Source organism: Chelativorans sp. YIM 93263 (assembly GCF_028767125.1).
GTDB lineage: Bacteria > Pseudomonadota > Alphaproteobacteria > Rhizobiales > Rhizobiaceae > Chelativorans.
Genome location: NZ_JAKCWP010000003.1, coordinates 342014 through 395951, shown reverse-complemented (window position 1 = coordinate 395951; position 53938 = coordinate 342014). Strand labels below are relative to the sequence as shown.

66 protein-coding genes and 2 pseudogenes (2 of these 68 cut by a window edge) are annotated in these 53938 nt (G+C 62.6%); 56 read left to right on the top strand and 12 right to left on the bottom strand.

Annotation, left to right across the window (positions count from 1 at the left end; genetic code table 11):
* From LY631_RS09015 to LY631_RS08980, 8 genes are all read left to right on the top strand, one after another.
* A protein-coding gene (locus LY631_RS09015; RefSeq protein WP_274424920.1) for a putative monovalent cation/H+ antiporter subunit A crosses the window boundary here: on the top strand, nt 1–1658 show its 3' portion. The gene continues 697 nt to the left of window position 1, outside the view; 1658 of the gene's 2355 nt are visible here — the last part of the coding sequence; its start codon lies beyond the left edge, outside the window; the stop codon is at nt 1656–1658.
* 1 nt (nt 1659) lies between these two features.
* Nucleotides 1660–2082 carry a Na+/H+ antiporter subunit B gene (locus LY631_RS09010; RefSeq protein WP_274424919.1) on the top strand — a complete coding sequence of 141 codons (423 nt, stop codon included), beginning with the start codon at nt 1660–1662 and terminating at the stop codon, nt 2080–2082.
* A complete protein-coding gene (locus LY631_RS09005) occupies nt 2082–2459 on the top strand; it encodes a Na+/H+ antiporter subunit C (RefSeq protein ID WP_274424917.1) in 378 nt (125 codons plus the stop codon). The genes LY631_RS09010 and LY631_RS09005 overlap by 1 nt, the downstream gene beginning before the upstream one ends.
* Before the next feature lie 7 nt (nt 2460–2466).
* Nucleotides 2467–4032: a Na+/H+ antiporter subunit D gene (locus tag LY631_RS09000; RefSeq protein WP_274424916.1), complete on the top strand. Its 1566-nt coding sequence runs from the start codon at nt 2467–2469 to the stop codon at nt 4030–4032.
* Nucleotides 4029–4502 (top strand): Na+/H+ antiporter subunit E, encoded by a 474-nt coding sequence (locus tag LY631_RS08995; protein WP_274424915.1) that lies wholly within the window; start codon nt 4029–4031, stop codon nt 4500–4502. The genes LY631_RS09000 and LY631_RS08995 overlap by 4 nt, the downstream gene beginning before the upstream one ends.
* Complete coding sequence (locus LY631_RS08990; protein ID WP_274424914.1) at nt 4499–4837, top strand: cation:proton antiporter; 339 nt, start codon at nt 4499–4501, stop codon at nt 4835–4837. The genes LY631_RS08995 and LY631_RS08990 overlap by 4 nt, the downstream gene beginning before the upstream one ends.
* Nucleotides 4830–5192 (top strand): monovalent cation/H(+) antiporter subunit G, encoded by a 363-nt coding sequence (gene mnhG, locus LY631_RS08985; protein WP_274424912.1) that lies wholly within the window; start codon nt 4830–4832, stop codon nt 5190–5192. The genes LY631_RS08990 and mnhG overlap by 8 nt, the downstream gene beginning before the upstream one ends.
* 330 nt (nt 5193–5522) lie before the next feature.
* The gene (locus LY631_RS08980; protein ID WP_445082859.1) at nt 5523–5942 is read left to right on the top strand and encodes a MucR family transcriptional regulator; all 420 of its coding nucleotides are present in this window, start codon (nt 5523–5525) and stop codon (nt 5940–5942) included.
* An 89-nt stretch (nt 5943–6031) separates the two neighbouring features.
* Here LY631_RS08980 and LY631_RS08975 read toward each other — a convergent pair whose 3' ends face one another.
* Nucleotides 6032–6319 carry a cytoplasmic protein gene (locus LY631_RS08975; protein ID WP_274424910.1) on the bottom strand — a complete coding sequence of 96 codons (288 nt, stop codon included), beginning with the start codon at nt 6317–6319 and terminating at the stop codon, nt 6032–6034.
* A gap of 215 nt (nt 6320–6534) precedes the next feature.
* Between LY631_RS08975 and LY631_RS08970 the strand changes: the two genes are divergently transcribed.
* Both LY631_RS08970 and LY631_RS08965 read left to right on the top strand, forming a co-directional pair.
* The gene (locus tag LY631_RS08970) at nt 6535–6963 is read left to right on the top strand and encodes a helix-turn-helix domain-containing protein (protein ID WP_274424908.1); all 429 of its coding nucleotides are present in this window, start codon (nt 6535–6537) and stop codon (nt 6961–6963) included.
* Nucleotides 6960–7781, top strand: a complete 822-nt coding sequence (locus tag LY631_RS08965; RefSeq protein ID WP_274424906.1) for a DUF6456 domain-containing protein — start codon at nt 6960–6962, stop codon at nt 7779–7781. The genes LY631_RS08970 and LY631_RS08965 overlap by 4 nt, the downstream gene beginning before the upstream one ends.
* 13 nt (nt 7782–7794) lie before the next feature.
* On the opposite strand, the gene LY631_RS08960 is transcribed toward LY631_RS08965, so the two are convergent.
* Nucleotides 7795–8568, bottom strand: coding sequence for a DeoR/GlpR family DNA-binding transcription regulator (locus LY631_RS08960; RefSeq protein ID WP_274424905.1), 774 nt, complete (start codon nt 8566–8568; stop codon nt 7795–7797).
* A gap of 434 nt (nt 8569–9002) precedes the next feature.
* Between LY631_RS08960 and phnD the strand changes: the two genes are divergently transcribed.
* The 4 genes from phnD (at nt 9003) to phnE (LY631_RS08940) (ending at nt 12495) form a co-directional block, all read left to right on the top strand.
* A complete protein-coding gene (gene phnD / locus LY631_RS08955; protein WP_274424904.1) occupies nt 9003–10013 on the top strand; it encodes a phosphate/phosphite/phosphonate ABC transporter substrate-binding protein in 1011 nt (336 codons plus the stop codon).
* Between the two features lie 72 nt (nt 10014–10085).
* Nucleotides 10086–10883 (top strand): phosphonate ABC transporter ATP-binding protein, encoded by a 798-nt coding sequence (phnC, locus tag LY631_RS08950; RefSeq protein ID WP_274424903.1) that lies wholly within the window; start codon nt 10086–10088, stop codon nt 10881–10883.
* Nucleotides 10880–11698 (top strand): phosphonate ABC transporter, permease protein PhnE, encoded by an 819-nt coding sequence (gene phnE / locus LY631_RS08945; RefSeq protein WP_274424902.1) that lies wholly within the window; start codon nt 10880–10882, stop codon nt 11696–11698. The genes phnC and phnE (LY631_RS08945) overlap by 4 nt, the downstream gene beginning before the upstream one ends.
* A complete protein-coding gene (gene phnE / locus LY631_RS08940; protein ID WP_274424900.1) occupies nt 11692–12495 on the top strand; it encodes a phosphonate ABC transporter, permease protein PhnE in 804 nt (267 codons plus the stop codon). Before phnE (LY631_RS08945) ends, phnE (LY631_RS08940) begins: the two co-directional genes overlap by 7 nt.
* Before the next feature lie 27 nt (nt 12496–12522).
* Here phnE (LY631_RS08940) and LY631_RS08935 read toward each other — a convergent pair whose 3' ends face one another.
* Complete coding sequence (locus tag LY631_RS08935) at nt 12523–12948, bottom strand: SufE family protein (RefSeq protein WP_274424899.1); 426 nt, start codon at nt 12946–12948, stop codon at nt 12523–12525.
* A 48-nt stretch (nt 12949–12996) separates the two neighbouring features.
* Entirely contained in the window at nt 12997–13341 is a 345-nt protein-coding gene (locus tag LY631_RS08930) for a DUF5330 domain-containing protein (protein WP_274424898.1), read from the bottom strand.
* A 469-nt stretch (nt 13342–13810) separates the two neighbouring features.
* Between LY631_RS08930 and LY631_RS08925 the strand changes: the two genes are divergently transcribed.
* Nucleotides 13811–15571: a sensor histidine kinase gene (locus tag LY631_RS08925; protein WP_274424896.1), complete on the top strand. Its 1761-nt coding sequence runs from the start codon at nt 13811–13813 to the stop codon at nt 15569–15571.
* A complete protein-coding gene (locus LY631_RS08920) occupies nt 15531–16514 on the top strand; it encodes a peptidoglycan-binding protein (RefSeq protein ID WP_274424894.1) in 984 nt (327 codons plus the stop codon). The genes LY631_RS08925 and LY631_RS08920 overlap by 41 nt, the downstream gene beginning before the upstream one ends.
* A 51-nt stretch (nt 16515–16565) precedes the next feature.
* On the opposite strand, the gene LY631_RS08915 is transcribed toward LY631_RS08920, so the two are convergent.
* Nucleotides 16566–17117 carry a hypothetical protein gene (locus LY631_RS08915; protein ID WP_274424893.1) on the bottom strand — a complete coding sequence of 184 codons (552 nt, stop codon included), beginning with the start codon at nt 17115–17117 and terminating at the stop codon, nt 16566–16568.
* Between the two features lie 121 nt (nt 17118–17238).
* Between LY631_RS08915 and LY631_RS08910 the strand changes: the two genes are divergently transcribed.
* On the top strand, nt 17239–17583 hold the full coding sequence (locus LY631_RS08910) for a DUF1491 family protein (RefSeq protein WP_274424892.1): 345 nt from the start codon (nt 17239–17241) through the stop codon (nt 17581–17583).
* Here LY631_RS08910 and LY631_RS08905 read toward each other — a convergent pair.
* Nucleotides 17559–18473: a hypothetical protein gene (locus LY631_RS08905; RefSeq protein WP_274424891.1), complete on the bottom strand. Its 915-nt coding sequence runs from the start codon at nt 18471–18473 to the stop codon at nt 17559–17561. The genes LY631_RS08910 and LY631_RS08905 overlap by 25 nt on opposite strands.
* A 239-nt stretch (nt 18474–18712) precedes the next feature.
* On the opposite strand from LY631_RS08905, the gene LY631_RS08900 reads away from it, so the two are divergent.
* Complete coding sequence (locus LY631_RS08900; RefSeq protein ID WP_274424890.1) at nt 18713–18892, top strand: hypothetical protein; 180 nt, start codon at nt 18713–18715, stop codon at nt 18890–18892.
* A 73-nt stretch (nt 18893–18965) separates the two neighbouring features.
* Here the strand turns inward: LY631_RS08900 and LY631_RS08895 are convergent, their stop codons facing one another.
* Genes LY631_RS08895 through LY631_RS08885 form a run of 3 tightly spaced genes read right to left on the bottom strand, consistent with a single transcriptional unit; the run spans nt 18966 to nt 22257 of the window.
* Nucleotides 18966–19508: a DUF1254 domain-containing protein gene (locus LY631_RS08895; protein WP_274424889.1), complete on the bottom strand. Its 543-nt coding sequence runs from the start codon at nt 19506–19508 to the stop codon at nt 18966–18968.
* A complete protein-coding gene (locus tag LY631_RS08890; protein WP_274424887.1) occupies nt 19501–20085 on the bottom strand; it encodes a DUF1214 domain-containing protein in 585 nt (194 codons plus the stop codon). The genes LY631_RS08895 and LY631_RS08890 overlap by 8 nt, the downstream gene beginning before the upstream one ends.
* A gap of 24 nt (nt 20086–20109) precedes the next feature.
* Entirely contained in the window at nt 20110–22257 is a 2148-nt protein-coding gene (locus LY631_RS08885; protein WP_274425095.1) for a transglycosylase domain-containing protein, read from the bottom strand.
* Nucleotides 22258–22475: 218 nt separating this feature from the next.
* On the opposite strand from LY631_RS08885, the gene LY631_RS08880 reads away from it, so the two are divergent.
* Together LY631_RS08880 and LY631_RS08875 are read left to right on the top strand one after the other, a co-directional pair.
* Nucleotides 22476–22868, top strand: coding sequence for an antitoxin Xre-like helix-turn-helix domain-containing protein (locus LY631_RS08880; RefSeq protein WP_274424886.1), 393 nt, complete (start codon nt 22476–22478; stop codon nt 22866–22868).
* Nucleotides 22865–23554 carry an RES family NAD+ phosphorylase gene (locus LY631_RS08875; RefSeq protein ID WP_274424885.1) on the top strand — a complete coding sequence of 230 codons (690 nt, stop codon included), beginning with the start codon at nt 22865–22867 and terminating at the stop codon, nt 23552–23554. Before LY631_RS08880 ends, LY631_RS08875 begins: the two co-directional genes overlap by 4 nt.
* A 66-nt stretch (nt 23555–23620) precedes the next feature.
* Here the strand turns inward: LY631_RS08875 and LY631_RS08870 are convergent.
* Together LY631_RS08870 and LY631_RS08865 are read right to left on the bottom strand one after the other, a co-directional pair.
* Nucleotides 23621–23731, bottom strand: a pseudogene (locus tag LY631_RS08870) (GFA family protein); the annotation flags it as partial.
* A 30-nt stretch (nt 23732–23761) separates the two neighbouring features.
* Nucleotides 23762–24661, bottom strand: coding sequence for a LysR family transcriptional regulator (locus LY631_RS08865; RefSeq protein WP_274424884.1), 900 nt, complete (start codon nt 24659–24661; stop codon nt 23762–23764).
* Nucleotides 24662–24766: 105 nt separating this feature from the next.
* On the opposite strand from LY631_RS08865, the gene LY631_RS08860 reads away from it, so the two are divergent.
* The gene (locus tag LY631_RS08860; protein WP_274424883.1) at nt 24767–25756 is read left to right on the top strand and encodes a zinc-dependent alcohol dehydrogenase family protein; all 990 of its coding nucleotides are present in this window, start codon (nt 24767–24769) and stop codon (nt 25754–25756) included.
* 127 nt (nt 25757–25883) lie between these two features.
* Here LY631_RS08860 and LY631_RS08855 read toward each other — a convergent pair whose 3' ends face one another.
* Nucleotides 25884–26279, bottom strand: coding sequence for a RidA family protein (locus tag LY631_RS08855; RefSeq protein ID WP_274424881.1), 396 nt, complete (start codon nt 26277–26279; stop codon nt 25884–25886).
* Nucleotides 26280–26515: 236 nt separating this feature from the next.
* On the opposite strand from LY631_RS08855, the gene LY631_RS08850 reads away from it, so the two are divergent.
* The 35 genes and pseudogenes from LY631_RS08850 to LY631_RS08680 all read left to right on the top strand — a co-directional run.
* Nucleotides 26516–26761, top strand: a complete 246-nt coding sequence (locus tag LY631_RS08850) for a hypothetical protein (RefSeq protein WP_274424880.1) — start codon at nt 26516–26518, stop codon at nt 26759–26761.
* Entirely contained in the window at nt 26748–27236 is a 489-nt protein-coding gene (locus LY631_RS08845; RefSeq protein ID WP_274424878.1) for a helix-turn-helix transcriptional regulator, read from the top strand. The genes LY631_RS08850 and LY631_RS08845 overlap by 14 nt, the downstream gene beginning before the upstream one ends.
* 6 nt (nt 27237–27242) lie before the next feature.
* A pseudogene (locus LY631_RS08840) lies at nt 27243–27395 on the top strand (4-hydroxybenzoate octaprenyltransferase); the annotation flags it as partial.
* A 194-nt stretch (nt 27396–27589) separates the two neighbouring features.
* Nucleotides 27590–28174, top strand: coding sequence for a hypothetical protein (locus LY631_RS08835; protein WP_274424877.1), 585 nt, complete (start codon nt 27590–27592; stop codon nt 28172–28174).
* A 267-nt stretch (nt 28175–28441) separates the two neighbouring features.
* Nucleotides 28442–28945, top strand: coding sequence for a hypothetical protein (locus LY631_RS08830; RefSeq protein ID WP_274424876.1), 504 nt, complete (start codon nt 28442–28444; stop codon nt 28943–28945).
* Nucleotides 28854–30164, top strand: a complete 1311-nt coding sequence (locus tag LY631_RS08825) for a DNA-packaging protein (RefSeq protein WP_274424875.1) — start codon at nt 28854–28856, stop codon at nt 30162–30164. Before LY631_RS08830 ends, LY631_RS08825 begins: the two co-directional genes overlap by 92 nt.
* Before the next feature lie 336 nt (nt 30165–30500).
* The gene (locus tag LY631_RS08820) at nt 30501–30905 is read left to right on the top strand and encodes a type II toxin-antitoxin system HicB family antitoxin (protein WP_274424874.1); all 405 of its coding nucleotides are present in this window, start codon (nt 30501–30503) and stop codon (nt 30903–30905) included.
* Nucleotides 30906–31036: 131 nt separating this feature from the next.
* Nucleotides 31037–32206, top strand: coding sequence for a phage portal protein (locus tag LY631_RS08815; protein ID WP_274424872.1), 1170 nt, complete (start codon nt 31037–31039; stop codon nt 32204–32206).
* A gap of 258 nt (nt 32207–32464) precedes the next feature.
* The gene (locus LY631_RS08810) at nt 32465–32809 is read left to right on the top strand and encodes a DUF6107 family protein (protein ID WP_338000421.1); all 345 of its coding nucleotides are present in this window, start codon (nt 32465–32467) and stop codon (nt 32807–32809) included.
* Entirely contained in the window at nt 32806–33477 is a 672-nt protein-coding gene (locus tag LY631_RS08805) for an HK97 family phage prohead protease (protein WP_274424871.1), read from the top strand. The genes LY631_RS08810 and LY631_RS08805 overlap by 4 nt, the downstream gene beginning before the upstream one ends.
* A 10-nt stretch (nt 33478–33487) precedes the next feature.
* Nucleotides 33488–34738, top strand: a complete 1251-nt coding sequence (locus tag LY631_RS08800) for a phage major capsid protein (RefSeq protein ID WP_274424870.1) — start codon at nt 33488–33490, stop codon at nt 34736–34738.
* A 125-nt stretch (nt 34739–34863) separates the two neighbouring features.
* Nucleotides 34864–34992, top strand: coding sequence for a hypothetical protein (locus LY631_RS08795; protein WP_274424869.1), 129 nt, complete (start codon nt 34864–34866; stop codon nt 34990–34992).
* Between the two features lie 69 nt (nt 34993–35061).
* Nucleotides 35062–35634 carry a head-tail connector protein gene (locus tag LY631_RS08790; protein WP_274424867.1) on the top strand — a complete coding sequence of 191 codons (573 nt, stop codon included), beginning with the start codon at nt 35062–35064 and terminating at the stop codon, nt 35632–35634.
* Nucleotides 35631–35966 carry a phage head closure protein gene (locus LY631_RS08785; protein WP_274424866.1) on the top strand — a complete coding sequence of 112 codons (336 nt, stop codon included), beginning with the start codon at nt 35631–35633 and terminating at the stop codon, nt 35964–35966. Before LY631_RS08790 ends, LY631_RS08785 begins: the two co-directional genes overlap by 4 nt.
* Nucleotides 35963–36148 (top strand): hypothetical protein, encoded by a 186-nt coding sequence (locus tag LY631_RS08780; RefSeq protein ID WP_274424865.1) that lies wholly within the window; start codon nt 35963–35965, stop codon nt 36146–36148. Before LY631_RS08785 ends, LY631_RS08780 begins: the two co-directional genes overlap by 4 nt.
* Nucleotides 36129–36536: a DUF3168 domain-containing protein gene (locus LY631_RS08775; RefSeq protein ID WP_274424864.1), complete on the top strand. Its 408-nt coding sequence runs from the start codon at nt 36129–36131 to the stop codon at nt 36534–36536. Before LY631_RS08780 ends, LY631_RS08775 begins: the two co-directional genes overlap by 20 nt.
* Nucleotides 36537–36714: 178 nt before the next feature.
* Nucleotides 36715–37131 carry a phage major tail protein, TP901-1 family gene (locus LY631_RS08770; RefSeq protein ID WP_274424863.1) on the top strand — a complete coding sequence of 139 codons (417 nt, stop codon included), beginning with the start codon at nt 36715–36717 and terminating at the stop codon, nt 37129–37131.
* The gene (locus LY631_RS08765; protein WP_274424862.1) at nt 37128–37478 is read left to right on the top strand and encodes a gene transfer agent family protein; all 351 of its coding nucleotides are present in this window, start codon (nt 37128–37130) and stop codon (nt 37476–37478) included. The genes LY631_RS08770 and LY631_RS08765 overlap by 4 nt, the downstream gene beginning before the upstream one ends.
* Complete coding sequence (locus LY631_RS08760; protein ID WP_274424861.1) at nt 37475–37696, top strand: rcc01693 family protein; 222 nt, start codon at nt 37475–37477, stop codon at nt 37694–37696. The genes LY631_RS08765 and LY631_RS08760 overlap by 4 nt, the downstream gene beginning before the upstream one ends.
* Nucleotides 37686–38243 carry a phage tail tape measure protein gene (locus LY631_RS08755; RefSeq protein ID WP_274424860.1) on the top strand — a complete coding sequence of 186 codons (558 nt, stop codon included), beginning with the start codon at nt 37686–37688 and terminating at the stop codon, nt 38241–38243. Before LY631_RS08760 ends, LY631_RS08755 begins: the two co-directional genes overlap by 11 nt.
* Before the next feature lie 294 nt (nt 38244–38537).
* Nucleotides 38538–39176, top strand: a complete 639-nt coding sequence (locus LY631_RS08750) for a DUF2460 domain-containing protein (RefSeq protein WP_274424859.1) — start codon at nt 38538–38540, stop codon at nt 39174–39176.
* On the top strand, nt 39176–40063 hold the full coding sequence (locus tag LY631_RS08745; protein ID WP_274424858.1) for a DUF2163 domain-containing protein: 888 nt from the start codon (nt 39176–39178) through the stop codon (nt 40061–40063). The genes LY631_RS08750 and LY631_RS08745 overlap by 1 nt, the downstream gene beginning before the upstream one ends.
* On the top strand, nt 40060–40494 hold the full coding sequence (locus tag LY631_RS08740; protein WP_274424857.1) for an NlpC/P60 family protein: 435 nt from the start codon (nt 40060–40062) through the stop codon (nt 40492–40494). The genes LY631_RS08745 and LY631_RS08740 overlap by 4 nt, the downstream gene beginning before the upstream one ends.
* 9 nt (nt 40495–40503) lie before the next feature.
* The gene (locus LY631_RS08735) at nt 40504–44391 is read left to right on the top strand and encodes a baseplate multidomain protein megatron (protein WP_274424856.1); all 3888 of its coding nucleotides are present in this window, start codon (nt 40504–40506) and stop codon (nt 44389–44391) included.
* A gap of 29 nt (nt 44392–44420) precedes the next feature.
* Nucleotides 44421–44627, top strand: a complete 207-nt coding sequence (locus LY631_RS08730; protein WP_274424855.1) for a hypothetical protein — start codon at nt 44421–44423, stop codon at nt 44625–44627.
* Nucleotides 44628–44875: 248 nt separating this feature from the next.
* Nucleotides 44876–45118, top strand: coding sequence for a hypothetical protein (locus LY631_RS08725; RefSeq protein WP_445082866.1), 243 nt, complete (start codon nt 44876–44878; stop codon nt 45116–45118).
* Nucleotides 45119–45181: 63 nt separating this feature from the next.
* On the top strand, nt 45182–45847 hold the full coding sequence (locus LY631_RS08720; RefSeq protein WP_274424852.1) for a response regulator transcription factor: 666 nt from the start codon (nt 45182–45184) through the stop codon (nt 45845–45847).
* A complete protein-coding gene (locus tag LY631_RS08715) occupies nt 45840–47270 on the top strand; it encodes an ATP-binding protein (protein WP_274424851.1) in 1431 nt (476 codons plus the stop codon). The genes LY631_RS08720 and LY631_RS08715 overlap by 8 nt, the downstream gene beginning before the upstream one ends.
* A 154-nt stretch (nt 47271–47424) precedes the next feature.
* Nucleotides 47425–47838, top strand: coding sequence for an RT0821/Lpp0805 family surface protein (locus LY631_RS08710; RefSeq protein WP_274424850.1), 414 nt, complete (start codon nt 47425–47427; stop codon nt 47836–47838).
* An 81-nt stretch (nt 47839–47919) separates the two neighbouring features.
* Complete coding sequence (gene ccmI / locus LY631_RS08705; protein ID WP_274424849.1) at nt 47920–49053, top strand: c-type cytochrome biogenesis protein CcmI; 1134 nt, start codon at nt 47920–47922, stop codon at nt 49051–49053.
* A gap of 4 nt (nt 49054–49057) precedes the next feature.
* On the top strand, nt 49058–49510 hold the full coding sequence (gene ccmE / locus LY631_RS08700; protein WP_274424847.1) for a cytochrome c maturation protein CcmE: 453 nt from the start codon (nt 49058–49060) through the stop codon (nt 49508–49510).
* Nucleotide 49511: 1 nt separating this feature from the next.
* On the top strand, nt 49512–51497 hold the full coding sequence (locus LY631_RS08695) for a heme lyase CcmF/NrfE family subunit (RefSeq protein ID WP_274424846.1): 1986 nt from the start codon (nt 49512–49514) through the stop codon (nt 51495–51497).
* Entirely contained in the window at nt 51494–51979 is a 486-nt protein-coding gene (locus tag LY631_RS08690) for a cytochrome c-type biogenesis protein (RefSeq protein WP_274424845.1), read from the top strand. Before LY631_RS08695 ends, LY631_RS08690 begins: the two co-directional genes overlap by 4 nt.
* A gap of 213 nt (nt 51980–52192) precedes the next feature.
* A complete protein-coding gene (locus tag LY631_RS08685; protein ID WP_274424844.1) occupies nt 52193–53692 on the top strand; it encodes a Do family serine endopeptidase in 1500 nt (499 codons plus the stop codon).
* A gap of 104 nt (nt 53693–53796) precedes the next feature.
* Nucleotides 53797–53938: the beginning of a response regulator transcription factor gene (locus tag LY631_RS08680; RefSeq protein WP_274424842.1), read on the top strand. 533 nt of this gene lie beyond the right edge of the window; only the first 142 of its 675 coding nucleotides appear in the window; the start codon lies at nt 53797–53799; its stop codon lies off the right edge, out of view.

Genomic DNA, 53938 nt, shown 5'->3' with positions numbered 1-53938 from the left:
TCTGGCTGCCCAACGCCATGGAAGCGCCCACACCCGTTTCGGCCTATCTGCATTCGGCCACCATGGTGAAGGCGGGCGTCTACCTGCTCATGCGGCTGAACCCGGTGATGGGCGAGACCGTGGCCTGGGAGACGATCCTGCCGATCTTTGGCGGCACGACGCTGCTCGTCGGCACCCTTCTGGCCGTGCGGCAGACCGATCTGAAGCTGATGCTGGCCTACACGACGGTGGCCTCGCTCGGACTGCTCGTCATGCTCACCGGTTTCGGCTCCAAAGTGGCAGTCGAGGCGGCGGTGCTGTACCTCATTGCCCACTCCATGTTCAAAGGCGCGCTCTTCATGGTCGCCGGCGCAATCGACCATGAGACCGGCACGCGCGACATAACCCAGCTCGGCGGAATCGGCCGCGCCATGCCGATCACCTTTGCCGCCGCGGTGCTCGCCGCCCTTTCCATGGGCGGGCTGCCGCCCTTCTTCGGCTTCCTTGCCAAGGAAGAGATCTACGCCGGGCTTGCGACCGGTGCCGGCTGGGGCATTCTGCTGACGGTGGTCGCGCTGATCGGCAACGCGCTGATGTTCGCCATCGGGTTCGCAGTGGGGCTGAAACCGTTCACCGGCGCCAGGGTGGAAACGCCGAAGACGCCGCATGAAGGCCCGATCCTGCTGTGGCTCGGGCCGCTCGTTCTTGCGGTGAGCGGACTTGTTTCGGCGCTCTTGTCAGAGGGCAGCCACCACCTGATATCGAGCCCAATGGCGAGCGCCGTCTATGGTGAGCCCGTCAGCATTCACATATCCGTAATTCCGCACATCGGCATGCCGCTTCTGCTCTCGGTGATTACGGTCGCGCTCGGCATTCTGGCCTATATGTCGCTGGCGCGCGGGCGCGCGGCGATGACCTCCACGCTTGCAGCGATCGGCTGGGGCCCCGACCGGGGCTTCGATCAAGCGATCCGCGGGCTCATCCGGTCCTCCTACTCCGTCACGGGTGTGATTCAGAGCGGACGTCTCGACAATTACGTAACGACTGTTTTCACCGTTCTGATAGCAGCACTCTTCGTGCCGATGCTGGTGTTCGATGAACTGCCTGCCATCCCGACCTTCTCCCCCTTGCATTTCTACGAGTGGGCCGTGCTCGCCGTCGCCTTCATCGGCCTTGGCGCTGTCGTCTGGGCGCGCGACCGGCTGACGGCCATCGTTTCGCTCGGCATCCAGGGTTTTGCCGTGGCGCTCATCTTCATGCTCCTGGGGGCGCCGGACCTTTCCTTTACCCAGTTCATGGTGGAAACGCTGGCCGTGGTCATCCTGGCGCTGGTGATGACGCGGCTGCGCCTCTCGCCGACCGACCACCGGCCGACCCGCGAGAAGGTGCCCGACGTTCTCATCGCTGTCGCTTGCGGTCTCGGGCTATCGCTCTTTCTGCTGCGTGTTATCGAGCTGCCGTTCGACACCACGCTCAGCGTGTTCTTTGCGGAAAACTCCCGTGTGATCGCCCATGGCCGTAACATCGTGAACGTGATCCTCGTGGACTTCCGCGGGCTCGACACGCTGGGCGAGATCGCCGTCGTCATGATAGCGGGCTTGGCCATCCTCGCGCTCGTGCGCATTCGCCCAGGCCGCGCGCAGGTCGACCTGAAGTCGGCAAGGGAAAGGGAGAGCTGATATGCGCACGCTGATATTCCGCACCATCGCGCCGTATCTCGCCAGTCTCATGGTGCTTTTCTCGATCTTCGTGCTGCTGCGCGGACACAACGAGCCGGGCGGCGGCTTCATCGCCGGCCTGATCGCCGCCTCCGCCTTCGCCATCTACGGCATCGCCTGCGGCGTCTCGCCGGTACGCCGCGCGATTTATTTTCATCCGATGACCATTTCGGGGATAGGCCTGTTGTCGGCTGCGAGCGCCGGTTTGATGTCTATCTTTGCCGGCACGCCGTTTCTCACCGGCTTGTGGGCCCCGATCGACGTGCTCGGCGTTCACGTGGACCTGTCGTCCGTGCTGCTCTTCGACGTCGGTGTGTATCTGGTCGTCCTCGGTTCGCTGACCTCGATTGCCCTTGGGCTTGAAGAGCGGGAGGAGCGTATCTGATGGACGTGGCCCTTGTCTTCACCGTAGGCGTCTTCTTTGCCGTCTCCATCTACCTCATGCTTTCCAAGCATATCATCCGCATTCTCCTCGGTGTTTCGATCTTCAGTAACGCGGTCAACCTGACGATCTTCTCGGCCGGTCGCCTGTTGGGCGAGATGCCACCGATCATCCCGATCGATGCAGATACGCCGAGCCAGACGACGGCAAACCCCCTGCCGCAGGCGCTCGTCCTGACGGCGATTGTCATTGCCTTTTCCATTTTCGCTTTCCTTCTGGTCCTGGCGTTCCGGGCCTATCAGGAGATCGGCACGGACGATACGGACGAGATGAGGGTCGCGGAGCCGAAGGGCAACGAGCTCCCGCCGCTGGGGTATTGAGGCAAGAATGGCAGTAGAAACTGAATATACCGCCGATCTTTCAGGTGCCATGGTGCTGGAACCCGTGCCGCTGGCCGATTGGCTTGTGGTCGCGCCCGTTGCCATCCCGCTGGTGGTAGGGGGCATTCTGCTTGTCGCGCGCCGCGAAACGCGCATGCACGGCTGGCTGGCGGCCGGCGGGCTCCTTGCAACGCTCGTGTGCACTGTACTGCTGCTCATGCGGGTGCTGGAGCAGGGCATCGTCGTCATGACCATGGGCCGCTGGCTCCCGCCCTTCGGCATTTCATTCGTGGCGGATCCGCTCGGCGCGTCCTTCGCGGTCGCCGGAACGCTGGTCGCGGTGGTCTGCGCGTTCTACGCCACGAGCGATATCGGCACGGTGGGCCGGCGCTACGGGTATTATGCCCTCTTGATCCTGATGATGGCCGGCGTAAACGGCGCGTTCCTGACCGGCGACATGTTCAATCTCTATGTCTGGTTCGAGGTCTTCCTGATCTCCTCGTTCGGCCTCCTGGTCATGGGGTCGGAACGCCGCCAACTCGACGGCGCGACCAAATACGCGATCCTCAATCTCATCGGCACGACGTTCTTTCTGATCGCGACGGCCTATCTCTACGGCATCTTCGGCACGCTCAACATGGCCGATGTGGCGCGCAAGGCAGGCGATCTGCGGGATACCGCTCCGCTGATGACGCTCACCGTGTTGTATCTCCTGGCCTTCGCCATGAAGGCGGCGGCCTTCCCGGTCAATTTCTGGCTGCCGGCGTCCTATCACACGCCGCGCATCGTCACGTCTGCCCTCTTTGGCGCAGTTTTGACGAAAGTAGGCATTTACGGGTTGTTGCGCACCTTCGGCATGCTGTTTCCGCCGGAGCTGGAGATTCTCTCCGTCCTGATCGCCTGGGTGGCGGCGGCGACCATGATACTTGGGATCATGGGAGCCCTGGCGCAGACCGATATCCGGCGCGCGCTGGGCTTTGTCGTCATTTCCGGTATCGGCATCATGCTGGCGGGCATCGCTATCGGGACGCCGGAAGGCTTCGCCGGAACGGTTTTCTACGCGCTCCATTCCATGATCGTCTTGGGCGCGCTCTATCTGCTCGCCGGTGTGATGAACAGTTTGGGCGGGAGCTATTCGCTGCGCGATCTCGGCGGGCTCTATGCCGCCCGTCCGCTGATTGCCGCCTTTGCGCTGTTCCTCGTCCTTTCCATCGCCGGGCTTCCGCCGGCCTCCGGCCTGTGGCCGAAGGTTATGCTCGTCCAGGCCTCGCTGGAGTCCGGCTGGTCGTGGCTCGGCTTCACCATTCTCCTGACTGGGTTCCTGACGACGGTCGCGCTCGGCCGCGTCTTCATTCTGGCGATCTGGCGCCCGCTCCCGGAGAATGCGGAACCGATCAAGGCAGGAATGTCGCCGGCGCTGGGATACGGCGTCTTGACGGCATTGTCGCTGCCCATGCTTATCATTGGGCTTTATCCCGATCCGGTTATCGGTCTTGCCGAAAGTGCTGCCGGCGGTCTCATTGACGCGACGACCTATATCGGCACCGTCTTTCCCGAGGGAGCGGCGCAATGAACCTGTACCTCGCCAACATCCTGCTGGCCCTCGCCTGGGCCGCTGTCACGGGCAGCTTCACGCTGGTGAACCTCGTGTTCGGCTATGTTCTCGGCGCCGCCGCACTGTACCTGATCCGGGAACAGGTCGGATCGCTTGGCTACTTTCGGCGGACTTTCCAGTTTATACGGCTTGCAGCGCTGTTCATCGTTGAATTGATCAAGTCGGCATGGCGGGTGGCCATATTGGTGCTCTCGCCGCGCATGGATGTAAAGCCGGGCATCTTTGCTTATCCGCTCAGGCTGGAGCGCGATTTCGAGATCACGCTCCTGGCCAATCTGATCACGCTGACGCCGGGCACATTGTCGGTGGATGTGTCCGAGGATCGAAAATACCTGTACGTCCACGCACTTGACTGCTCCGACCCGGATACGCTGCGCGAAGATATCGCGAGCGGCTTCGAACGCAGGATCATGGAGGCGTTCCAATGACCAATGGCCAGGATTTTCTTGCATTCGCCGAGTTGGTCGCCCTCGGCGTGCTGAGCCTCTCGTTCCTGCTCGCGGTTTTGCGGGTTGTCATGGGGCCCGGGCTGCCGGACCGGATTCTTGGCCTCGATATGCTGGTGATGATCGCCATTGGCTTTATCGTCGTGATCGGAATCCGCACGGGCTACACACTCTACCTGGACATCGCCATTGCACTCGGCCTGGTCGGCTTCCTCGCAACGGTGGCCTTCGCACGCTTTGTGATGAGCCAGCGATACCAGGAGGAATTCATCAGCGAGGATCCGCTCCACCTGTTCGTGGAGAATGAGGATGATTGAGCTTCTGCAGAACATCGCCGTAGGCGTCCTGCTCCTCATCGGCTCCGGTTTTACTTTTATCGCTACAGTCGGTCTGTTGCGTCTGCCTGATCTTTACTCGCGTATGCATTCTGCCTCGAAGGTGGGAACAGTGGGATCAGGGTGTATTCTGATCGCCCTTGCACTCTTCTCCGCTGAAACCGCCATTGTGACCCGGGCCCTGGCGGCAATAGTCTTTCTTATCCTGACTGCGCCGGTTTCGGCGCACTTGCTGGCCAAGGCGGCCTACGTCGCCGGCTACCGCATGTGGGGCGGCTCCGTTCACGATGATATGGTGGACACGATCCGCAACGAAGACAATGGCGAGCTAAAATAGCACTGCTGGGCAGTGCGGCAGTTCGTAAGCAAGGCCAGCGCACATATTGAACTGGCTCAGTACAACTTCTATATACGTATTTATAAAACCAAGGCATGAAAATTGGTTATCTACTACACTGAAGGTTGTGATACTTCAGTGAAAATCAAGTAAACGGCAAATCCTAGTCTTTACAGGAAAGATTTTGTGAGTTGACGGGGCATGCCAAAAGTGAATATTGCCTGCTGTATATCGGTTGGGTGATCGTAAGAAAGTTATCAAAATTTAATTACCCAGCACTGCAATGAGATTTCAGGATGTGGGGAGGGCCACTGGGCAAGGGCGATGGAAATGGATGAACAACAAACAAGAAACGACGAAACGATTATCGAGTTGACCGCTGATGTTGTCGCGGCATACGTCAGCAATAATCCGGTTCCAGCTTCGGAGCTGTCGAATCTGATTGCTGATGTTCATGCAGCACTCGGAAAGGTGACCCGCAGCGGCGAGGAGCCGCCGGCGGAGAAGCCCAAACCGGCTGTGAACCCCAAACGCTCGGTTCACGACGATTACATCGTTTGCCTTGAAGATGGTAAGAAGTTCAAATCGCTCAAGCGGCATCTCATGACCCACTACGGGCTGACGCCGGAGCAGTATCGGGAGAAGTGGAGTCTCGACCCCAGCTATCCGATGGTTGCGCCGAACTATGCCATGGCTCGTTCTGAACTGGCGAAAAAGATGGGCCTGGGGCGCAAGCGGAAGTCGAAGTAGACTTCATCCGCTGACGAAACAGAAGATGCGGCATTTCTATGCTGCATTACTGATATGTAGACTCGCGGGCCTCTCGGCCCGCGAGTTTTTTATTGGTTGGCGGCACGCGAGCGCTTCAGGCGGTCGTAGGCCTGTTTAAGCGCGATGTGGCGGTTGAGGTCGTAGCTCCAATTGCGCCTGACCCCCTTCAGCCGTTCCCGCCGCATCAGCCGACCGATGCGTGCCAGCACGATGGCCTTCTCCGGATCCGACATCTTGAGCGCCGCGCTCAGATCAATCCCTGAAACCAGGAAGAACGCCGCCGTCTGCCGCGCTTCCGCCGTTCGATCCTCCTTTGCGTCCAGAAACGCAGCCGCCTGCTTCTTTAATGCTTCCATGCGCTGATCTCCATTTTCACGCGAGATCACTGTGAGGCCGGCGGGCGGGGCGGGGATAAAATTGCATGCTTTTTCTGGTTGTTGAAATAAAAGCTCCCGATGTTTCAAGGGTTTAACTGAATCCCTCCAATTAATTTGTTCTGTTTTTGTTCACGTCTAGCGCGCACTGCGATATAAGAATTTATTCCTCATAAATTCGAAAAAGGGGTGTGCCAGTGCTATTGAAGACCGTCGGTCAGATGCAGGATGTTCACGGAGGTGAACAGGAGACGGCCGCCCAGGGCCCGGAGCTTTTCCCGTGCCGGCTGAGCCCGGTGAGCGATGAACGGATTACCGATATCTGCGAGTGCGTAATGGACATGGCCGCTGCGCTCTTCAATATCAGCGGCCGGGAGTTGCGGCAGCCGGGGCGAAGTTCCACGAGTGTGACCCGTGTGCGCCAGATTAGCATGTACGTTACCCACGTCGTACTCGGTCTCAGCATGACCGATGTCGCCCGCGGTTTCGGGCGCGACCGTACGACGGTTCAGTACGCATGCCATCTGGTGGAGGATCTGCGTGACGATCAGGACTTCGATTGCATCGTCCTGATGGTCGAACGCGTGACGGCAGCGGCATTTCGGCAGGTTGAGGTGGTGCAATGAAGCGGCAGAAGATGGAATCAGATCGCGCCCGCAAGGAGTGTTTGCGCGCCGTGCGCTTTCTTGCCAGTGGCGCGGGGACGATACGAAAGGCGGCGAAAGAGGGCAGGCTGCTGCTCGACGGCGGAGAACGCGGCGTTATCTCGATCTCCGCGGCGGCCTTGTGCGATTTGCAGCGCGCGGCTCTGGTCGGCATTGAGAATGGTGTGCTCGCGTTGACACCTGAGGGAAGGGCACTGACGCGGCGCGCGAGCGCCAAGGACGAGCCCTTCCGCGAACAGCACATAGAGCGCGGCACACGCACAGACTTCACGGAGGACGGTCCCGAGACGGTCGAGGTGAACCTTTCGGAATCGCCGTTGGGTCAACTCGCCCGCAGGCGCGGCAAGGACGGCCGGCCCTTTCTGGACGAGGCGGAATTCCGTGCCGGCGAGCGGCTGCGCGCAGATTTCACGCGCGGGCAGATCATGCCGCGTCTTGGCGCAAGCTGGAGCGAACCAGTCAACAGGGGCAAACGCGGCGGGCGGGAGAACGGTATCGCGGAACTGACGGAGGCAGCCCTGGCGGCCCGGCAGCGGGTGGAGCACGCGCTCGCGGCCGTGGGTCCGGAGCTGGCCGGGGTTCTGGTGGACGTGTGCTGTTTTCTAAAGGGCCTTGAGCGCGTGGAGGCAGAGCGCGGTTGGCCGGTGCGCTCCGCCAAGGTGGTGCTGAAAACCGCGCTTGCCGCCCTCAGCCGGCATTATGAACCGCCGCCGCGGCCGCGACGCCAAAGCGTTCTGCACTGGGGTGCGGAGGACTATCGTCCGCGCCTGCGGACGTAGCGTTGGGCGGCTGCTATCTGCCGGCTATGCGGATTGTCGCCCCTGAGCGCTGGAGCGCCTCTTGGAGTTGCATGGGCGGTGGCCGGTCGGTCACCAGCCCGTTCAGGGCCGAAAGCGGTTCGACGGTCGCGACCAGCTCCACGCCGAATTTCGAGTGGTCGACCAGCAAACAGGTCTCGCGCGACTGTCGGATCATCGCGCGCTTGACCGCGACCGCGGCGAGGTTGGCATCCGTCACGCCCTTGGTGCTGACGCCACTGCAGCCGATGAATGCGCGATTGGCATTATACCGGCTCAAAAAATCCAGCGTTTCGGGGCCGTAGACGCCGGCTTCCTCGCTCATGAAATCGCCCGGGCACATCACGACGTGAATGGTGTCGTTGCGCCCCAGCGCCGTGGCGACGGCGAGGCTGTTGGTCAATACGGTGAGTTCCTTACCAATTGCCGCGAGACTCAGAGCGAGTTGATGCGTCGTCGATCCGGCGTCGATGGCCAGCACTTCGCCGGGGCGCACGATTTCCGCGGCGCTTCTGCCGATACGCGCGCGCTCCTCCGTCCGGGCCCTGTCGCGTTCGCCGAAAGGGGGCTGCGCGCCCATCGGCTTGGCGGCGGCACCGCCATAGGCGCGCTGAATGAGGCCTTCGTGGCTAAGGGCATTCACGTCGCGCCGAACGGTCTCCGTCGACACACCGAACTGGGCGGCGAGATCGGACGTGCGGACATGCGGATGGTGGCGCAACGCAAGAAGAATCTGCTCCTGCCGGTCGCGCTTGCGCAGGCGGGACATCAGCGCGTCTCCGCGCCAAAGGCGGTCGCCACCGCGCCATGGTCGCTTTTCAGAAGCCCCAGACCGGAGTGTAAACGGAAGTCTCTGCAGCCGGTTACGTGCAGATGTTGAACTAGCAGGTGTCCCATCGCCATTTTTTTATTTTCCGATCGACCTATGTGACATGATTCGATGGCAGTTTTGCTACAATGCCGGTGGATCGAAGCGATCAGGCTATAGCGCTGCACTTCCGCGCCCGAATTTCTGTGGTCGCGGCAGACTCCTCGTCGCGCCTGAAATGCCTGACTTCCCACTTGTTCGACCAAAGGTTCTGTAAATTTTGAGGGTAGTCGGTATTTGCAGCGCAAACTATTGCAAAGTACCACAAAAGCTGGCTACGCTCGAAACAGTTGGCGGGTGGCGCGCCGCCAAGAGTTTCCAGGGAGGATAATCAGATGACACACACGCAACAGAGAACGTGGTTTATGGGCGGCGGCTTGGCCACTGCCGTGAGCTTCGCTGCCTTGCTTCTTGCCGCTCCGGCCCAGGCGCAGGACGATGACTGTCCCAATCGCGGCCAGCTGGACACCGCCTATTGCGATGCTGACGGGGATCTGGTCGCGGACCCGCCGAGCGATCCGTCCGAGTCGGTAAATCCCGACACGCTGGTCTTCGCCTACACGCCGGTCGAGGATCCCGCGATCTACGAGGATATCTGGGAACCCTTCATCGATCATCTTGAGGAGGTTACGGGCAAGACCGTGCAGTTCTTTGCCGTGCAGTCCAACTCGGCCGAAGTCGAGGCCATGCGCAGCGGCCGGCTCCATATCGCCGGCTTCTCGACCGGGCCGACGCCTTTCGCGGTTAATCTCGCCGGTGCGGTGCCCTTTGCGATCATGGGGTCGGAAGACGGCCGCTTCGGCTATACGCTTCAGGTTTACACCCGAAACGATAGCGGCATCGATGAGATGCCGGACCTCGCCGGAAAGCGAGTTGCCCACACTTCGCCGACCTCGAACTCCGGCAATCAGGCACCGCGCGCGCTGTTCCCGGATCTCGGAGTCGTGCCGGATGAGGATTATGAGGTGATCTATTCCGGCTCGCACGACCAATCCATGCTGGGCGTGGCCGCGGGTGACTACGATGCCGCACCAGTCGCTTCCGAAGTGGTTGAGCGCATGGCCGATCGCGGATTGTACGATCCCGAGGAAGTCAAGATCGTTTGGGAATCTCAGCCCTTCCCGACGACCTCCTACACCTACGCTCACAATCTCGACCCCGAGCTTGTCGACTCGATCAAGGAGGCATTCTTCTCGTTTGATTTCCAGGGAACGGCCCTGGGCGAGGAATTCGAGGGCGTGAGCCAGTTCGTCCCCATAACCTACGAGGAGGACTGGGCGGTGATCCGCCAGATCCAGGAGGCCAATGGCGTCGAATACACGCCGCAGGGTCTGGCAAGCGAGTAGAATCGGGATGACGCAGGGGATGCGCGGTCGCTTTGCGGTCGCGCGTTGCCGCTTCCGTGGAGCCCTTGGAACATGCTGAAAATCTCGCAACTGGTGAAGCGCTATGGTAACGGCGAACCGGTTTTGAAGGGGCTCGACCTCGAAGTTCCGGGCGAGAGCATCGTCGCCGTTATCGGTGCCTCGGGGGCTGGCAAGAGCACACTGCTGCGCTGCATCAACCGCCTGGTTGAGCCGACCTCCGGAACCATCGAGCTTAACGATGTCACGCTGTCGTCGCTGCGCGGCAGCGAGTTGCGAGCGGCGCGCCGGCGCATCGGCATGATCTTTCAGGGCTTCAATCTGGTCGATCGACTCACGGTGATGGAGAACGTGCAGTCGGGCCGGCTTGGCTACTTGCCGACCTGGCGCGCGATCACGCGCCGCTATCCCAGGAAGGACATCCGCCGCGCTTATGAACTGATGGAGCGCGTCGGCATTGCCCATTACGCCAGCAAGCGCGCCGACGAGCTTTCCGGCGGCGAGCGCCAGCGCGTGGGCGTGGTGCGCGCGCTCATGCAGGAGCCGGAGATTCTTCTGGCCGACGAGCCGACCGCATCGCTCGATCCAAAAACCTCCGAGCAGATTATGGAGCTTCTGCGCGCCCTGTCGCGCGAGTTCTCGCTGCCCGTGCTCATCAACATTCACAATGTCGGCGAGGCCAAGGCCTATTCGGACCGCATCGTCGGCATGCGTTTCGGCCGCATCATGTTCGATGCGGAGCCTTCGGCGCTCGACCGCGCCGCCATGGACGAGATCTATGCCGGCACGCCCGCCGACGAGCGCGCGGTCGGAGGCGGCGACGAAACCGAGTTCAAGGTGAAAACGGCATGAGCGCCCACGCGCCCGCCAATGACGGCAAGCTGCCGGACACCTGGCGCAAGCCGCCCATGATCGCCAATCCGGTTCTGCGTTATACGCTGGCTGTGGCGGTCCTCGCCTATGTTGCGTGGGCCGTCTACATGCTTCCCTTCGACTGGGAGCGCATGGCCGAGGGAGCGTCCCGCGCGGCCCGCATCTTCAGCGGCGCCTTCCCGCCGAGCTTCGAGCGCAGCGGGCTTCTGATCGACGGCTTCCTGGAAAGCCTGAAGATCGCGATTCTGGCGACTGTCGCCGGAGTATTTCTGTCGATTCCCATCGCCTTCATGGCCGCCAAGAACCTGGCGCCGAAGCCGGTTTACTTTTTGGGCCGGGCCATCATCGTCGTCGCCCGCAGCTTCCACCCGGTGATCGTCGCCATCATTTTCGTCAAGGCGGTGGGCTTCGGCCCCTTTGCCGGCGTTCTGACGCTCATCGTCTATTCCATCGGTTTCGTGGCGAAGATGCTGGCCGAGCGGATCGAGGAGATCGACTGGGGGCAGGTTGAGGCGATGCGCGCCGTCGGTGCAGGCTATCTGCCGACGATCATCTACGCCGTCTTCCCGCAGATCATGCCGCGCCAGATCGGCCTCAGCATCTATCAGCTCGACTCCAACCTGCGCGCCTCGGCCGTGGTCGGCATCGTTGGCGCCGGCGGCATCGGCTCCACGCTGGCCAACGCCTTCGGGCGCTATGATTACGACTTCGCGCTGGCCATCACCATGGTCATTGTTGGCGCGATCCTCATCAGTGAGGGGATCAGCGGACAGATCAGGAAACGCATATGGTAGGGCTCGACGCGACACCGGACGAATGGGTGCGCTTCACGCCGCGCCAGCGGCTGCAGCGCTTCGCGATCTATCTCGTGTGCGTGGCGGCCATCGTCTGGGCGCTTACCAGCATCGACGTTGTCTGGGCCTGGGTCTATGACGCGCCGGAGCAGATGGCCGATCTCTTCGGTCGCATGGTGCCACCCGACACGGCCAACCTGTCCAGTATTCTCTGGGTTCTTCTGGAAACGGTGAACATCGCCACCATCGCGACCGCGCTCTCCGTTATGGTCTCGCTGCCGGTCGCCTATATCGCCGCGCAGAACACGACTCCGAACGCGGCGACGCTCTGGCTCGGCCGACTGATCCTGGTCTCCAGCCGTTCGGTCAACACGATCATCTGGGCACTCCTGTTCGTGGCGATTTTCGGCCCCGGGATCATCGCTGGCATTCTGGCCATCATGTTCCGCTCCATAGGCTTCATCGGCAAGCTTCTGGGCGAAGCGATCGAGGAAATCGACCGGCGGCCGGTCGAAGCGCTGGAAGCAACGGGTGCCTCGCGCTTCAAGGTGATCCTTTACGCCATCGTGCCCCAGGTGATGCCGACGTTCTGGGCCGTCAGCATCCTGCGTTGGGACATCAACCTGCGCGAATCAACAGTGCTCGGCCTGGTCGGCGCCGGCGGCATCGGCCTGATCCTCCAGGGCGCGATCGACACCTTCAACTGGCAGGAGGCGGCGACGGTCCTGCTGGCGATCCTGGCGCTTGTCATTGCGGGTGAGGTGGTGGCCGGCACGCTCCGGCGGCGGATTATCTAAAAGGTGCTGTAACTGCCCCAGTAAACGCTACGCCGCGGTCATCGCGGTGCCGGCTTCATCCTTGATGCGGTGGATCATGGCGCGCAGGCCGTTGGCGCGTTGGGGCGTGAGGTGTTCGTCGAGGCCGAGCGCGCGCATCGTGTCTTCGGCATCAATGGAGAGGATCTCGCTGGCGCGCCGGCCGCTGAAGAGCGACAGGACGATCGCCACCAGCCCGCGCACGATATGCGCGTCCGAATCGCCCTGGAATGTCACCACCGGGTCGTTTCCCTCGCCGATCTCTGTGTGAAGCCAGACCTGGCTCACGCAACCGCGCACCTTGTGCCGCTCGTCGCGTGCCGACTCGGGAAATTCGGGCAGGTCGTTACCGAGATCGATAATATAGCGGTAGCGCTCTTCCCAGTCGTCCAGAAAGGCGAAGTCCTCGCGGATTGTCTCGATACTCGTCATCATGCGCCGCATATAGTGGTTGAGACGGCGGGCGTCACGGGTAAATTTCGCTCATTGCGACTGCGATTCGGCTGCGTCGTCCTCCGCCGGTGTCTCGACGGCCGGCTGGGCGGCCTCGGGACTGGCCGAATGCTCTTCCTCCACCAACTCCCGCGCGATGCGCATGCCTTCCTTGGCCCGCGCGGTGATCGTTTGCACGGCGGCGCTTGCCGTTGCGCAGACGTCCGGCTGCCGCATGCAGATATCGGCCAGATCGCGCACGGTGTCGCGGACCGCCGCGATTGCCTGAAGGGGATTGACGGACTCCACTCCGGGCGCCTGCTCGCTCACATTGATGGGCAGGAACAGGAGAACCAGTGAGAACCAGAATATGCAGCGGATCAGGAAACTGATCATGTTGCGTGAATGCTCCCGGCGTTTGTCTATTTCGATTATGCCTGCCGTGGGCAACCAGGTCGTTAAAATGCGCGTCAAATCGAAGGCAAACTCGCTTCAAATCAGTACATGTCGGCCTTTGAAACGCCTTTTAATCAATTGCATACGATTTCGGTGACCCGGCGGAAATCATTTAACCTGCTGTATATGTTTGGCAATTTTTCGTTCGGCGCGACTTTTCGCGCCTCTAATTTGACCATAAGCGGGCGCGGCCTTCATCGACCCTTTGTTAACCATGCACGCATTCTACCGGTGGGAGGGGGCTATTTCGGGGGTGTTTTTCCACTGTACCGGCTGTTTTCAGTCTCCGCGTTTATCCTTTCCTAAAGGCTGGGTGCGAGGTTCGGCTCGAGAAGAAAAACGCGTCAAGCGAAGACAAGTCGAGCGCGTCACTTTGAGCACACGAGCGTTTTCATTTGCGGATTGGTCCATGAGCATCAAGGCGGCCTTCGACCGCCTGGTCCACCCCTCCGTCACCCGCGTTGAGGAACGCGGGCGGCAGCATCGGCTGTTGCAGGCCTTGCTGGTTGGGGCGGTGTTGGTGGCCGTTGCGACAGCCCAGATCGTCATAGGGCGCACTGGCGGTGGCACGGCGCTTGCCGCCATTCCACTGGTATTCGGGATCGGATTGATGGCCCCTTTCACGCTGATGGTTACGGCCCGTCGGCAATTCATCGAGCCGGCAGCGCTCGCTCTCGGGGCGGCTGCCGTCGCGATTCTGATTGCGGCCGGTGGTGGACTGGCTTCGCCGTTTGCCGCCTTGAGCGCGGCTCTCATTGTAGAGAGCGCCTGGACAGCGCGCACGCGTGCCGCCCTTGGATGGGGTGTCGCGGCAGCCATAGCAGCCCTTGGCGCTGGCGCCGGGCTGGGCGTGACGGCTTTCTCCGACCTGGCGTCCATGGCACCTTCACCATGGCAATGGCTGATTCCGCTCGCCTATGGCGGCTTTGTCCTTACGCGCGTTCCCACTTTTGAAGCCGCCGGCACGGCCGACGAACCCGAGCAGGCAACTCCGTCTGTCGAGGAGATGATCGGGGCGGCCGTGCTGCGCCTGAACGGCGCTGGCGAGGTGGTCGACGCCTCGCGGGGCACCGAGGCGCTTCTCAATGTGGCGCCGGAGATCGTGCTTGGCACAGGCTTGTTCGACCGCGTGCATTTGAACGACCGGATCCTCTATCTTGAGGCGCTCGCGGATCTCAAGGAGGGCGCGGCGGCGCGGAGAGTGAATCTGCGCCTGCGCATGGCCGCCGAGCCGAATGCGCCCGTGAGCGTGATCTACCGGCCCTGCATTCTCGACCTTGCCGCGACCCCGGCAGGCGGGACGTTCGTGGCCGTGCTGCGGGACAACGATGTCGCGGCCGAGCTCGAGCAAAGGGCCGCGGACATGCGGGACGCGGCGGACAATGCGGCTATGACCAAGGACCGGCTTCTCGCCTCCGTCAGCCACGAATTGCGCACGCCGCTCAACGCCATTGTCGGTTTCTCCGAGCTGCTTGAAAACGAGATGTTCGGCAAGCTTGCCAACGAGAAGCAGCGCGAATACGTCGCCACGATTCGCGTTGCAGGCGGACATCTGCTTTCCGTGGTGAACGCCATTCTGGATGTTTCCAAACTGCAGGCAGGGTCGTATACGCTGCAGCCGGAAACCTTTTCCTTCGCTGAGGCGGTTCGGCTGTGTCTCACAATGATGGGGCAGGAGGCGGAGGCGAAGTCGGTTATTCTGCGGGCGGATATCGCGGAGAATGTCGGCACCGTGCACTGCGACCGGCGCGCGGTCCAGCAGGTGCTGGTCAATCTCGTCTCGAACGCGGTCAAGTTCACGCCTTCAGGTGCGGTCACCATATCTGCGCGTCGGCGGGGGGAGCGCCTCGATTTCACGGTCAGCGATACCGGAATCGGGATCTCGGCCGAGGATCTGGAGCGGATCGGAACGCCGTTCACGCAGGTGCAGAACGACTATACGCGCCAGTACGATGGAGCGGGGCTCGGGTTGGCGCTGGTGAAGGGACTGTTGGAGCGCATGGGCGGCGGCATCGCGATCGAAAGCACGCCCGGCTGCGGAACACGGGTCCATGTCTCGCTGCCTGCGGGACAGATGGATGGGGAGGGCGAGGAAAAATCGGGCACCGACGAAGACGGTGGGAAATGGAATGACGGGTGGACCAATGACGGCTTACGAAAGACAGCCTGAGCGCCGCATCGGCGTCGGGGCAATGGCAGGGGCGGCGCTGGCCGCCGTTGGGCGTTTCGCCGCGCGCAACCCCGCGGCAGTGGGCGGCACGACGGCGTTTGTCGTCGCCTTGTCATTCGTCTCGGCCAACGCGGTCTGGTATCAGCCACAGTCCCATCCGGGAGCCTTCGTCGCCACACGCGAGCAGCCCTTTATTCCGCCGGCGCCACAGCCGGCGCCAGAGCCCCGGCCAGCGGAGGCGGAGCCGGCCAACGGTTCGCGATCCGATGTCCGGCAGATCGCGCCCGAGCAGGAGACCGCGAATGTCGAGCCGCGTCCGGAACCGCAATCGACCGGGTCCGTCAATCCGACCGGAGGAGACCCGACGGTGCGTTCAGCTCAAGGCGTTCTGAAGGAGCTTGGCCTTTATGACGGTGAGGTCGACGGCATGATCGGGCCACAAACCCGCGCGGCAGTGGAGAATTACCGGCGAATTGTCGGCCTCGAGATTGATGGCGGTATCGATTCTGCGCTGCTCGAGCAGCTCGGTCTCGAGTCACAGGAAACGGCTGTTCCCGCCGTGGCGCCCACGCCTATACCAAGGCCGGAACTGACCGCGAACAGGCAAGCGGAGCCGGAACCCGCTGTACCGGAACAAGAGCCCGCACCCACACAGGAGCCGGAACCAGCGTCCGCACGGGAGCAGCGGCGTGTATCGGCGCCGGGCTCGGGTTCAGGGGCTGACCTGCAAATGGCGTCCCTCAACAATGCCGACCCCACAGTCCGACGGGTACAGGCGGGTCTGAGGGCTTTCGGAAACGACGGTATCGAGGTGGACGGCGTTCTGGGCAAAGACACGCAGGACGCGATCCGCGAGTTCCAGTCGCTCTTCGGCCTTTCCGTCACGGGCCAACCGGACGACGAATTCCTGGCGAAGATGCGGGAAGTCGGCCTGATCAACTGATCGTCTGTGCGCCACCCGTCCAGTGGCTTGCCCCAAGGCCTGGACAGCTCCTCAATCAGGCATGCAGCTCTCGGGCAGGCTGTTCTCCAGGCTCTCCGTGGATTTTTCCAGTGAGCCGCTCGAGATCGTCATTGGACGGAAAGGCGGAGCTTCCTGGTTGAGCGGAGCGGCCTGTGAGATTTCATAGCAGCCGCTGAAAACTTCCTTTTTCCCATCATAGCTTTCCGCTTCGATGGCAACCGGCTGATGCCAGTATAGAACGCCCGCGCCGGGATCTCCTTCGCTTGATCCGGTGTGCAGCTTGATGCTGCGGGTGTTCTCATATCCAAGAACCCAGGAAGGGAAGTCCGACAGGCCATCGTGATAGCTGTAGGCGCGCGAGAACTCGCCCCTGTTGATTGCGTTGTAAAAGGACTCGATCAGCACCTCAGGCGAACTTCGGTCGTCCTTGTAGTCCGGAATGTTGTTGAGATCCTTGCGTGCAAGCACCTTGTCAACCGCATTGAAGGCGTCATCGATCGCCTGTTGCGATTGGCTTTCGCCATGAGCGGCGGAAGTGCTAAACAGGATTGCCAAGGCCAAGCCCTGAATTGTTTTTGGCATGGGAACTGCCCGTAATTTCATCGATAATTGAGAATGTTATTCTCGTTCTACTAATCCCATCCTATCTCGCCCCGGACAAATGTAATCAAGTGCAAAACGGAAAAGTAAAAGGACGCGCCCGATGCGCGTGACAAGCGATCTCTGGGTTTCCGCCCTGCTCAAACGCATCTTCTCGGATGGCGGCTTTGCCACGATCCGGCGCCGGGGCGCGCGGGAGGCCGGCGCGATCTTCCTGATCCGGCGTACCCGGCTGGGTGAGCTGCATTTCTACGGACCTGCGCCGCAGACGAGCTATGACGAGGCAAAGCCCGATGATCGCCAGTTCACGCACGTCACAACGACCACGGAGGAGGCCGACATAGAGCGGCATCTGGAAAAGGAGATGCGTTTTGACCCCGATGTCTGGATCGTCGAGGTCGAGATGGATAGCGACATATCGGACTATCTGGCGCTTGCGACCGACTGAAGATTTTCCTCGAGCCGGGCTTGCCGCCAGTTTGCGATCTTTTCCCGTGCCGTTTCTGCGCCTAGCGCGTCATAGCGCTGAAGGAAAAGCCGGATAGCGGAAGGATGGGAGACCTGGGCGGGGTAAGTTGCCGCGGTGATCACAAATGCCTGCTCGGCGCCAAGCCCTGCGGCCTTCAGGCAGATCATCAGGTCGGAATAGGTTGCGGCGGCGGCAATGCCGCGGACGCGGCTTGCCGGAAAATCGATCGCGCGGCCCAAGGCAGCGGCGAACGCATCCCGGTCTCCGGCGAGGGCGGGGTTGAGCAATGCGCTGAAACCGCTCTCGTGTGTGGGCAATTGATCGCCTTCTTCGGCGGTCCGGTTGCTGTCCCGCATGACCTCGCGCAACCGCTCGCGAACCGGCTCGAGCCGGTCGATATCGCCAGCTGACTCGATCGCCGACTTTGAGATCACTGGCGCGCCTTCCGCCTGCGCACGGGCGATCAGGGTGCGGATCAGCGATGCAATAGCCGGGTTGAGGCCGTCACGCCGCGCGATCACCCGCGCATGGGAGAGGCCATGCCGGCCGATCAGCGCAATTAGGTCGATGTCGCTCAAGGCACGTGAACGCACCAGAAGCGGCGCGGCAATCTCGATGGGTTCGGCGCAAAGGCGGTGGATGATACCGGGCGGCGCGAAGGCACACTCACACAAGGCCGCGGCCGCAAAGCGCCGCGTTTCGGTGGACACTGCATCGTAGAGCCCCAGCGTCAGATCGTCGAGCTGGGCGATTTCATTTCGCGTAGGCCGGGTGAGCGAGCAAAAGGCGGTTATGGCGGCACGGAAGAGGCGCTCGCGATTGCGCTCCTTTCCTGTAAACGCGATATGCCTGAAATCCGCCTTCAACACGCAACAATGACCTGGAACCGGAAAGACGATGAACACGCGCATCCGCCGAACTGGCCGGCGAAGCCTGATTGTTCAAATTAGAGACAATCCGTTAGCGACCCATTAACCGCCTTCTTAAGGCTTGTATTCACCAATTTGGCGGAGGAGTATGAATGCTAACGATGTGTTAACCATGACATGCGTTCATTGCAGCGGGAGGGCGTTGCGTACCAAAATTTGGTCCAATGCGGGAGCAAGGCATGGCAACAATCCTGTCCTTCACGCCGCCGGCGCGGGATGAGAAGGCAAGGTCATCCTCACCGGGCGGAGAGGCGACCATCATCGTATTTACCGGTGTACAATACGAACGCATCGAGGATGACGGTTCCGAGAATGAACCGGAGCCGGCTTGCAAGCGCGTGCGGCGACGGCGAAGCTGACTGGGCGTTGCGAGTTGTGAACTGGCGCTCTTGAGAGCCGGCGCTATAACGTAACCGTCACGTTGCCGCGGAGTTACATCGGCCGGCAGTCGAGGCTGCGCAGAAAGTCACGGGCGAGGTTGCTCCAGGTCTCGTCGGGGACGAAGACGCGCACCAGTGCAATCCCCTCCTCTGGCACCCCTTCCACGACAATGGACTCTTCCAGCAGGTCGTTGGCTATCTCGCGTGCCTGCTGGCCGTCATCGGTTGCCGTCAGGACGAAATCCAACGCGCGCTCATGGGAGGCATCGTCATTGATGCTGAAGACATTGTTTCCCATACGGTTGAAGATGGACAGCGACCAGAACGGCATTTGCCCTTCCGCCTGGACGCGGACCGCGCCATCCGACAGATCGAAACGGCAGGCGGCCGCCTCGAGAAATGGGTTGTCCGGGGCCGGCAGGTTGTCCGCCGACGGGCTTTCGCTGAGTTGGACGGTTTCGAAAGGGGCGGCGACCGGTGAGATCCGGCTCCAGGCATCCTGCACCGAATGTACGGGCAGCATGAAAAGAATGAGGATGTGCACAATCCCGGCGCCGACCAGGCCGAGTGCGATGGCGAAAAGCAGCCTATACATCGCACTCCGTCCGCGTGATTTCCGGCATTTGTGGCTGGCCCAGCTGGAGACCCGTGGAAACGGGTGTGTCGAGAAGCGTCAGGACGAGGTGCATGGGGCCGCTTCCTCCGGTTGCCAGCCAGTTTCCCGCCGCGGGTTTCGGTGCAACCGTGATGGTGAACCCGTTATCCGGCTGCCGCAGTAGCATCCGGGAATGAAGTGCTGGCCGGCGACGCGCGAAGGAGGGTAGGGGCTCACCGGAGGGTGCGGCGGCATAAAGGGTCCACAGGCGCGCTGACGGAAACGGACCTTCAATGTGATAGCTGCACTCGCGTCGCAGCGGAGCGCCGCCGGAATCACGCGTTGCGGTGAAGGCAATGCCCTCCGACTGGCCGAGCGGAATGCCGCCCTCCCGGGCGAAACGCGCCCGCACGTAGGGGCCGGCATCCGGCGTGCCGAAATGGGGAGAGGCAGTCCATTCGCCGATCCTGACGATGCCGAACGCCGGAAGTTCCTCCAGCACGTACCAGACGCTGGCGGTGCCGCCGCCGAGCGCAATGGCAAGGACAACCAGGGTTAGGAAAGCCGTTCTCAGCATGCGTGCCGGTCGCTCACTTTCCGGTCATAGGGCTGGAAGATCGAGCGTGCGGCCAGCGGTGGTCTGCGGAGTGGTGTTTTGCCCGAAGAGATCCGTCAGTCCTTCGATCACGACGCGCGTTGCCGAGGAGAGACGGCGGGGAGGTCTGTGCCGAACAGGCGGCCCGCCTTCGGGTATTTCGGTTGCAGCAACCTCAGTACCCTCTTCGGGAAGCGGGTTTTCAATGCCGGGAATCGGCTTCAGCTCGACGTTCTGATGCGCGTAGGTCATGAACCTCTGCCAGACCATTGCCGGCAGCGAGCCGCCGGTCATGCGCTCGGTGGGGCGGTAGTCGTCGTTGCCGAGCCAGACGGCGGCGACATAGTTGCCGGTGTAACCGACATACCATGCATCGCGATAGGACTGGGTCGTGCCGGTCTTGCCGGCCGAGCGCACGCCTGCCAGCGCCGCGCGCCGTCCGGTGCCGCGTTCCGGTACTTGCACGAGTATGGAATTCATGTGCGAAACCGCCTGCTGGGACAGCACGCGGTGCGGCGGCGGCGCATCATGCGATCGATCGTAGATGATCTCGCCGGAATGCGTACGCAACTGCGATATTCCATGGCGCAGACCGGCATAGCCGCCCGTGGCGAAGACACTGTAGCCGGTAACCTGATCCATCACCGTCATATCGGAGGTGCCGAGGACCATCGTCTTATGGCCGTTAAGCGGTGTTTCCACTCCCATTTCCTCGGCAAGCTGCTGGATCGCGTCGATACCCAGGTGATCGTGGGCGAGACGCACGGGTACGGTATTATAGGAGCGGGCGAGCGCCGTGGCCAGATCGACGCGGCCGGCATAACTGCGGCCGTAATTCTGCGGGGCCCAGCCGCCCCAGTTGATGGGCGCGTCGGGGACGATCGACTCGGGGGTGAATCCCGCCTCCATCGCTGCCGCATAAACGTAGGGCTTGAAGGATGAGCCGGGCTGGCGCTGCGCTTTTGTGGCGCGGTTGAACTGGCTTTGGCCGTAATCCCGTCCGCCAACGAGCGCACGGATGGCACCATTGGTTTCCATCATCACTGCCGCGCCCTGCTCGACGTCATAGGCATTGCCGTGCTGGCGCAGGTGATGCTCGATCGACTCTTCCACCGCCTGCTGCAGGTTCAGATCTATCGTCGTTCGCGCGACCAGCGAATGCGTCGTGCCGGGCGGCACGATACGCTTGAGCTCCTCGAAGGCCCAGTCGAGGAAATAATCGGGGCTTTCCCGATTGTCCCGCTCGACAGCGCTGGCGGGATTGAGCCGGGCGGAGAGCACTTGCCCCTCGGTCATGAAGTGCGAATTGACCAGATTGGTGAGAACCTCATTGGCGCGGGCGCGGGCGGCCGGAAGGTTGATGTGCGGGGCGTAGCGCGAGGGCGCCTTGAAAAGTCCGGCGATCATGGCCGCCTCGGAGAGCGTGAGGTCTCGCACATGCTTGTCGAAATAAAAGTCGGCGGCCGCCCCGATGCCGAATGTGCCGCCGCCCAGATAGGCGCGGTCGAGATAAAGTTGCAGGATCTCGCGCTTGGAAAGGTTGGCCTCCAGCCACAGCGCCAGGAACGCCTCCTTGATCTTGCGCTCCATCGTGCGTTCGTTGCTGAGGAAAAGGTTTTTTGCGAGCTGCTGGGTGATCGTCGAGCCGCCCTGGACAATGGTGTTGGCGCGCATGTTCTCCGTCAGAGCGCGCGCGAGCCCGACGATATCGATGCCGAAATGCTCGAAAAACCGACGATCTTCCGTCGCCAATACGGCCTTGATGACGTGGCGCGGCATCTCCTCCACCGGCACGGAGTCGCGTTGACGGATTCCGCGCTGGCCGATCTCGTGGCCGTAGCGATCGAGGAATGTGACAGCATAATCGTCCTGCGCGCGCCAGTCCTCTTTGCTGGCCTCGATCGCTGGAGTGGCCAGCCCCAGCATGACCACAGAACCGGCGGCAAGAAGCGTGGCGCCTTCGCCGAAAATCTCGACCACCGCCCGTTTCGGCCCGCGCACGCGGAAGCGGCGGAAGAAAATGGTCAGATTCTCCCAGACCTCTGCCGCCTTGAACCGGAGTTCGTAGAGGCTAGAGTCAATCCAGGCGTCAATGTCGAGGAGCTTTGTCGCCCTCGGCACCTGTCTTTCCTTCGGCACGCGCTTTTCTTCCATGGCCGGACTGCCTGGAACCTTGTTCCTCAAGCCTTCTTCCTTAACTGTCGAGAAATCTCCCAACGGCCAGAGCGGAAGGCAGTTCCCGGATAATTGTTAGCATATTTGTTCGGGCAGTTGAGAATATTTGGCCAGTCGACCGCTCTCCTCGCAATCGATTTCGATTGACATGCCATATGGCAAAACCCATATCTTTGCCATATGGCAGGAGATAGACGATGGCTCTCGCGTTTCATATTACCGAAGATGCGCCGCTTCAAGATCAGAAGGCGGCGGTCGTTAAGGCGCTTTCGCGGATTGCCGCGCAATGGAAGCTGACCAATGACGAGGCGGCCGCGCTTGCCGGCGTGAACGTGCGCACATGGTCGCGCATGAAGGACGGAACCTTTGCTGGCAACCTCAACCAGGACCAGTTGATGCGCGCGAGCCTTTTGATCGGCCTTTTCAAAGGCTTGCGGCTTCTTTTCAACGGACCGCTCACCTATGGCTGGCCCAAGCGCCCGAATGATGGATTTGGCGGACGGACGCCGGTGGACGTGATGATCGAGGGCGGCATACCGGAAATGATGCGCATGCGCCGGCATATCGACGGGCTGAGGGGCGGGATGTGATCGACTTCCCCCTGGTGGACTTCAACGAGGCGCACACGCACCGGCTTCTTTCGAGCGCCTATGTCGACGAACCGGCCATCGCCCCGCTCTATGACGATGACGACGAGAAAGAGATTCTGGACGCGCTTGAGGCCAGGACCAGCAGCCGCCTGCTGGGCCAGGCCGGAAAGCTGGACGAGGTTTCGCCCGGCGAGCTTCTGACCGAGACTTTCGGCTATGGCTGGACCTACGTGAACGCAGCGTTTGTCTACACGCGCGTCGGCGGCAACCGCTTCAACGGCGAAGGGCGCGGCGCCTGGTATGCGGCGCTGGCCGTCGAGACCTGCCTGGCGGAAGTGGGGTTTCACCTGACGCGCGAACTGAAGAACACCGGCGAAACGGAAAACACCACGCAATATGTGCAGCTTCTGGCGCATATTGCGGGCCGGATGGCCTCGCTCGTGGGGCGCGAGGGCGAGCCCTGTCTCGATCCCGACACGGCGGTCGGCTACCCGGCCGGACAGAAGCTGGCAGAAGAAATGCGCGGGCAGGGGCTCGGCGGGATCATCTATCCCGCCGTCCGCCACGCGGGCGGAACCTGCATCGCCACGCTGCGGCCCGACTGCATCAGGCAGGTGACGCGCGGGGCGTCATACCGGCTGGTGTGGAGCGGCGGAAAAGGGCCGGAGGTCGTTTTTGTGAAGTGACTTGAATGCGGATGACTTGAAAACGCGCTTCTATGATGCCGGATGCGACGACGCGCAAAGGCATAAAACGGCGCCATGATGTTTGCGACAGTCCAGGCAAACGCCAACCTGGTATGGGCGTCCCGAGGCCACGATTCGGACGTCGCCGCACAGGCAACCGCCGGAGAATTGCTCCATGCTGCGCCTTCATGGCCGTTCTCTCCAATTTCAAGCCATGTACCTGGGCAATGCAGCCACCAACGCGTCTACAGCGAGGCGGATCTTCGATGGGAGGTGAGGCGTCTGCAGCCACAGCGCGTAGGCATCGTATAGAAATTCCGGCTCATCAGGCAGGAGTTCGATCAGCGCGCCAGACCGAATGCGCTCGCGCACCAGCCAATAGGGCAGCCAGGCCAACCCCAGGCCGACGGTTGCCGCGTCGGCGATCGCGTCAAGGTCGTCAAGCCGCATCCGGTTGAGCGGCGTGATTGCCACCGCAGGTTCGCCGTCGCGCGGAAACAGCCACGGCGCGGCGGGGCCGGACCGGCGGTAGACGACGGCATGGTGCCTTTCCAGATCCTCGATCCGTTGCGGTCGGCCATGCCTCTCCAGATAGGCCGGCGACGCACAAACCACCATGCGCTGGTGCGCGACGCGGCGCGCGATCACACCGGCCTTGTCCTGCAGGCTGCCGGTCCGGATGGCGAGATCGTAGCCATCTTCCGCAAGGTCGGTGATGTGGTCGTTGAAGGATAGATCGAGTTCCAGTGCAGGATATTGCTGCGCGAGTTCCAGCAGGACGGGGGCAACGCAGCGCCGGCCGAAATGCACGGGCATGGTGACACGCAGCTTTCCGCGCGGCTCAGCGAATTGATCGGCCGCGAGTGCATCGGCGGCTTCGGCCTCTGCCAGCACCACGCGGCAGCGCTCGTAGTATGCGCGCCCGAACTCGGTCAGGCTCTGGCGGCGCGTGGTGCGGTTGATGAGGCGCACGCCCAGCCGCTCCTCAAGGAAGCGGACATGCTTGCCGACCATCGGTCCCGACAGATCAAGCGCCGCCGCAGCCGCCGCGAACGAGCCGAGATCGGCGGCCTTGACGAAGACGGCCATGCTGGTGAGGCGATCCATGATTAAAAACCCATGGTTTCGACTATATTGCTGTTTCGGCTCTTTATCTGCTTTTCCCCTATCGGCATAGAGCATTCAATTCAATTATTTTGGAGTTGCTGGCAGATGGTTCGCGTCGTTCGCATTCACGAGCATGGTGGTCCCGAGGTTCTGCGCATCGAGGACGTCGACGTTCCGAAGCCCGGCCGGGGGGAGGTTCAGATCCGGGTCAAGGCGCTGGGCCTCAACCGGGCCGAAGCCCTGTTGCGGCGGGGCACCTATATCGAGACGCCGACATTCCCGTCCGGTCTCGGCCTGGAGGCCGCTGGCGTCGTCGAAACGGTGGGCGAGGGCGTGGACGGTTTCGCGCCGGGCGACGCCGTCAGCGTGGTGCCGCCGGTATCGATGACGCGGTGGCCGGCCTATGGCGAGTTGGTCACCTTTCCTGCCGAACTGGTCGTAAAGCACCCGCCATCGCTCAGCTGGGAAGCGGCAGCGGCCGTCTGGATGCAATATCTCACCGCCTACGGCGCGTTGATCGATATCGCCAAACTCCACAGCGGGGACTTTGCGGTCATCACCGCGGCATCCAGCAGTGTCGGCCTCGCCGCGATCCAGATCGCCAACCTGACAGGCGCGACCGCCATCGCGGTTACCCGGACATCTGCCAAGAAGCAGGCTCTGCTCGATGCCGGCGCCAACCATGTCATCGCTTCCGAGGAGGAAGATCTGGAAGCGCGGCTGAAGGACATCGCCGGCTCGCAGGGTGTGCGCGTCGTGTTCGATCCCGTGGGCGGCCCGATCTTCGAGCCTCTGACGGCGGCGATGTCACCGGGTGGGATATTGATTGAATATGGAGGCCTGAGCCCTGAGCCGACACCGTTCCCGCTGTTTGCCGTGCTGAGCAAGACCCTGACGCTGCGCGGCTACCTCGTGCATGAGATCACCGGCGACCAGGGCCGGCTGGAGGCCGCCAAGGCATATATTCTCAAAGGCCTGGAGGCCGGCGCGCTTAAGCCAGTCATCGCCAAAACCTTTCCCTTCGATCAGATCGTCGAGGCGCATCGGTTTCTGGAATCGGGCGAACAGTTCGGCAAGATTGTCGTGACGGTTTGAACCGCTCCTGCTTCGGCGTTCTTCAACTCGTGTCGGCGCACCCGCAGTAGCTGGACGTTGATCGTCCGTTATGCGAGCGCGCAGAGGTGTCTTGCCTGACGCATGTCTGGACCGTTGGGTTGTTCGGTCAGTCGGCGGCCGTGGCCTCGATCTCGATCATCAATTGGGGCATGGCGAGCCGGGTGACGCCGAGCAAGGTCATGGGCGGAGAGGCGTTAACGGGGCCGAAACGGGCGCCGAGCACGTCGAAGTGCTTCATGGCTTCGTCCACATCCGTGGCGTAGATGCTGAGCCGTGTGATATTCGCGAGCCCCATTTCGGCGGCGCCCAGAACGGCCTCGAGGTTGTCGAGGGCGAGCGTGAGCTGGTTTCGCATGTCCTCGGGGTGCTGCGGGTTGCCTTCGGCATCGACGGCGGTCTGGCCTGCGCAGATCAGCTGCCGGTTGGCTCCCTCGAGTACTTCGCCTTGGTTGTAGCCAAGTTTCAGCGACCATGGCCACGGATTGACGGGTGTTCGCTTCATAGGTCGTGCTCCCTCTTCGGAGTTTGGAAGGCTTCTATGAAACACAGGGCTCCTGACAGCTTGGTGGCAGGAGAGGTTCATCTCCCGCGATTGTTGTGAGATCGCATGACGCGCATCGTATCGGAGGCTAAAAACACGCACTAAAATTGGTACGCTCGGCGATCTCTTCGGAACAAGATAAGGGGGATTGTTTTGTTGACATATGTTAACAGAATAGCCATATTGGCTGCAGCGAAATGAGGCGGCCTCGGCATCCGAACAAGGACATCGAGGAAGCAGTTGCTTATGCGGAATCGAAGGGATGGACGTGGCGCAAGCAGGGGCATTGGGGCCGGCTCTATTGCCCCTTCGCCGACCGGGAAGGCTGCCAGGTCGGCGTGAACGGCACGCCGAGGAACCCGTCTGCACACGCGCGACAACTGATGCGCGCCATAGACAGGTGTCCGCATGAGAATGAGGAGCAGGACGATGAAAACCTTTGAATTCACAATCATCGCTTCCGGGCTGGACCCGAACGCGGATGACTTTGAATCCCGCTTCTATGATGCCGGTTGTGACGACGCGACCATCGCCTTTCAGAAGGGGCACATCATTGTGGATTTCGCACGGGAAGCGGAAAGCATCGACGAAGCTATTGCTACGGCTGTCCGCGACGTGAGGGCAGCCGGCGCCCATGTCGACAGGATCGAGCCGGATCCGCTGGTGAGCCTTGCCGATATTGCCGCCCGGACCGGAATGACTCGTGCGGCAATGACGCAATATGCGAAGGGGCAGCGGGGTTCGGGCTTTCCCTCGCCTTCGTTCAAGGTGACGACGGAAAGCCCGCTTTGGCGGTGGTCCAGCGTTGCCCGCTGGCTGCATGAGAACAACAAGCTTTCGCAGGAAGATGTTATTGCGGCTGAGGCGGTGGAAAAGGCGAATACGGAGATTGAGGGTGACGAGCGGTTTGTAGTGTAGCGCAATCCTTACGTGGTTGGCATGTCGGTGATCGCCGCGCACCTTGCTTGGCAGACCGGGCGGATGGACCTTACCCGCCCGGAGATCAATTTCTGGCTCTTCATGTCGAACATTCTGACCGGTGCGCTTCTGGCATGCGCCGCTCTCGCAGGAACGTGGCGATCGAAGGACAATGCGGCTCCAGGTTATCGTGCTTACGGTCATAGACTATTGAAAGCTCCTGGTTAGCGTTGGCTCAGGCAGCACTGCGGGAGGGCAGCATGGGTTAAGAGGTAAGGAGCGATGAGCAGGGGTGGACCAAGCATGAAATGCTAGATACCTTGCACCTTTGTTACCGTTAGGATTTACAGACAGTGTCGGATACCGTTCAGATCATTTCATACCTACTGATTTTTCTCTTCGTCGTGTTTCTAATCACTCTCTGGCGCTTCCCGGAGGAAGTCAGGATAAAGCTTCGAAGTATTAAGTCAGTGGATGCGAACTCCAACGGCCTCAGTCTAGAGTTCTTTGAACAGCAATTTGATAAGGCCACCTCGGAAAAGGGCGGCAGCACCGCGCTCAGCGCCCCGCCAGTCGCGTCGCTTTGGGCAGGACGTGAGGTACTATGGGTGGACGACAATCCAGCTTATAACTTTCATGAGGCTGCCATGTTCGAGGCGCTTGGCGCTAACGTGACCTTTGCCGTCAGCAACGCCGAAGCTGTGAAAGAGCTTCGGGAAAAGTCCGCTTCGATTATCATTAGCGACATTGCGCGTTCGGGAAAGCAGGAGAGCGGCCTTGATCTGCCAGACACAATTAGGAACGCCAATCTTAAGCTACCGCCACTCGTCTACTACACGGGCGCAGCCGACGCACCGACCACTCCCCAGGGTTTCCCTGTTACGGACGTGCCGAACGCGCTTTACAAGGCGGTTGCGCAGGCGCTTGCCGGCGCATGATCCTTGTCGTGTGCAGTGGCGCTCCACGGAGTGATAGGGCCTCGTATGGCGGTCGATTTTGGGTCCTACCTCAACTATAAGTAGGAAAAAAGTCCTTGACACCGTGACGGTGCTTTGATAGGGTTCAGGCATCGTCGGAAAAGTGGGTCTGGCGGCGGCGCGGCAGTTTGCGTGCTGCGTCGGGCATTTTCGGCATTCGAGTTTGGTGAAGCGCTGTGGCTTGTCGGCCCCAGCGCTTTTTTATTGCGCGGATTTCGGGAGATGAGGATGGCAGCGAGACATGTGCCTGCGGGAGTTGTGAACGAGGCGGCGCGGGAGCTTTTTGAAGGGGCGCCGGCTACGCTCGAGCGGCTTGGCCGGGCCACGGGGCGGTCCACGGATTTTCTGGCGCGGAAGGCGAAGAGAGAGGATTGGCGGGCGCCGGAAGATGGCGCGCCTTTCGATCCGGAAGAGCTGGAGACGCGGCTGATGGCGCTTTCCGACACGCTTGTGGGGGACCTGGAAGCGGCCAGCAGCGAGGGGCGGGCGACGGGCGCCTATGACAAGGGCAAGGTGGATGCACTGTCAGCCATGCTGAGGATGGTCGAGAAGCTGGGCGAGATGACCCGTGTGCCCGAACGAGCCGCAGAAAAGCAGAAACGGAACGATGCAGAACTGGCCGCCGCACTCGCCCTCATCGATGCCCGCATCGTGGAGCTCGCTTGCGAGCTCGCCGCCTCGCTGGGCGGGAGAGAGGTTGAGCCGGGCGGTGGCGGAGCGGCTGCCGCATGAATGGTTCGGCCAGGCGCGGCTGCCGCAATATCCGGTGGGGGCGCGGCTGCGCGACACCTGGCTGGTGATGGGCGGGCGCGGCTGCGGCAAGACGCGGCTGAGGGCGGAATGGGTGAATGCGCTGGTGCGCGGGTTTTCGCCTTTTGCGGGGTGCAAATATGGCCGCATCGCGCTGGTGGGCGAGACGCTGGGCGATGTGCGCGAGGTGATGATCGAGGGGCCTTCGGGCCTTCTGGCCGTCTCGCGCGCCGACCGGCCGCGCTATGAGCCGAGCCGGCGGCGGCTGGTGTGGGACGATGGGGCGGTGGCGCAGGTTTTTTCATCGGAAGATCCCGACAGCCTGCGCGGGCCGCAATTCGACGCCGCATGGTGCGACGAGGTGGCGAAGTGGAAGCATGCGGAAGCCTGTTTCGACATGCTGCAGTTCGGCCTGCGGCTGGGGACACGGCCCATGCAGCTTCTGACCACGACGCCGAACCCGGTGCCGCTGATCCGGCGGCTGGTGGGGAGCGATGAGGTGACCGTCACAAGGATGCGCACGGCGGAGAACGCCGCGCACCTCTCGCCGGGGTTCATTCGCGCGGTGGAGCGCCAATATGCCGGCACGCGGCTGGGGCGGCAGGAGCTTGACGGCGAGCTGATCGAGGATCGCGAGGACGCGCTGTGGACGCGGGCCGCACTCGAGGCGGCGACCGGCTGGGGCGAGGGCGCGCTGCGGCGCATCGTGGTGGCGGTGGACCCGCCGGTGACGAGCCGGCGGAGCTCGGACGCGTGCGGGATCGTGGTGGCGGGGCTGGACGAACACGGTGCCGCCATCGTGTTGCATGACGGGACGATGCGGGCGGCAAGGCCGCAGGACTGGGCGGCTCGGGCGGTGGCGCTTTATCATCGGTTTCAGGCCGACGGGATCGTCGCCGAGGTGAACCAGGGCGGCGATATGGTCAAAAGCGTGATCGCCACGGTGGATGCGAATGTGCCGGTAAAGCCCGTGCGGGCGAGCCGGGGCAAGTGGCTGCGCGCCGAGCCGGTGGCCGCGCGCTATGCGCAGGGGCGGGTGCGGCATGCGCGGCGCTTTCCCGAGCTGGAGGACGAGATGTGCGACTTCGGCACGGACGGGCTGTCGGGTGGCCGTTCGCCGGACCGGGTGGATGCGCTGGTCTGGGCGATCAGTGAGCTGATGCTGGGGAGGGCGGGGGAGCCTCGGGTGAGGGAGGTTTGAGATCTATCTTTTGGGGAAACTATAAACCAGAAGTTGACCTGGCTGAACGAGTTTAGTTCTCAGTACGTTCATGGCGCCGAAGAAATCTCTCCTCAAAAAGATGAAAGCCAATCCGCGGAACGATTGGAGCATCTCAGATATTGAAAGACTATGTAAAGAGATGGGCGTCAGAATTCGGCCGCCCAGTGGTGGAAGCCATTATACTGTGAGTAGCCCGTTGCTCGATGGGATCTTAACGGTGCCGGCCAAACGGCCAATCAAACCCGTTTACATCCGCAGTCTGGTAGGGTTATGTGAAGCGCATCTGCGTGCGAAGGAAAGAGAGGAAAACAAGTAATGGATTATGCCATTGTAATCATTCCTCTTTCTGAAGAAGATGGTGGCGGATACGTCGGGAAGGTTCCCGATCTTGTCGGATGCATGTCTGATGGCGACACACCGGAAGAAGCGCTTCAAAACACGCGCGAAGCCATTACCGATTGGATCGCGGAGCGAAAGCAGCTGGAACAGGCCGTGCCTGAGCCGGGGTCGGCGGCACGCCGCGCGGCTGAAGAACGGCAGGCGTTTGCGGACGCGATAAAGCAGCTTGCCGAACATTACGATCAGCGCCTTGACGACCTTTCTCAAGAGATTAAGGAAATCCAGGAAAAGCTTGAGCAACAGGACGCCTGGGCACGCTTTTCCGAGATTACCGGTCTGGATATCGAAACAAATTCAGACGACGTTCAGAACTACTGCTGAGCTGATTTTCTGCCAGTTGGCAGCAGGTCGGTAAGTAAAATCCTCCCTCGTTAATGGTGCTGTCCGCCTTCGGCTGCCTGAGGGCGGTTTTGAGTGCGCACGCGCACCACAAACATCCAAAAGGACATCACATGGCTTGGAATTGGCCCTGGGCGCGGCGTCCGGGACGAGAGGTTGCGTCTGTGGAACGGAAGCAGGCGGGCGGGTATGGCTTTGTGGCGCTGCATGGGCAGGGCGAGGCGCTTTGGACGCGGCGGGATTATGGCGCGCTTTCCCGCGAGGGGTTCATGCGCAATCCGGTGGCGCATCGGGCGGTGCGGATGATCGCGGAAGCAGCCGCCGCCGTGCCCTGGCTTGCTTATGAGGGCGAGGCGGAGCTGGATGCGCATCCGCTGCTGGCGCTTCTGGCGCGGCCCAACGCGCGGCAGGCGGGGCCGGGTTTCATGGAGATGCTCTATGGGCATCTGCTTTTATCCGGCAATGCCTATCTGGAGCTGGTGGAGACCGGGACGGGGGCGCGGGAAATGCATCTGCTGCGGCCCGACCGGGTGGCGGTGGTCGCCGACCGGTCCGGCTGGCCGGTGGCGCTGGAGCATTGGGCGGGCAGCGCGAAGCGGCGGGTCTCGCTGGAGGAGGACGGGACGGGGCTTCACCTGACGCTGTTTCATCCGCTGGACGATCACTATGGATTTGCGCCGCTGGCGGCGGCGTTGCAGGCGCTGGACATCCACAATGCCGCGGCGCGCTGGAACAAGGCGCTGCTCGACAACTCCGCCCGGCCTTCCGGCGCGCTGGTCTATGCGCCGAAGGAGGGCGGGAACCTGTCGGACGAGCAGTTCGATCGGCTGAAGGTCGAACTGGAGCAGGGCTATTCGGGCGCGAGCCGGGCGGGGCGGCCGCTTCTTTTGGAAGGCGGGCTCGACTGGAAGGCGATGAGCCTTTCGCCGCGGGATATGGACTTCATGCAGGCGAAGAACGGGGCGGCGCGGGATATCGCGCTGGCGCTTGGCGTGCCGCCCATGCTGCTCGGCATTCCCGGCGACAACACCTATGCGAATTATCAGGAGGCGAACCGGGCTTTCTATCGGCTGACCGTGCTGCCGCTGGTGGGGCGTGTGGCGAAGGAGCTGGGCGGATTTCTGGGGCCGCGCTTTGATGGGGATGTTCGGCTGTGGTTCGATGCCGATCAGGTGGAGGGGCTTTCCGCCGAGCGCGAGGCGCTGTGGGCGCGGGTGAATGGGGCGACCTTCCTTTCCGATGATGAGAAGCGTGAGGCCGTGGGGTACGGGGTGCGCGTGTAAGGCGCATTTCCGGAAGCGCTGTCGCGTTTCGCCGCCGCTCAGGCATGGATCCCAAGATCAAGTCTTGGGATGACGAGGGTTGGGCGCTGCAGCCAATCGCCGAGGTTCGAGATTGGCGTGGGCATCCGCAGCTTCGTCAGGGCTTGCCCCTCGTCTCCATGCCTGAGCGGTCACGCCGCGCGCCGACATTTCCAAAACGGCATCGCAATCGGCGTTATGGGGTTCCGGCTTTCCGGCTGACGCGCGAAGGAGGACGAGATGTACGGACTTTCCGAGGCGGCCTGGATATGGCTTGCCAAAATGGTGGGGGCGGTGGCCGGTTCGGCGATCTCCATTGCCTACCTCCTGCCTTCGGGGCGGCGCGAGGCGGCGATCCGCTTTGGCGTCGGGGTGGCTTGCGGGTTTGTTTTCGGTGGCACGGCGGGGCTGAAGATCGCCACCGAGTTGGGCATTGCCGGCAAGTTGGCGCCGGGTGAGCTGGTGCTGATGGGTTCGGCGGCGGCGAGCCTGTGTGCCTGGGGCGCGATTGGGTTCGTGATGCGGCTTCTGGGCGGCGGGGCGGAGCAGGCGTCCGACGAGACAAGCAAGGAAGAGATGCGATGAGAACAAAGATCGCCGCCGGGGCGGAGGAGCGGAAATTTGCTGGGCTCGACGTGGAGGCGGTGGAGGAGGACGGGAGTTTCTCCGGCTATGCCAGCCTGTTCGGCCGGGTGGATCTGGGCCGGGACGTGGTGGAGCGCGGGGCCTTTGCCGACTCCATTACCAAGCGCGGTGCGGCGGGCATCCGCATGCTGTTTCAGCACGATCCGAACCAGCCGATCGGCGCGTGGCGGGAGATCCGCGAGGACGCGAACGGGCTTTTCGTGCGTGGCAAGCTGGCGACCGGCGTGGCGAGGGCGCGCGAGGTGAGGGAGCTTATGCGCGAGCGCGCGCTGGACGGGCTTTCCATCGGCTTTCGCACCGTGCGTGCGGCGAATGAGGCGCGCACCGGGATACGGCGGATCAAGCAGGCCGATCTCTGGGAGATTTCAATTGTCACCTTTCCCATGCTGCCCGAAGCGCGGGTGGACAAGGTGAAGGGCGGGGCTCTGCCGAGTCCTAGAGAGTTCGAGCGTTGGCTCAAGCGGGATGCTGGGCTGACGCGAAGCGAGGCCAAGACGGTGATTGCACAGGGCTTCGCACACCTGATGCGCGAGCGGGACGCCGCGCCGAGGACATCGGAAGGCCTGGCGGCGGCATTCCGCCGGGCGGCAAAACGCATACGACAATAAGGATCATCTCATGGAAAAACTTGAGAACACGCGCGGGCTGGAAGTTAAATCGGCCGGCGGCGGCGACCTTTCGGGCGCTTTCGAGGAGTTCATGTCCTCCTTCGAGACTTTCAAGGAGGCCAATGACCGGCGCCTTGGCGAGATCGAGCGGAGGGCGGCGGACCCCGTGACGAGCGAGAAGGTGGACCGGATTTCGAGCGCGCTGGACGAGCAGAGGAGGGCGCTCGATCGGCTGGTGCTGAAGAAGGCGCGGCCGGCTCTTGCGCGTGACGGGGCGGACACGCTCGCGCATTCGGAGCACAAGGAGGCTTTCGAGGGTTATCTGCGTTCCGGCGATGAGCGCCAGCTTCGCGCGCTGGAGGAAAAGGCCATGTCCTACGGCTCCGGCCAGGATGGCGGCTATCTGGTGCCGGACGAGGTCGAGGCGGAAATCGGCAAGCGGTTGGCGGAAATCTCGCCGATCCGCTCTATCGCCTCGGTGCGGCAGGTCTCGGCGGCCGTGCTGAAGAAGCCCTTCGCGATCAATGGACCGGCGACGGGCTGGGTCGGTGAAACAGCGGCGCGGCCGGAGACGGCTTCGAGCACGCTCGACGAGCTGAGCTTTCCGACCGCGGAGCTCTACGCCATGCCGGCGGCGACCCAGACGCTGCTGGACGACGCGGTGGTGGAACTGGATGCGTGGATTGCGGGCGAGATCGAGGCGGCGTTTGCCGAACAGGAGGGCACAGCCTTTATCAGCGGCGACGGGGCGAACAAGCCGCGCGGTTTCCTTAGCTATCCGCAGGTGGATGACCTGGAATGGAGCTGGGGGAATGTCGGCTATGTTGCGACTGGGGTGGCCAGCGGTCTGCCGGTGAATGCGCCGTCGGACGTGTTGGTCGACCTGGTCTACATGCTGAAGGCCGGTTACCGCCAGAACTCCAATTGGGTGATGAACCGCAAGACGCAAGCCACGCTGCGCAAGCTGAAGGATGCCGACGGAAACTACCTCTGGCAGCCCCCGGCAACGCCTGGAAGCCGCGCCATGCTGATGGGCTTCCCCGTCGTGGAGGCTGAAGATATGCCGGACATTGCGGCGGGCGAGACGCCGATTGCCTTCGGCGATTTCGGACGCGGCTATCTGGTGGTGGACCGTACCGGCGTGCGCGTGCTGCGCGATCCTTACTCCGCCAAGCCTTACGTGCTGTTCTACACGACCAAGCGCGTGGGCGGCGGCATCCAGAACTTCGAGGCTATCAAGCTTCTGAAGGTCGAGGCTTAACCACCCGGAACAAGATGAACCAGGCTGGAAAGACGCCAGCGCTGTAAACCCGGAACGCAGGGTGGAGACTCCGGGGTGAGGGGTGCGTTGCCGGAAGCGTCAGCGCACTTCGTCGCCGCTCAGGCATGGATCCCAGGATCAAGGCCTGGGATGACGAGTGGGACGGGACGCTTCGGCTAGTCACGGACATCGAGATTATCGTCGACATTGCTGACTTCGTCATACCGGGGCTCGACCCCGGTATCCATGCCTGAGCACTCACAAACGCGCCGGCGCTCGTTCATCGAGCTCCGACTTAGATCAACAAATGAAGAGAGGCGTTTATGACGCTGTTTCGAACGGTCGACCCGGCGGTCGAGCCGATAACGCTTGTGGAAGCGAAGGCGCATTTGCGCATCGACCATGAGAGCGAGGACGAGCTGCTTTCCGGCCTGATCCGCGCGGCGCGGGAAGAGGTGGAGCGGGAGACTGGCCTGGCGCTGATCGACCAGTCCTGGCGGCTTGTGCTGGACGACTGGCCGAAGGGAAACATGGTGCCCGTCAGGCGCGGACCGGTGCGTGAATTGCTGTCTGTCACGGTCTATGACCGCGACGGCGCGGCCTCTGTACTGGCCCCGGAGAACTATCAGCTCGATGCGGTCTCCGTGCCGGCTCGGCTCTACCTCGATAACCGACCTGAACCGGGGCTGGTGCTGAACGGGATCGAGATCGATTTTACCGCCGGGTTCGGCGAGGCAGGAACGGATGCGCCGGACCTCCTGAAGCGGGCCATGCTGATCCTGGTTGCGCATTGGTATGAGTTTCGCGGCGCTTTTGACGCGGACAGCCAGCCGGTTTCCATTCCCGATGAATACAGGCGGCTGATCGCCGGCTGGCGTGCGCCGAGGCTCTCATGAACATGCTTTTCATCGATCCGGGGCGGTTTCGCACCGAGCTGATCCTGCAGGAAGCTGAGATCGCGGAAGATGGCGTCGGCGGGCATACGGAGATTTGGCAGGAGGTGGCGACGCTCTTTGCCCAACTTGAGCCGGTGCGGGCGAGTAGCCGCTTTGGCGCGGGGCAGGAGCACGAGACGGTGACGCACCGCGTCACACTGCGCCATCGCGCGGATGTGCGAAGCGGCATGCGCCTTCTGAGGAAGGGGCGGGTGCTGGAGATCACCAATGTGCGGGATGCGGACGAGACGGGCCGCTATCTCGTCTGCCATGTGCGCGAGGAGGGACGATGAAATTCTCGATGCAATTGACGCTGGACGGGCTGGTGCGCGCCATGCGCATCAAGGCGCATGAGGTGGCCGAGATCGTGGAAAGCGGGACGTGGGAGGCTGAGCACATTGGGCCGCGCCGCGAGGCGCTGAGGAAAGGAAGCCCGCGCCGGAAAGGAGAAACAGATGACCGCCGCGATCCTTGACCTGCAGCAGGCGGTTTTCGAGGCGCTGAAAGAGAGCGGTGCGCTGGTGGCGGCGCTGGGCGGGGCCAGGTTCCACGATGTGACCCCGGCCAACCAGCGCTTTCCCTATGTCACCTTCGGCCGTGCGACCGCTTACGACTGGAGCACGGACACGGAGACTGGCAGCGAGCATCTCTTCACCCTGCATGTGTGGTCGAAGCATCGCGGGCGCAAAGAGGCGCTGGAGCTGATGGAATTGGCGCGCGAGGCTCTGCACGACCGGGCGCTGGGCCTTGAGGGGCATCATCTCGTCAATCTGCGGCTGGAATCTTCCGAGGTGCGGTTCGACGAGGACCTGCATGTTTATGACGGCGCCATGCGCTTTCGGGCGGTGGTGGAGGAGGAGTAGCTCTCTCCCCCTGAGCGCAGGGCCGTCGCATGGGGAGAACCTTGCGCCGTGTGACCCTCTCACCGCCTCGCATTCGCTCGGCACCTCTCCTCCGTGAGGGGGCGAGGAAACGCCGGCCGCGACGAGGGGCGCCACTCCTCCCCCTCACGTCGAAACTCACTGACAAAGGAAACGAATAATGGCCGCGAAGAAGGGCAAGGACCTGCTCCTCAAGCTCGATGAGGACGGGTTGGGAGATTTCATTACTGTGGCGGGGCTGAGAACAAAGCGCCTCGCCTTCAACAGCGAGACGGTGGACATCACCGATGCGGACTCGGCGGGGCGGTGGCGCGAGCTGCTGGCTGGCAGCGGTGTGCAGCGGGCCTCGGTCAGCGGCTCCGGCATCTTCAAGGATGCCCAGTCCGACGCGGCGATCCGGGCGCGGTTCTTTGCCGGGGAGATCGCCGACTGGCAGTTTGCCATTCCGGGTTTCGGGTTGGTTGCCGGGCCTTTTCAGATCACAGCGCTCGAATATTCCGGCAATCACGATGGCGAGGTGACCTTCGAGATCGCGCTGGAATCGGCAGGCGCCGTGAGTTTTGCGGAGGCGGCATGAGCGTGAACCGAAGGCGCGGCGAGGTGGCGGCGAAACTCGACGGGCAGGAATACCGGTTGTGTCTGACACTGGGTGCGTTGGCGGAGCTCGAGACGGCATTTCAGGCGGAGGATCTGAACCGGCTGGCCGAGCGCTTTTCGAGCGGGCGGCTCTCAGCGCGCGATATGACGGCGATCATTGCTGCCGGCCTGAGGGGTGGCGGGCATGATGTGTGCGATGAGGATGTGCGCGCCATGCAGTGTGAGGGCGGCGCGGCGGGGTTTGCTGCGCTGGTGGGCGAGCTTCTGACCGTGACTTTTGGTGGAGCGCCGCAGGAGGGCGCAGCCGAAAACCCTCCGAAGCCGTGACGGGCGATAGGCCGCCCTTTCCCTGGAAGGAGGTGATGGGGGTGGCCTTTGGCCTGTTGCGGCTCTCGCCTGGCGCGTTCTGGGCCATGACGCCGCGCGAGTTCAATGCGACGCTGGAGGCGCTGGGGCTCTCCGGTGGAAGTTCGCCGGGGCGCGATGGACTGGCGCGTATGATGCGGATGTTTCCTGACAAAGTGGAGAAAGCGAATGGCGGATGAGGTGCGGGTGCCGATCGTGGCCGATACGGCGCCATTCGAGACGGCGTTGGCGAATTTGACGAAGCTTTCGTCGAGTTTCGGCAGCCAACTGACGGGCGCGCTGAAGAGCGCCACGGTGAGTGGAAAATCGCTGGAAGACGTGCTGCGCAAGATCGGGCTCAACCTGGCGAGCATGGCGCTGGAGCAGGGGTTGCAGCCATTGCAGAGGCTGGGGAATTCGCTCTTTGGCAGCCTGATGGGCGGCGCCCTGCCTTTTGCCAAGGGCGGTGTCGTGCCGTTTGCCAGCGGCGGGGTCGTTTCGTCGCCGACTTATTTTCCGATGGGCCGGAATATCGGGCTGATGGGCGAGGCGGGGGCGGAGGCCATTTTGCCGTTGCAGCGGGGCTCCGACGGGCGTCTGGGGGTGGCGACGGGCGGAGGCGGAAACGCGGCACCGAACATCGTCTTCAATGTGACGGCGACGGATGCCACTTCCTTCCGCAAATCCGAGGCGCAGATTACGGGGATGCTGGCGAGGGCTGTGTCGCGGGGGAGCCGGACGATGTGAGGCTGGCGAGCGATCGCCGGGTGGTGGCGATGCTTATCGTCATCGGGTCTTCGCTTCGCTCTGCTCACGAATGGAGCGTTGCCGGAAGCGCCGGCGCGTTTCGTCGCTGCTCAGGCATGGATCCCAGGATCAAGTCCTGGGATGACGACTTTGAGGGCGTTCCGGTTAATCGCCTGCGTTCGAGATTAGCGCGGACATCCACGCCTTCGTCATACCAGGGCATGACCCTGGTATCCATGCCTGAGCGGCCCAACCGGCAAAATGTTTGCCAAACAGGGCAGCTTGGGAACAAACATGAACAGCTTTCACGACGTGCGGTTTCCGCTTGGCGTCTCGTTCGGGGCGACGGGTGGGCCGGAGCGGCTGAACGAGATCGTGCAGCTCACTTCCGGCAAGGAAAAGCGCAATGCGCGCACGGCGCATTCGCGGCGGCGCTATGATGCCGGGACAGGGGTGCGGTCGCTGGACGATCTTTATGAGGTGCTGGCGTTTTTCGAGGCACGGCGGGGATCGCTGCACGGGTTTCGTTTTCGCGATCCTTTCGACATGAAGTCCTGCCCGCCGCATAAAGAGCCGACGGCCTTCGACCAGGTGATCGGGACGGGAGATGGTGTGCGCGACCGCTTTGCCCTGTTGAAGATCTATGGCGAAGGCGAGGACGTTTATCGGCGCTTTATTGCGAAACCGGCTGCCGGCAGCGTGCTTGTGACGGTGGCGGGCGTGCCGATGCAGATTTCGGCTGATTACACGATCGATGCGGAAACCGGGGAGGTGATCTTCGCGGAGAGCGCGGTGCCGCAGGCCGGGGAGGCAGTGACGGCGGGCTTCGAGTTCGATGTGCCCGTACGCTTTGATACCGAGCGGCTCTCGGCCAGCGTGACGGCGTTCAAGGCTGGGCAGATCCCGTCGATTCCGCTGGTGGAGGTGCTGTGATGGCAGGGGTATCCGAGGCACTCGCGGGCCATCTTGAGGGCGAGGTGACGACGCTCTGCCATTGCTGGCGGCTGACGCTGAGCGACCGGACCGTGATGGGTTTCACGGACCATGACCGGCGGATCGCCTGCGACGGCGCGGTCTTTATGCCTGAGACGGGATTCTCGGCCAGCGAGGCGCGGCGCTCGCTGGGGTTAGCGGTCGATGCCATGGATGTGGAGGGCGCGCTGGCTACGGCCGACATCAGCGAGGCCGATATCGTGGCGGGGCGCTATGACGGCGCAAGCGTTGAGACTCTGCTGGTCAACTGGCAGGACCCGCAGCAATTCGCCCGGCTGAGGCGGGCCGTGATCGGCAAGATCACGCGCCGGGACGGGCGCTTCGTGGCCGAGCTCGAAAGCCCGGAAGCAGCGCTCGACCAGACCAATGGGAGGGTAGTGCGGCGAAGCTGCGACGCGGAGCTGGGCGATGCAAGGTGCGGCGTCGATCTGGACGATCCCCAGTTCAGGGGCGAGGGAACGCTCGTCAGTATCGAGGGAAACAGCATCACGGTGTCGGGTCTCGGTGGGTTCGAGAACGGCTGGTTTGCCAATGGGATTGTGACGTGGACTTCCGGGGCGAGCGCGGGGCGCAAGGAACGCGTTTCGGCACATCGGAAAGGGGCGGGCGGTGTCGCGCTCGATCTGTGGCGCGATGTTGCAGCGCCTGTTTCGCCGGGAGACGCGCTGATCGTGGTGGCGGGGTGCGATAAGCGGTTCTCGACATGCAGGACGAAGTTCTCGAATGGGGTGAATTTTCGTGGCCTTCCGCATCTGCCGGGGAATGACGCGGCTTATGGCTATGTGGTCGAGGGGCAGCTTTTCGACGGCGGGCCGTTGGTCGAATGAGGTTCGCGGATGCAAATGCCGTCATTGCCGAGGCGCTTGCCTGGATCGGCACGCCCTATCGGCATCAGGCCAGCCGCAAGGGCGTGGGCTGCGATTGCCTGGGGCTGATCCGCGGCGTGTGGCGCGGGCTTTATGGTGCGGAGCCGGAGCGGACGGGCGCCTACAGCATGGACTGGGCGGAAACGGGCGGCGGCGAGCGGCTGTTAGAGGCCGCGCGGCGGCATTTCGTGGATTGCGATGCACTGAGGCGGGGGCGGCTGGTGCTCTTTCGCTGGCGACCGCATCTACCGGCGAAGCACGCGGGCATCATGGTGGAAGGTGATGCTTTCATCCACGCCTATGAGGGGCGGGGTGTGGTTGTGTCGAGCCTCGTGCCGCAGTGGCGGAGGCGGGTTGCGGGAGTCTTTGCCTTTCCTGCACTGATGGAGTGAAAAACCCAAATGGCAACCATTCTGTTGCAGGCTGCCGGAGGCTTTCTCGGCGGCGCGTTCGGTGCTGTCGGATCGGCGGTGGGAACGGCGGCCGGCGCGATTGCCGGCTATATGGTCGACCGCGCGCTGATCAACAGTACAAGGCGCTATGAGGGGCCAAGGCTGAGCGCCGCACAGCCCTTTACGGCGGAGGAAGGCGCTACCCTTCCACGTGTCTATGAAACGGTGCGGATCGGCGGGACGCTGATCTGGGCAACACGCTTCGAGGAGACGAGCACGACCACGCGGCAAGGCGCCAAGGGCGGACCGAAGGTGACCACCTATTCCTATTTCTCCAACGCGGCTTTCGCGCTCTGCGAGGGGGAGATCGCCGGAGTGCGCCGCATCTGGGCGGATGGGCAGGAGGTGGACCGGAACGAGGTTGAGATACGCGTCTATACGGGTAGCGAGGACCAGCCAGTCGATCCGCTTTTGGAGGCAAAGCAGGGGGCGGGCAATGCACCCGCCTATCGCGGAACGGCGTATGTGGTGATTGAGCGCTTTCCCATTGACGATTATGGGCGCCGGCTGCCACAGTTCCAGTTCGAGGTGATGCGGCCTGTGGGCGAGCTCAACCGCCGCATTAAATCCGTGGCGCTGATCCCTGGTGCTACGGAATATGGATTGTCGCCGAGCCTTGTCACGCAAAGCGGCGATCCCGGCGAGACGGAGGCGGTGAACCGGCACGTGCTGGCGGGGGCGACGGATCTCGAAGCCTCGCTCGATGAACTGCAAGTGCTCTGCCCGAACTTGAGGACCGTCTCGTTGGTCGTGACGTGGTTCGGCACCGATTTGCGTGCCGGCGAATGTAAGATCCGCCCGATGGTGACGCAGGGGAATCCGGACGGGCTCTCGGCGGAATGGCGGGTGTCCGGTATAGACCGCGAGGAAGCGCAACTGGTTTCGCGGGCGGGTGGCGGGGCGGCCTATGGTGGAACGCCCACCGATAAATCCGTGAAGGAGGCCATTGGGGCGATCCGCGCGCGGGGGCTGAAGGTCGCGCTCTATCCTTTCATCATGATGGACGTGCCGGCGGAAAACGCGCTCCCGGACCCTTATGGCGGCGCGGCGCAAGCGGGCTATCCCTGGCGCGGACGTATAACTTGCGATCCCGCCCCGGGCAGGCCCGGAACGCCGGACAAGACGGCAGCGGCGCGCCCCGAAGTGTCGGCGCTGGTGGGGAACGCAAGGGGGAGGCAATTCGCGCCTGACGGCGATACGGTTTACTTCAGGGGCAATCCGAACGAATGGAGCTATCGGCGTTTCCTGCTGCACTATGCCCATTTGGCTGCGGCGGCTGGTGGGGTGGATGCGTTTCTCATTGGCTCCGAGTTGCGCGGGCTGACAACGATACGCGACAGTGCGGACCGCTTTCCCTTTGTCGAGGCACTGGAGGAACTGGCGGGGGAAAGCCGCGCCATCCTAGGCGACGGGGTGACAATCACCTACGGGGCGGACTGGAGCGAATATTTCGGCCATCAGCCGGGGGACGGGTCGGGTGATGTTTTCTTCCATCTGGACAGCCTCTGGGCGCACCCGGCGATCGAAGCGGTGGGGATCGACAACTACATGCCGCTTTCGGACTGGCGCGACCATGACGTGAGTGGCGGCAATCCGGATGGTTTTACCGAGCCGTATGATCTTGAAGCGCTCAAGGCGGGGATCAACTCGGGCGAGGGCTTCGACTGGTACTACGCGAGTGAGGCGGACCGCAGGGCGCAGATTCGCTCGCCGATCAGCGACGGCGCTTATGGGAAGGACTGGGTCTTCCGCTTTAAGGATCTGGTGGGCTGGTGGTCCAATCGCCATTTCAACCGCATCGGAGGCGTGGAGGCGAGCGAGCCCACGGATTGGCTGCCGCAGTCCAAGCCCATCCATTTCACCGAACTTGGCTGCGCGGCCATCGATAAGGGTCCGAACCAGCCGAATGTTTTTGTCGATGCGAAGTCGGCGGAGAATGCACTGCCTTACTTCTCCAATGGCGGGCGCTCGGACCTGGCGCAATACCGCTTTCTGCTCGCTCACTATCTGCATTGGCGGGAAGGCGGGACGACGGCGAACCCCGTCTCCTCCGTCTATGGCGGGCCAATGGTCGATGTGGACGAGATCAGCCTCTGGGCGTGGGACGCACGTGCGTTCCCGGCCTTTCCGCTTTTCACCGACGTTTGGGGCGACGGGCCGAACTGGGCGCGCGGGCACTGGTTGAACGGCCGGCTGAGCGGCGTGTCCGTTGCCGCGCTGATCGATGCCATTCTCAGCGATCACGGGCTGCCGCCCGCCGATACAGCGCGGGCGGACGGGACGGTGTCGGGCTATATCGTCAGCAATCCCACCACTGCACGCGCGGCTCTGGAACCCGTTGCCGATCTTTTCGGCATGGCGGCATATGAGGGCGAGAACGGGCTGGTCTTTGCAAGCGAGGGTGCGGGCGCGGGAGACGCCTTGCGCCTTGAGGAACTGGTCCTGGAAGATGGGCGCGAGATCGTGGAAAGGGTGCGTGAGCCGGACCATGTGCTGCCCGCGCTGGCGCAGGTTGATTTTCGTGATGTGCTGAACGAACACCAGAGCGCAACCGCCGCGGCCGACTACATCGGTGCGCAGGGCAGCGGGACGGGATATTTAAGCTTTCCCGGCGTTCTGGCCGCCTCGGAGGCGGAGGGGCACATACGCGACTATCTGCGCCGGCTCTGGGACGGACGGGAGCAGGTGCGCTTCGCTCTACCGCCAACGGAGCAGCGGGTCGGACCCGGGAGCGTCGTGCGACTGCCGGAGGGGCCGGAATATCTGGTCAGCGAGGTCGAGGACGGGCTGTTCCGCCGGGTGAGCGCGCGGCGCATCGTGCGTGTAGCCTCAGCACCCGGCCGGGAACCGGACCGGCCTGGCGGGAGCCGCAATGCAGACGGCTATGTCGTGGGCAAACCGCATGCGCTCTTCCTCGACCTGCCAATGCGAAGCGCGGACGATGCGGCGCATGAGCAGTTTCGAGTTGCGGCACGGGCGCGGCCATGGAGACGGCAGGCGCTGTTGACCTCGCCTGAGGCGACTGGTTTCGAACTGCGCGGTACGATCGAGCGACGGGCGACCATCGGGATGCTGCAGGAGCCGCTGCCCGGCGGCACGATGGAGGGTCGGGTAGACCGCTCGGCGCGGCTTACGGTGCGGCTGCTCGATGGTGAGCTTCAAAGCGTTTCGCGGTTGCAGATGCTGAACGGAGCGAACGCCGCCGCCGTGCAGGCGCAAAATGACGCGTGGGAGATTCTCCAGTTCCAGACGGCGGAGGAGATCGAGTCCTCAATCTGGCGGCTTGGCGGACTGCTGCGCGGCCAGCTTGGGACCAATGACGCTATGGCCGCGGGCGCGAAGGGGAATGCGGCCTTTGTGCTGCTCGATGAGGCGATTACGCCAGCCGGGCTGAAGCGCAGGGAAATCGGGCTCGAACTCAATTGGCGCGTGGGACCGGCAGGCTACGACCTTTCGGACGCGCACTTTATGACGCAGACAGTAGCGGGAGGCGAGCGTGCGCTGCTTCCGCTTTCACCGGTGCACCTAAGGGTGCGGATGGCCGATGGCGACCTGCATCTCTCCTGGATCAGGCGCGGGCGCATCGATGCCGATAGCTGGCGGGGCGAGGACATTCCGCTCGGCGAGGAAGGCGAGCGCTACCGCGTGGAGGTCGCTCCGACGGGCGGCGAGGCGGTGCGTCGTGTGATCGTCCCGCATCCCTCGTGGAGCTATGAGGCGGCGGCAATTGCCGCCGATTTCGGCGACCCGCCGGGCACGCTGGACGTCACTGTCCGGCAGATCAGCGCGGCGGTGGGTGCCGGCCTGCCCATGCGGCGGACGATTACGCTTACCTGATTTCACAACACAAACGAAAGGAGCATGAAATGGCTGAAACAAAGCCCTGGTATCTCTCGCGCACGATCTGGGCCTCCATCGTGACGGTCGTCTCCGGAATGGGCGGTCTGTTCGGCCTGCCCGTCGAGGATATAGACCGTCAGGCTCTAACCGACACGCTGCTTCAGGCGGTGATCGCGGTTTCCGGCCTGTTCGCCATTCTCGGCCGGGTGCGCGCGACGAGCCGTATCGCCTGAACTGGTTGGTGGCCTAAAGTCGCCCGGGTGGCTGCAAATGGCGATTTCCTCTCCCCGCAGAAATACAGGCGGGGAGAGGGTCCAGATGAGCCAAGGCCACTGGCGGTTTGAGAACGGGATTGCTAAAACCGCTAAAGGGGAGAGGCTGGCTGTCATTCATTCTCCATTCAGCCGCCATGGGCTAAAAGGACAGCATGAAACGCGCAAACTTTACACGTATCCGGTTCATGACGACTGCCGTGGCGATGATGCTCGCCGTCGGCTATGCCCATGGCCAGGAAAGCTCCGCCGGGCCAACGGTATTGCTGGCTCAGGGGGACTCGGACTGTTATGCAATCGGACAGCGGGTCGCCGCCGAACGTGGCGGAGAGCTGGCCAGGGCAACGGCGGAAACGCAGGGCGGTCAAACCGTCTGCCGCATCGTGATACTGGTGCCCGGCGGCGAGGGTGAGCGGCCACGACGGGCCGAAGTTATCGTCCCGGCGGGATAACTCTCTGACCGAAAATTCGGCGGGCGAGCTTCAAATGGCTGCCAAAGTAAGCGAGGGGATTCGATGCGTATTCTCGTTGTCGAGGACGATAAGGACCTGAACCGGCAGATCTGCGATGCGTTGGCGGATGCGGGTTATGTGGTGGATCGGGCCTTCGATGGTGAAGAAGGACATTTTCTCGGCGATACCGAACCATATGATGCGGTCGTTCTCGACGTGGGACTGCCGCAGATGGACGGCATCAGCATACTCGAGCACTGGCGGCGTGATGGCCGAACCATGCCGGTGCTCATCCTGACCGCGCGCGACCGGTGGAGCGACAAGGTTTCGGGTATTGATGCGGGCGCGGACGACTATGTCACAAAGCCCTTCCATATGGAGGAAGTGCTGGCGCGTGTGCGCGCGCTCATCCGGCGCGCGGCCGGGCACGCCTCATCGGAGCTGACCTGCGGACCGCTGCGCGTGGACACGAAGTCCTCGAAAGCCGCCATTAGCGGCATCCCGCTGAAGCTGACTTCCCACGAATACCGGATGCTTGCCTATCTTATGCATCACAAGGGATCGGTGGTCTCGCGCACGGAACTTGTAGAGCATCTCTACGATCAGGATTTCGATCGTGACTCAAACACCATTGAGGTGTTTGTCGGGCGGTTGCGCAAGAAGCTGGGTGTCGACCTTATCGAGACGGTGCGGGGGATGGGTTACCGCATGCGCGAGCCGGATGTCTGAAACGGCTGGCGGGCGGGAGCGTCACTGGCTGTCGCGTTTGGTAGCGCAGCTGCGGCATCTCTCACAAACACTGACATTCCGCGTCATCGCCTTTTCATCCGTATGGGCGATCATTGCGCTGGTGGTGATAGCGACGATCATCTCCGCGCTCTTCAACCAGGTTAGCCGGCGCGGCTTCGAGGATGTTCTTTCCGCCCATCTTTTCAATCTGATCGCATCGGTGAGCGCGACCGAAGCCGGTTGGCTGACGGGCAATCCCAATCTGGGCGATCTTCGTTTCGTCGAACCGTATTCAGGGTGGTACTGGTCGGTGGAACCAGTATCGGAGGAATTGCGCAATCCGATCCGATCAGCCTCGCTGAGGGGCTCTGTTCCCACACCGTCCACGGACCTGATTCCCTTCGACCGGGAGTTTCAGCGTGAATACATTGCCAAGGGTCCGGATGGCGACATGGTCCAGGTGATGGAGGCGGAAGTCGAGTTGGGACAGGACGACCGCATCGCGCGCTTCCGCGTCATGGGAAATCATAGCCAACTGGAAGCCGAGATCGCCGATTTCCGGCGTCAGCTCTTTCTTTATCTCGGCGTATTCGGGCTCGGGATGGTGGCGATCAACGTCTTTGCCATCATGATCGCGCTTGGACCGCTGCGCGGCATCCGTACCGCGCTCGCCAACATCCGCACGGGCGCCGCCGAGCGCCTTTCCGGGCCGTTCCCTGCTGAAATCGCACCACTTGCCAAGGAGACGAACGCGCTGATCGATAGCAATCGCCGCATCGTCGAGCGCTCGCGCAAACAGGTCGGCAATCTGGCGCACTCGTTGAAAACGCCGCTTGCGGTCATGATGAACGAAGGGCGAAGCCTCGGCGGGAACAAGGGGGCGTTGATCTCCGGCCAAGCCTCGGCGATGCAGCAGCAGATCGAACATTATCTGAAACGCGCTCGCGCGGCGGCGCACCGTCAGCCGCTGGCCCTGCGCACACCCGTCAACGACACCTTGGCACGGATGGCGCGGGTATCGCAAAAACTCAACCCGGATAAGACCTTGAAACTGGAACTGCCGGAGTGGGAGGTCGTTTTCTCAGGCGAGCGGGAAGATCTGGAGGAGATTACCGGCAATCTGCTGGAAAACGCGATGAAATGGGCACGCGAGACTGTGGTCCTGACGCTCCGAACGCCCGAAAAAGAAGCCACGCAGGATCAGCGCTTCGTCATAGCGATTGAGGATGACGGGCCGGGTATACCGGAAGACCAAGCCCGCCAGGCCCTGAAACGTGGGCGCCGGCTGGATGAAAGCAAGCCCGGAACAGGCCTGGGCCTTGCCATCGTCGCCGACCTTGTCGAGGAGTATGACGGCGCGCTGTTGCTGGAGCGTTCCGCACTCGGCGGGTTGAAAGCGCAGGTGCGACTTGCATCTGCCTGATTGTGCATGGACCTAGCAATACAGCTGTAAGTCGGTATTCTTGATACTCAGCGCCCTTCGTGCGCGTTTTGATTCAGGCGCATGGACAAAATCCTGTGAAACGTGATCTATAGCGGCCTGCTATCGGGGATGATTAAAGTCGGTTGATGCGACGATGAAGCTTTTGCCTGTTGTCATTTGTTTTGGACTTGTCCTTCAGGGATGCGCCGTTGGCGGTCTGGGGCGGAACGCGGCCTTTGGTGCTGGCGATGCGGAAGAGGCGGTGAGCGGCATCGTCGGGGGCGGTCTGGTGATGCGTGCCGGTGATGCCGGCTTGACGCAGCGTGAACGGGTGACGGCACTAAAAGCCGAATATCGCGCGCTGGAAACAGCGCCCGGTGGGCAGATGGTGACGTGGCGTGACGACAACTCGGGACATCACGGAACCGTGACCGCCAGACAGCCCTATCGTGTGGGTTCACAAGATTGCCGTGCTTATACTCACACCATCGAAGCCGACGGCAGGGAACGCACGCTAGAGGGAACGGCCTGCAGGAACCAGGATGGGAGCTGGACGCTTCTCGACTGACGTGCGCACGAACTGGCGGGGGCCAATTGGCCGCACGCGTGGAGCGTTGGAACAGCACGGCCCGGCTGGTATTGGATAGGCATGGTATTCTGGATTATCGCCGCGCTTTTCACGCTCGCAGCTTCGTATGCTGTGATACAGCCCTTTGTCCGGGGAAGTCGTACGCGCACGCAGAGCGTCGAGCACGACCTTGCCGTTTACCGCGACCAGCTTGCGGAACTCGAACGCGAGGTAAAGCAGGGGATTGTTCCCGAACGCGATGCGGAAGAAGCGCGCGCGGAAATCGCCCGGCGCATGCTGCGCCTGAAAGACGCTGCTGACGAAGAGACGGCAAGACAGGACGGAAAATCGCGGACCGCGGTTAAAGTCATCGCGGCGGCCGCGATACTCGCTGTGCCTGTGCTGAGCTGGGGCGGATACCTGCTGCTCGGCTCGCCCGGGATGCCGTCGATGCCGCTTCAGGCGCGGTTGCAGCAGGATCCATCACGAGCCTCGCTGGAAGAGCTCCTGGCGCGGGCGGAGAACCATCTGTCGGCCAACCCCGACGATGCACGAGGATGGGAGACGCTGGCGCCCGTTTACGCGCGCATCGGACGTTACGACGACGCGGCGACCGCCTATCGCAACTCGATTGAACTCGAGGGGGCAACGGCCGAGCGGGAGTCCGCTCTCGGTGAAGTCCTGGTGGGTGCGGCGGGCGGTGTGGTGACCGCGGAAGCGGAAGCCGCTTTCCAGCGCGCTTTGGACCTGGACGAGGGGAATCCTCGGGCACGGTTCTACACTGCCATGGGAAGCGCCCAGGAAGGCGATGTCGATCGCGCCCGGGCGATCTGGGAAGCGATGGTGACGGAGCTTCCAGACGACTCGCCATGGAAGCAGGCAGCCGGCCAAGCCGCCGAAGGCCTTGCGCCGGCGGTAACGAACCAGGAAGACGTTGGCCCCACGCGCGAGCAACAGGCCGCGGCGCAAGAGATGATGCCGGAGGAGCAGCGCGAGATGATCGAGGGCATGGTCTCCGGACTCGATGCCAGATTGCGTGAAAATCCTGACGACCCGGAGGGTTGGCGGAGGCTCCTGCGCTCCTATGTCGTTCTGGGCAGAAGGGATGATGCGGAAGAGGCCCTTAGCCGGGCTTTCGCGGCCCTCGGGCCGGACAGCGAAGACGCTGAAGCGCTGGCGGAGTATGCCAACGGGTTGGGCTTGACCGAGAGGTGAACGGGTGACGCGCAAACAGAAGCGGCTGGCTGTGATCGGAACCGCCATGGCTTTTCTGGGCCTGGCCGCGGGCCTGACCTTTTACGCGCTTGGTCAGCAGACCTCCTATTTCTATATGCCCGCCGATATCCTGACGCAGCCGGCGGAGGCCGGGGACCGGATACGCCTGGGCGGTCTTGTGCAGGACGGCAGCGTCAGACGCGGCGAAGGAACGTTCGTGCGCTTTGCGATCGAGGACCAGCAGAGTGCCGTGGACGTAATCTATGATGGCATCCTGCCCGATCTTTTTCGAGAAGGGCAGGGCGTGGTGACGGAAGGGACGCTCGGCTCGGACGGTGTTTTCGTGGCCGACACCGTTCTTGCCAAGCACGACGAGAACTATATGCCGCGCGAGGTGGCCGACAGGCTGAAGGAGCAGGGCGTCTGGAAAGACGGCTCGGACGAGGAGGGGAGCTGACATGAGCGTGGAAATCGGCCATTTTGCCCTCGTTCTCGCCTTCGTCCTGTCCCTGGTGCAGTCGGTTGTGCCGCTCTCCGGCGCGCGGCTTGGCAGCGAACGGCTGATGCGGGTCGGCGAGCCTGTTGCTGTCACCGGCCTCGCCCTCATCGCGACGTCTTTCGCCGCACTCACGCTTGCCTATGTCCAGTCGGATTTTTCGGTTCTGAATGCGTGGGAGAATTCCCACTCCGCCAAGCCGATGCTCTATAAAATCACCGGGACTTGGGGCAATCACGAAGGATCCATGCTCCTGTGGGTGCTGATCCTGGCGCTCTTCGGCGCAATGGTGGCGTTTTTCGGACGCAATCTGCCGCCGACCCTCAGGGCTAATGTCCTGGCAGTGCAGGGCATGATCGCGGCCGCCTTCCTGCTTTTCATCCTGCTTACGTCGAATCCTTTTACCCGCCTGCACCCAGCGCCCATGGAGGGGCGCGACCTGAACCCTCTCCTGCAAGATGTCGGATTGGCCATTCATCCGCCATTGCTCTACATCGGATATGTCGGCTTTTCGATTTCGTTCTCCTTCGCCGTTGCCGCCCTGATCGAAGGCCGCATTGATGCAGCCTGGGCGCGCTGGGTGCGCCCTTGGACGCTGGCTGCATGGGCCTTCCTAACCGGCGGGATCGCTGTGGGGTCTTATTGGGCCTATTACGAACTTGGCTGGGGTGGATTCTGGTTCTGGGATCCGGTGGAGAACGCCTCCTTCCTGCCGTGGCTGTCCGGTACGGCGCTGCTGCATTCCGCAATCGTCATGGAAAAGCGGGCGGCGCTAAAGATCTGGACGGTACTGCTGGCCATCCTCACGTTCTCACTCTCGCTGCTCGGCACGTTCCTTGTGCGCTCCGGTGTCCTTACGTCGGTTCACACATTTGCCAGTGACCCGACGCGCGGCGTCTTTATCCTCGCGATCCTGATGGCATTCATCGGCGGGGCGCTGACGCTTTTCGCTATCCGGGCCTCCCGCCTCGCGCCCGGCGGTCTGTTTCATCCGATCTCGCGCGAAGGTGCACTCGTCCTCAACAACCTTCTCCTGACGACTGCCGCGGCTACGGTCCTCGTCGGCACGCTTTATCCGCTCCTGATCGAGGCGCTGACGGGCGAAAAGATTTCGGTCGGCCCGCCATTCTTCAATCTCACTTTCATTCCGCTGTTCCTGCCGCTGTTGGCGGCTGTTCCCTTTGGCCCGATGCTGTCCTGGAAGCGGGGCGACCTGCCCGCGGCCGCCCAGCGTTTGCAGTTCGCCTTCGCCGGCGCCGCTGTGAGCGGGTTGGTCAGCTATTTCCTGATCGATCGCGCTTCCGTTTTCGCCGCCCTGGGCATCGGACTTGGGCTTTGGCTAATTCTCGGAGCGGTCACCGATCTCGCCCTCAAGATGGGCGTGGGCAAGGTGAAACCCTCAGTGGCGTTGCGCCGGCTCAAGGGGTTGCCGCTTTCGATGTTTGGCACCACGCTCGCGCACGCTGGGCTCGGCATCACGACCCTTGGCGTCGTCTGCGTGACAATTCTCGAGACCGAACGTGTCCTCGTCATGCAACCCGGCGAGAGCATGGAAATCAGCGGTTATTCGCTGGAATACGAGGCATTGCAGCCCTTCACCGGCCCCAATTACACGGAAGAGCGCGCGCACTTCGCCGTCTCTGAAGTCGGCGGTCGGCCGCTTGGCGAGATTGTCTCCGCCAAGCGCTTTTATACGGCACGCAACATGCCTACGACGGAAGCGGGCATCCGGACTATGGGGCTGAGCCAGCTTTACGTCTCCCTTGGCGATAAAACGAATGATGGCGGAATCGTCGTGCGTGTCTGGTGGAAGCCACTTGTAACGCTGATCTGGCTCGGCACATTGTTCATGATGGTTGGCGGCGCTGTCTCGCTCTTCGATCGCAGATTGCGCGTCGGCGCGCCGTCGCGCCAGCGGGCGACCGCCGCTCAGGGAGCTTCCTCATGACGATGCCGGGGCTCAAAACCCTGTGGTCTGCCGTGCTCGCGCTCCTGCTATGTTTGGCGTTGAGCGGACCGGGGGCGGCAATCGAGCCCGATGAGGTTCTCGACGATCCTGCTCTGGAGCAGCGGGCGCGCGCGCTTTCGGCCGAGTTGCGCTGCATGGTCTGCCAGAACCAGTCGATTGACGACTCGAATGCCGAATTGGCCCGCGACCTGCGCATTCTGGTACGCGAGCGCCTTCGCGAGGGCGACACGGACGCGGAGGTGCTGGACTATGTCGTTTCGCGCTATGGCGAGTTCGTGCTTCTGAAGCCACGGTTCAGCGTGCGCAACGCGCTGCTCTGGGGAGCCCCGGTGCTCGTTCTGTTCGGCGGCGGTATCCTCGCGTTCGTCAGTTTTCGACGGCGCCCCGGCCGGTCGGCTACCAGCGCGCTCTCGCCCGAGGAAGAGGCCGAACTTCACGATCTTCTGAAAGGACGCGATTGAGCCCGCGGCACGGCTGTCAGATTCGACAGTGATAACCTCGTGGCGTGCACCGGATTTTGTCTCTGGAATCTGGGAACGGCAGAAGATTACGAAAGTTTCATGCTCTGGAAATGGCCACGTAAGGTAAGTCACCCTATCTGTCGACCAACTGGTTATCACAATGCCCTCGGCAGCAGAGCTTGGGGTTCGACAGCAAGAGGAGTTGATTTCCACATGACTTCACACAATTCAGTGACAAGCAGAAATCGCAAACGCCTGGCTGCGACCATCGTTTCGTTGGCGGCAGCGGGGGCAATCGGTGCCGGAGCAGTCGGCTCGGGCGTCGTCCCCGCCTTTTCCGATCCGGTCAAGCTCGATCAGCCTGTCCAGGCACCCAGCTTCGGTGACGTGGTCGAGGTCGTGAGCCCGGCAGTAGTCAGCGTTCGCGTGCGCGGAGACGCACCGGCGGCTGACGTGGCGGCGCCTTTTGGGCTTCCGGAATTTGAGGAGCTCCCTGAGAATCATCCGCTGCGGCGCTTCTTCGATCAGTTCCGTGAGCAGCAGCCGCGGTCGCCACAGCCCCCGGGGCGCGGGTTTCGCCCCTCGGCTCAGGGCTCCGGCTTCTTCATTTCCGAGGATGGTTTCCTGGTCACCAATAATCACGTCATCCAGGGCGGTGACGAGTACATCGTCGTCATGGATGACGGGACCGAGCTCAGTGCTGACCTGGTTGGTACCGACGAGCGCACCGATCTGGCTGTGCTGAAAGTCGACGCGGATCGCGAATTCACCTATGTCGATTTTGCCGACGACGACAACGTGCGCGTGGGCGACTGGGTTGTCGCTGTCGGCAATCCGTTCGGTCTTGGCGGCACCGTCACCGCTGGCATCGTCTCGGCGCGCGGCCGCGAGATCGGCGCTGGCCCCTATGACGACTTCATTCAGATCGATGCCGCGGTGAACCGCGGTAACTCCGGCGGCCCGGCATTCAACCTGTCCGGTGAGGTTGTCGGTGTGAACACGGCGATCTTCTCTCCCTCGGGCGGCAATGTCGGTATCGCTTTTGCCATTCCGGCCGGTCTTGCGACCACGGTCGTCCAGGATCTCATCGATGATGGGACGGTGCAGCGTGGCTGGTTGGGTGTGCAGATTCAGCCCGTTTCCGAGGAAATCGCCGATTCACTCGGCCTGGATGAGGCGAGCGGCGCGCTCATCGTCGATGCCAATGAAGGCGATCCGGCGGCCGAGGCGGGTATTCAGTCCGGCGATGTGATCACCGCGGTCGACGGCCGGGCTATAGAGTCCCCGCGGGAACTTGCCCGCATAGTCGCGGAATACGATCCGCAAAGCGAAGTCGAGGTCACCCTCTGGCGCAACGGCGAGAGCCAGACGATCGATGTGACGCTTGGCGAGATGCCCGACGCCAGCGCCGCGACGCCGCAACCCAGTGAACCCGAAGGTCAGCCGGGTGCAGAGACCGATTTCGGGATGAGCGTGGCGCCGGCCGAAGATGGCAACGGGCTGGTCGTTGAGGATGTCGAATCGGGCAGCATTGCCGGGAACAACGGCATCATGCCGAATGACATCATACGTTCCGTCAACTCGCAGCCGGTGAACTCCGCCGAAGATATCCACGCGGCCGTGGAGGCAGCGGCTGAAGCCGGGCGAGGTGCAGTCCTGTTCATGATCGAGCGGGATGGAACCAACCGTTTCATCGCCCTGCCGATGGGCTAACCGTCTGCAGGCGGATGCAGGAGAATGCCGGTCACACCCGGCCACGGCGGCGGCGTCGTCCGCCGCCGTTTTCGTTCCGGATAATCCTGTGTAATACGTAGAAAATGAAGATTCTGGTTATCGAAGACGACCGCGAAGCGGCGGGGTTCCTCAAAAAGGCCTTTGCAGAGGTCGGGCACACGGCTGATATCGCGTCCGATGGCGAGGTCGGCTTTGCTCTCGCCGATTCGGGCAGCTATGACGTGT

Coding starts and splice junctions, on each gene's coding strand:
- LY631_RS09010 (WP_274424919.1), top strand. CDS start 1,660: ATGCGCACGCTGATATTCCGCACCATCGCGCCGTATCTCGCCAGTCTC.
- LY631_RS09005 (WP_274424917.1), top strand. CDS start 2,082: ATGGACGTGGCCCTTGTCTTCACCGTAGGCGTCTTCTTTGCCGTCTCC.
- LY631_RS09000 (WP_274424916.1), top strand. CDS start 2,467: ATGGCAGTAGAAACTGAATATACCGCCGATCTTTCAGGTGCCATGGTG.
- LY631_RS08995 (WP_274424915.1), top strand. CDS start 4,029: ATGAACCTGTACCTCGCCAACATCCTGCTGGCCCTCGCCTGGGCCGCT.
- LY631_RS08990 (WP_274424914.1), top strand. CDS start 4,499: ATGACCAATGGCCAGGATTTTCTTGCATTCGCCGAGTTGGTCGCCCTC.
- mnhG (WP_274424912.1), top strand. CDS start 4,830: ATGATTGAGCTTCTGCAGAACATCGCCGTAGGCGTCCTGCTCCTCATC.
- LY631_RS08980 (WP_445082859.1), top strand. CDS start 5,523: ATGGATGAACAACAAACAAGAAACGACGAAACGATTATCGAGTTGACC.
- LY631_RS08975 (WP_274424910.1), bottom strand. CDS start 6,319: ATGGAAGCATTAAAGAAGCAGGCGGCTGCGTTTCTGGACGCAAAGGAG.
- LY631_RS08965 (WP_274424906.1), top strand. CDS start 6,960: ATGAAGCGGCAGAAGATGGAATCAGATCGCGCCCGCAAGGAGTGTTTG.
- LY631_RS08960 (WP_274424905.1), bottom strand. CDS start 8,568: ATGTCCCGCCTGCGCAAGCGCGACCGGCAGGAGCAGATTCTTCTTGCG.
- phnD (WP_274424904.1), top strand. CDS start 9,003: ATGACACACACGCAACAGAGAACGTGGTTTATGGGCGGCGGCTTGGCC.
- phnC (WP_274424903.1), top strand. CDS start 10,086: ATGCTGAAAATCTCGCAACTGGTGAAGCGCTATGGTAACGGCGAACCG.
- phnE (WP_274424902.1), top strand. CDS start 10,880: ATGAGCGCCCACGCGCCCGCCAATGACGGCAAGCTGCCGGACACCTGG.
- phnE (WP_274424900.1), top strand. CDS start 11,692: ATGGTAGGGCTCGACGCGACACCGGACGAATGGGTGCGCTTCACGCCG.
- LY631_RS08935 (WP_274424899.1), bottom strand. CDS start 12,948: ATGATGACGAGTATCGAGACAATCCGCGAGGACTTCGCCTTTCTGGAC.
- LY631_RS08930 (WP_274424898.1), bottom strand. CDS start 13,341: ATGATCAGTTTCCTGATCCGCTGCATATTCTGGTTCTCACTGGTTCTC.
- LY631_RS08925 (WP_274424896.1), top strand. CDS start 13,811: ATGAGCATCAAGGCGGCCTTCGACCGCCTGGTCCACCCCTCCGTCACC.
- LY631_RS08920 (WP_274424894.1), top strand. CDS start 15,531: ATGACGGGTGGACCAATGACGGCTTACGAAAGACAGCCTGAGCGCCGC.
- LY631_RS08915 (WP_274424893.1), bottom strand. CDS start 17,117: ATGCCAAAAACAATTCAGGGCTTGGCCTTGGCAATCCTGTTTAGCACT.
- LY631_RS08910 (WP_274424892.1), top strand. CDS start 17,239: ATGCGCGTGACAAGCGATCTCTGGGTTTCCGCCCTGCTCAAACGCATC.
- LY631_RS08900 (WP_274424890.1), top strand. CDS start 18,713: ATGGCAACAATCCTGTCCTTCACGCCGCCGGCGCGGGATGAGAAGGCA.
- LY631_RS08895 (WP_274424889.1), bottom strand. CDS start 19,508: ATGTATAGGCTGCTTTTCGCCATCGCACTCGGCCTGGTCGGCGCCGGG.
- LY631_RS08890 (WP_274424887.1), bottom strand. CDS start 20,085: ATGCTGAGAACGGCTTTCCTAACCCTGGTTGTCCTTGCCATTGCGCTC.
- LY631_RS08885 (WP_274425095.1), bottom strand. CDS start 22,257: ATGGAAGAAAAGCGCGTGCCGAAGGAAAGACAGGTGCCGAGGGCGACA.
- LY631_RS08880 (WP_274424886.1), top strand. CDS start 22,476: ATGGCTCTCGCGTTTCATATTACCGAAGATGCGCCGCTTCAAGATCAG.
- LY631_RS08865 (WP_274424884.1), bottom strand. CDS start 24,661: ATGGATCGCCTCACCAGCATGGCCGTCTTCGTCAAGGCCGCCGATCTC.
- LY631_RS08860 (WP_274424883.1), top strand. CDS start 24,767: ATGGTTCGCGTCGTTCGCATTCACGAGCATGGTGGTCCCGAGGTTCTG.
- LY631_RS08855 (WP_274424881.1), bottom strand. CDS start 26,279: ATGAAGCGAACACCCGTCAATCCGTGGCCATGGTCGCTGAAACTTGGC.
- LY631_RS08850 (WP_274424880.1), top strand. CDS start 26,516: ATGAGGCGGCCTCGGCATCCGAACAAGGACATCGAGGAAGCAGTTGCT.
- LY631_RS08845 (WP_274424878.1), top strand. CDS start 26,748: ATGAAAACCTTTGAATTCACAATCATCGCTTCCGGGCTGGACCCGAAC.
- LY631_RS08830 (WP_274424876.1), top strand. CDS start 28,442: ATGGCAGCGAGACATGTGCCTGCGGGAGTTGTGAACGAGGCGGCGCGG.
- LY631_RS08825 (WP_274424875.1), top strand. CDS start 28,854: ATGCCCGCATCGTGGAGCTCGCTTGCGAGCTCGCCGCCTCGCTGGGCG.
- LY631_RS08820 (WP_274424874.1), top strand. CDS start 30,501: ATGGATTATGCCATTGTAATCATTCCTCTTTCTGAAGAAGATGGTGGC.
- LY631_RS08815 (WP_274424872.1), top strand. CDS start 31,037: ATGGCTTGGAATTGGCCCTGGGCGCGGCGTCCGGGACGAGAGGTTGCG.
- LY631_RS08810 (WP_338000421.1), top strand. CDS start 32,465: ATGTACGGACTTTCCGAGGCGGCCTGGATATGGCTTGCCAAAATGGTG.
- LY631_RS08805 (WP_274424871.1), top strand. CDS start 32,806: ATGAGAACAAAGATCGCCGCCGGGGCGGAGGAGCGGAAATTTGCTGGG.
- LY631_RS08800 (WP_274424870.1), top strand. CDS start 33,488: ATGGAAAAACTTGAGAACACGCGCGGGCTGGAAGTTAAATCGGCCGGC.
- LY631_RS08795 (WP_274424869.1), top strand. CDS start 34,864: ATGGATCCCAGGATCAAGGCCTGGGATGACGAGTGGGACGGGACGCTT.
- LY631_RS08790 (WP_274424867.1), top strand. CDS start 35,062: ATGACGCTGTTTCGAACGGTCGACCCGGCGGTCGAGCCGATAACGCTT.
- LY631_RS08785 (WP_274424866.1), top strand. CDS start 35,631: ATGAACATGCTTTTCATCGATCCGGGGCGGTTTCGCACCGAGCTGATC.
- LY631_RS08780 (WP_274424865.1), top strand. CDS start 35,963: ATGAAATTCTCGATGCAATTGACGCTGGACGGGCTGGTGCGCGCCATG.
- LY631_RS08775 (WP_274424864.1), top strand. CDS start 36,129: ATGACCGCCGCGATCCTTGACCTGCAGCAGGCGGTTTTCGAGGCGCTG.
- LY631_RS08770 (WP_274424863.1), top strand. CDS start 36,715: ATGGCCGCGAAGAAGGGCAAGGACCTGCTCCTCAAGCTCGATGAGGAC.
- LY631_RS08765 (WP_274424862.1), top strand. CDS start 37,128: ATGAGCGTGAACCGAAGGCGCGGCGAGGTGGCGGCGAAACTCGACGGG.
- LY631_RS08755 (WP_274424860.1), top strand. CDS start 37,686: ATGGCGGATGAGGTGCGGGTGCCGATCGTGGCCGATACGGCGCCATTC.
- LY631_RS08750 (WP_274424859.1), top strand. CDS start 38,538: ATGAACAGCTTTCACGACGTGCGGTTTCCGCTTGGCGTCTCGTTCGGG.
- LY631_RS08745 (WP_274424858.1), top strand. CDS start 39,176: ATGGCAGGGGTATCCGAGGCACTCGCGGGCCATCTTGAGGGCGAGGTG.
- LY631_RS08740 (WP_274424857.1), top strand. CDS start 40,060: ATGAGGTTCGCGGATGCAAATGCCGTCATTGCCGAGGCGCTTGCCTGG.
- LY631_RS08735 (WP_274424856.1), top strand. CDS start 40,504: ATGGCAACCATTCTGTTGCAGGCTGCCGGAGGCTTTCTCGGCGGCGCG.
- LY631_RS08730 (WP_274424855.1), top strand. CDS start 44,421: ATGGCTGAAACAAAGCCCTGGTATCTCTCGCGCACGATCTGGGCCTCC.
- LY631_RS08725 (WP_445082866.1), top strand. CDS start 44,876: ATGCTCGCCGTCGGCTATGCCCATGGCCAGGAAAGCTCCGCCGGGCCA.
- LY631_RS08720 (WP_274424852.1), top strand. CDS start 45,182: ATGCGTATTCTCGTTGTCGAGGACGATAAGGACCTGAACCGGCAGATC.
- LY631_RS08715 (WP_274424851.1), top strand. CDS start 45,840: ATGTCTGAAACGGCTGGCGGGCGGGAGCGTCACTGGCTGTCGCGTTTG.
- LY631_RS08710 (WP_274424850.1), top strand. CDS start 47,425: ATGAAGCTTTTGCCTGTTGTCATTTGTTTTGGACTTGTCCTTCAGGGA.
- ccmI (WP_274424849.1), top strand. CDS start 47,920: ATGGTATTCTGGATTATCGCCGCGCTTTTCACGCTCGCAGCTTCGTAT.
- LY631_RS08695 (WP_274424846.1), top strand. CDS start 49,512: ATGAGCGTGGAAATCGGCCATTTTGCCCTCGTTCTCGCCTTCGTCCTG.
- LY631_RS08690 (WP_274424845.1), top strand. CDS start 51,494: ATGACGATGCCGGGGCTCAAAACCCTGTGGTCTGCCGTGCTCGCGCTC.
- LY631_RS08685 (WP_274424844.1), top strand. CDS start 52,193: ATGACTTCACACAATTCAGTGACAAGCAGAAATCGCAAACGCCTGGCT.